General features: G+C 66.0%; 55 protein-coding genes and 1 pseudogene (1 of these 56 running past the window's edge). 24 read left to right on the top strand and 32 right to left on the bottom strand.

The features are described 5' to 3' along the window. The 5 genes in view from HZR81_RS13465 to HZR81_RS13445 are tightly spaced (at most 2 nt apart) and all read left to right on the top strand, a layout consistent with a single transcriptional unit that may run on beyond the window. A protein-coding gene (locus tag HZR81_RS13465; protein WP_500128382.1) for an ABC transporter substrate-binding protein crosses the window boundary here: on the top strand, positions 1-790 show its 3' portion. It extends 416 nt beyond the left edge of the window; only the last 790 of its 1,206 coding nucleotides appear in the window; the start codon falls outside the window, past its left edge; the stop codon is at positions 788-790. A 2-nt stretch (positions 791-792) separates the two neighbouring features. Then, positions 793-1,599, top strand: a complete 807-nt coding sequence (locus tag HZR81_RS13460) for an ABC transporter ATP-binding protein (RefSeq protein WP_500128380.1) — start codon at positions 793-795, stop codon at positions 1,597-1,599. Further along, entirely contained in the window at positions 1,592-2,296 is a 705-nt protein-coding gene (locus HZR81_RS13455; protein ID WP_500128379.1) for an ABC transporter ATP-binding protein, read from the top strand. The genes HZR81_RS13460 and HZR81_RS13455 overlap by 8 nt, the downstream gene beginning before the upstream one ends. Further along, the gene (locus tag HZR81_RS13450) at positions 2,296-3,183 is read left to right on the top strand and encodes a branched-chain amino acid ABC transporter permease (protein ID WP_500128378.1); all 888 of its coding nucleotides are present in this window, start codon (positions 2,296-2,298) and stop codon (positions 3,181-3,183) included. The genes HZR81_RS13455 and HZR81_RS13450 overlap by 1 nt, the downstream gene beginning before the upstream one ends. Continuing rightward, positions 3,183-4,169, top strand: a complete 987-nt coding sequence (locus HZR81_RS13445; RefSeq protein WP_063539510.1) for a branched-chain amino acid ABC transporter permease — start codon at positions 3,183-3,185, stop codon at positions 4,167-4,169. Before HZR81_RS13450 ends, HZR81_RS13445 begins: the two co-directional genes overlap by 1 nt. 27 nt (positions 4,170-4,196) lie before the next feature. Here the strand turns inward: HZR81_RS13445 and HZR81_RS13440 are convergent, their stop codons facing one another. The 4 genes from HZR81_RS13440 to HZR81_RS13425 form a co-directional block, all read right to left on the bottom strand. Continuing rightward, a complete protein-coding gene (locus tag HZR81_RS13440) occupies positions 4,197-4,970 on the bottom strand; it encodes a ParA family protein (RefSeq protein WP_013981553.1) in 774 nt (257 codons plus the stop codon). A gap of 87 nt (positions 4,971-5,057) precedes the next feature. Then, the gene (locus HZR81_RS13435) at positions 5,058-5,852 is read right to left on the bottom strand and encodes a thymidylate synthase (RefSeq protein WP_500128376.1); all 795 of its coding nucleotides are present in this window, start codon (positions 5,850-5,852) and stop codon (positions 5,058-5,060) included. Between the two features lie 105 nt (positions 5,853-5,957). Further along, positions 5,958-6,758 carry a prolipoprotein diacylglyceryl transferase gene (lgt, locus tag HZR81_RS13430; RefSeq protein ID WP_500128375.1) on the bottom strand — a complete coding sequence of 267 codons (801 nt, stop codon included), beginning with the start codon at positions 6,756-6,758 and terminating at the stop codon, positions 5,958-5,960. Positions 6,759-6,768: 10 nt separating this feature from the next. Continuing rightward, entirely contained in the window at positions 6,769-7,551 is a 783-nt protein-coding gene (locus HZR81_RS13425) for a sulfite exporter TauE/SafE family protein (protein ID WP_500128374.1), read from the bottom strand. Positions 7,552-7,696: 145 nt separating this feature from the next. Between HZR81_RS13425 and HZR81_RS13420 the strand changes: the two genes are divergently transcribed. Further along, a complete protein-coding gene (locus HZR81_RS13420; protein ID WP_500128373.1) occupies positions 7,697-8,452 on the top strand; it encodes an NRDE family protein in 756 nt (251 codons plus the stop codon). Positions 8,453-8,458: 6 nt separating this feature from the next. Here HZR81_RS13420 and ptsP read toward each other — a convergent pair whose 3' ends face one another. Together ptsP and HZR81_RS13410 are read right to left on the bottom strand one after the other, a co-directional pair. Next, a complete protein-coding gene (ptsP, locus tag HZR81_RS13415; protein ID WP_063539504.1) occupies positions 8,459-10,732 on the bottom strand; it encodes a phosphoenolpyruvate--protein phosphotransferase in 2,274 nt (757 codons plus the stop codon). A 25-nt stretch (positions 10,733-10,757) separates the two neighbouring features. Then, positions 10,758-11,237, bottom strand: coding sequence for an RNA pyrophosphohydrolase (locus HZR81_RS13410; protein ID WP_063539684.1), 480 nt, complete (start codon positions 11,235-11,237; stop codon positions 10,758-10,760). Positions 11,238-11,421: 184 nt separating this feature from the next. On the opposite strand from HZR81_RS13410, the gene HZR81_RS13405 reads away from it, so the two are divergent. Then, positions 11,422-12,075, top strand: coding sequence for a histidinol-phosphatase (locus HZR81_RS13405; RefSeq protein ID WP_125868707.1), 654 nt, complete (start codon positions 11,422-11,424; stop codon positions 12,073-12,075). Between the two features lie 37 nt (positions 12,076-12,112). On the opposite strand, the gene HZR81_RS13400 is transcribed toward HZR81_RS13405, so the two are convergent. Beyond that, positions 12,113-12,541, bottom strand: coding sequence for a DUF2269 domain-containing protein (locus HZR81_RS13400; protein ID WP_500128371.1), 429 nt, complete (start codon positions 12,539-12,541; stop codon positions 12,113-12,115). A gap of 20 nt (positions 12,542-12,561) precedes the next feature. After that, positions 12,562-14,076, bottom strand: a complete 1,515-nt coding sequence (gene ilvA, locus HZR81_RS13395) for a threonine ammonia-lyase, biosynthetic (RefSeq protein WP_500128370.1) — start codon at positions 14,074-14,076, stop codon at positions 12,562-12,564. Positions 14,077-14,242: 166 nt separating this feature from the next. Between ilvA and rpiA the strand changes: the two genes are divergently transcribed. Then, entirely contained in the window at positions 14,243-14,914 is a 672-nt protein-coding gene (rpiA, locus tag HZR81_RS13390) for a ribose-5-phosphate isomerase RpiA (RefSeq protein WP_500128369.1), read from the top strand. A gap of 81 nt (positions 14,915-14,995) precedes the next feature. Further along, entirely contained in the window at positions 14,996-15,343 is a 348-nt protein-coding gene (locus HZR81_RS13385) for a YegP family protein (protein WP_125868703.1), read from the top strand. Between the two features lie 34 nt (positions 15,344-15,377). Here HZR81_RS13385 and HZR81_RS13380 read toward each other — a convergent pair whose 3' ends face one another. From HZR81_RS13380 to HZR81_RS13365, 4 genes are all read right to left on the bottom strand, one after another. Further along, positions 15,378-16,271, bottom strand: coding sequence for an SdiA-regulated domain-containing protein (locus tag HZR81_RS13380; protein ID WP_394375416.1), 894 nt, complete (start codon positions 16,269-16,271; stop codon positions 15,378-15,380). A gap of 78 nt (positions 16,272-16,349) precedes the next feature. Beyond that, complete coding sequence (locus tag HZR81_RS13375; protein WP_500128367.1) at positions 16,350-17,246, bottom strand: SdiA-regulated domain-containing protein; 897 nt, start codon at positions 17,244-17,246, stop codon at positions 16,350-16,352. 96 nt (positions 17,247-17,342) lie between these two features. Continuing rightward, the gene (locus tag HZR81_RS13370; protein WP_014595619.1) at positions 17,343-18,008 is read right to left on the bottom strand and encodes a fumarylacetoacetate hydrolase family protein; all 666 of its coding nucleotides are present in this window, start codon (positions 18,006-18,008) and stop codon (positions 17,343-17,345) included. Positions 18,009-18,037: 29 nt separating this feature from the next. Then, positions 18,038-19,432: a D-2-hydroxyglutarate dehydrogenase gene (locus tag HZR81_RS13365; RefSeq protein WP_500128365.1), complete on the bottom strand. Its 1,395-nt coding sequence runs from the start codon at positions 19,430-19,432 to the stop codon at positions 18,038-18,040. A 199-nt stretch (positions 19,433-19,631) separates the two neighbouring features. Here HZR81_RS13365 and serA point away from each other — a divergent pair, with 199 nt between their 5' ends. After that, positions 19,632-20,861 carry a phosphoglycerate dehydrogenase gene (serA, locus tag HZR81_RS13360; RefSeq protein WP_063539496.1) on the top strand — a complete coding sequence of 410 codons (1,230 nt, stop codon included), beginning with the start codon at positions 19,632-19,634 and terminating at the stop codon, positions 20,859-20,861. 81 nt (positions 20,862-20,942) lie between these two features. On the opposite strand, the gene HZR81_RS13355 is transcribed toward serA, so the two are convergent. The 4 genes and pseudogenes from HZR81_RS13355 to HZR81_RS13340 all read right to left on the bottom strand — a co-directional run bounded on the left by HZR81_RS13355 (position 20,943) and on the right by HZR81_RS13340 (position 24,689). Continuing rightward, positions 20,943-21,236, bottom strand: coding sequence for a hypothetical protein (locus HZR81_RS13355; RefSeq protein ID WP_200596183.1), 294 nt, complete (start codon positions 21,234-21,236; stop codon positions 20,943-20,945). 149 nt (positions 21,237-21,385) lie between these two features. Continuing rightward, positions 21,386-21,712, bottom strand: coding sequence for a hypothetical protein (locus HZR81_RS13350; protein WP_200596186.1), 327 nt, complete (start codon positions 21,710-21,712; stop codon positions 21,386-21,388). Positions 21,713-21,830: 118 nt separating this feature from the next. After that, positions 21,831-22,903, bottom strand: a pseudogene (locus HZR81_RS13345) (AI-2E family transporter). Positions 22,904-22,973: 70 nt separating this feature from the next. Beyond that, a complete protein-coding gene (locus HZR81_RS13340) occupies positions 22,974-24,689 on the bottom strand; it encodes an OPT/YSL family transporter (RefSeq protein ID WP_500128362.1) in 1,716 nt (571 codons plus the stop codon). Positions 24,690-24,951: 262 nt separating this feature from the next. Here HZR81_RS13340 and HZR81_RS13335 point away from each other — a divergent pair, with 262 nt between their 5' ends. From HZR81_RS13335 to HZR81_RS13300, 8 genes are all read left to right on the top strand, one after another. Next, on the top strand, positions 24,952-25,536 hold the full coding sequence (locus HZR81_RS13335; RefSeq protein ID WP_102839682.1) for a helix-turn-helix transcriptional regulator: 585 nt from the start codon (positions 24,952-24,954) through the stop codon (positions 25,534-25,536). A gap of 201 nt (positions 25,537-25,737) precedes the next feature. Further along, on the top strand, positions 25,738-26,220 hold the full coding sequence (locus HZR81_RS13330; protein WP_500128360.1) for a curli production assembly protein CsgB: 483 nt from the start codon (positions 25,738-25,740) through the stop codon (positions 26,218-26,220). Positions 26,221-26,238: 18 nt separating this feature from the next. Further along, the gene (locus HZR81_RS13325; protein ID WP_500128358.1) at positions 26,239-27,120 is read left to right on the top strand and encodes a hypothetical protein; all 882 of its coding nucleotides are present in this window, start codon (positions 26,239-26,241) and stop codon (positions 27,118-27,120) included. A gap of 45 nt (positions 27,121-27,165) precedes the next feature. Next, complete coding sequence (locus HZR81_RS13320; protein WP_500128356.1) at positions 27,166-27,570, top strand: hypothetical protein; 405 nt, start codon at positions 27,166-27,168, stop codon at positions 27,568-27,570. A gap of 136 nt (positions 27,571-27,706) precedes the next feature. Next, complete coding sequence (locus HZR81_RS13315) at positions 27,707-28,312, top strand: putative outer membrane beta-barrel protein (RefSeq protein WP_063539488.1); 606 nt, start codon at positions 27,707-27,709, stop codon at positions 28,310-28,312. A 72-nt stretch (positions 28,313-28,384) separates the two neighbouring features. Next, positions 28,385-29,062, top strand: coding sequence for a response regulator (locus HZR81_RS13310; RefSeq protein WP_500128354.1), 678 nt, complete (start codon positions 28,385-28,387; stop codon positions 29,060-29,062). Beyond that, on the top strand, positions 29,059-30,456 hold the full coding sequence (locus HZR81_RS13305; protein WP_500128352.1) for an ATP-binding protein: 1,398 nt from the start codon (positions 29,059-29,061) through the stop codon (positions 30,454-30,456). Before HZR81_RS13310 ends, HZR81_RS13305 begins: the two co-directional genes overlap by 4 nt. A gap of 76 nt (positions 30,457-30,532) precedes the next feature. Beyond that, positions 30,533-30,976 (top strand): ketosteroid isomerase-related protein, encoded by a 444-nt coding sequence (locus tag HZR81_RS13300; RefSeq protein ID WP_208217325.1) that lies wholly within the window; start codon positions 30,533-30,535, stop codon positions 30,974-30,976. Here HZR81_RS13300 and HZR81_RS13295 read toward each other — a convergent pair whose 3' ends face one another. The 10 genes from HZR81_RS13295 to HZR81_RS13250 form a co-directional block, all read right to left on the bottom strand. Next, positions 30,977-32,626: a complex I subunit 5 family protein gene (locus HZR81_RS13295; RefSeq protein ID WP_500128351.1), complete on the bottom strand. Its 1,650-nt coding sequence runs from the start codon at positions 32,624-32,626 to the stop codon at positions 30,977-30,979. After that, positions 32,623-34,119 carry a complex I subunit 5 family protein gene (locus HZR81_RS13290; RefSeq protein WP_500128350.1) on the bottom strand — a complete coding sequence of 499 codons (1,497 nt, stop codon included), beginning with the start codon at positions 34,117-34,119 and terminating at the stop codon, positions 32,623-32,625. The genes HZR81_RS13295 and HZR81_RS13290 overlap by 4 nt, the downstream gene beginning before the upstream one ends. Further along, positions 34,116-35,540 (bottom strand): complex I subunit 5 family protein, encoded by a 1,425-nt coding sequence (locus HZR81_RS13285; protein WP_161612543.1) that lies wholly within the window; start codon positions 35,538-35,540, stop codon positions 34,116-34,118. Before HZR81_RS13285 ends, HZR81_RS13290 begins: the two co-directional genes overlap by 4 nt. After that, on the bottom strand, positions 35,537-35,812 hold the full coding sequence (locus HZR81_RS13280) for an NADH-quinone oxidoreductase subunit K (RefSeq protein ID WP_125920635.1): 276 nt from the start codon (positions 35,810-35,812) through the stop codon (positions 35,537-35,539). The genes HZR81_RS13285 and HZR81_RS13280 overlap by 4 nt, the downstream gene beginning before the upstream one ends. Then, positions 35,809-36,717 (bottom strand): hydrogenase subunit MbhD domain-containing protein, encoded by a 909-nt coding sequence (locus HZR81_RS13275; protein WP_500128348.1) that lies wholly within the window; start codon positions 36,715-36,717, stop codon positions 35,809-35,811. The genes HZR81_RS13280 and HZR81_RS13275 overlap by 4 nt, the downstream gene beginning before the upstream one ends. Continuing rightward, positions 36,710-37,003: a cation:proton antiporter gene (locus tag HZR81_RS13270; protein WP_110778307.1), complete on the bottom strand. Its 294-nt coding sequence runs from the start codon at positions 37,001-37,003 to the stop codon at positions 36,710-36,712. Before HZR81_RS13270 ends, HZR81_RS13275 begins: the two co-directional genes overlap by 8 nt. After that, complete coding sequence (locus HZR81_RS13265) at positions 36,996-37,247, bottom strand: monovalent cation/H+ antiporter complex subunit F (RefSeq protein ID WP_500128347.1); 252 nt, start codon at positions 37,245-37,247, stop codon at positions 36,996-36,998. The genes HZR81_RS13270 and HZR81_RS13265 overlap by 8 nt, the downstream gene beginning before the upstream one ends. Continuing rightward, positions 37,247-37,738, bottom strand: coding sequence for a Na+/H+ antiporter subunit E (locus HZR81_RS13260; protein ID WP_063539477.1), 492 nt, complete (start codon positions 37,736-37,738; stop codon positions 37,247-37,249). The genes HZR81_RS13265 and HZR81_RS13260 overlap by 1 nt, the downstream gene beginning before the upstream one ends. Positions 37,739-38,047: 309 nt before the next feature. Continuing rightward, on the bottom strand, positions 38,048-38,701 hold the full coding sequence (locus HZR81_RS13255) for a dienelactone hydrolase family protein (RefSeq protein WP_125868686.1): 654 nt from the start codon (positions 38,699-38,701) through the stop codon (positions 38,048-38,050). Beyond that, positions 38,698-39,366 carry a phosphoribosyltransferase gene (locus HZR81_RS13250; RefSeq protein WP_500128346.1) on the bottom strand — a complete coding sequence of 223 codons (669 nt, stop codon included), beginning with the start codon at positions 39,364-39,366 and terminating at the stop codon, positions 38,698-38,700. The genes HZR81_RS13255 and HZR81_RS13250 overlap by 4 nt, the downstream gene beginning before the upstream one ends. A gap of 204 nt (positions 39,367-39,570) precedes the next feature. On the opposite strand from HZR81_RS13250, the gene HZR81_RS13245 reads away from it, so the two are divergent. Together HZR81_RS13245 and HZR81_RS13240 are read left to right on the top strand one after the other, a co-directional pair. Then, entirely contained in the window at positions 39,571-40,659 is a 1,089-nt protein-coding gene (locus HZR81_RS13245) for an extracellular solute-binding protein (RefSeq protein ID WP_444815368.1), read from the top strand. Continuing rightward, positions 40,646-43,018 (top strand): putative bifunctional diguanylate cyclase/phosphodiesterase, encoded by a 2,373-nt coding sequence (locus HZR81_RS13240; protein WP_500128345.1) that lies wholly within the window; start codon positions 40,646-40,648, stop codon positions 43,016-43,018. The genes HZR81_RS13245 and HZR81_RS13240 overlap by 14 nt, the downstream gene beginning before the upstream one ends. Positions 43,019-43,330: 312 nt before the next feature. On the opposite strand, the gene HZR81_RS13235 is transcribed toward HZR81_RS13240, so the two are convergent. The 3 genes from HZR81_RS13235 to HZR81_RS13225 all read right to left on the bottom strand — a co-directional run bounded on the left by HZR81_RS13235 (position 43,331) and on the right by HZR81_RS13225 (position 46,715). Then, positions 43,331-43,789: a YehS family protein gene (locus tag HZR81_RS13235; RefSeq protein ID WP_156245446.1), complete on the bottom strand. Its 459-nt coding sequence runs from the start codon at positions 43,787-43,789 to the stop codon at positions 43,331-43,333. Between the two features lie 63 nt (positions 43,790-43,852). After that, complete coding sequence (locus HZR81_RS13230) at positions 43,853-45,241, bottom strand: sigma-54-dependent transcriptional regulator (RefSeq protein ID WP_500128344.1); 1,389 nt, start codon at positions 45,239-45,241, stop codon at positions 43,853-43,855. Next, on the bottom strand, positions 45,234-46,715 hold the full coding sequence (locus tag HZR81_RS13225; RefSeq protein WP_500128343.1) for a sensor histidine kinase: 1,482 nt from the start codon (positions 46,713-46,715) through the stop codon (positions 45,234-45,236). Before HZR81_RS13225 ends, HZR81_RS13230 begins: the two co-directional genes overlap by 8 nt. Positions 46,716-46,864: 149 nt before the next feature. Here HZR81_RS13225 and HZR81_RS13220 point away from each other — a divergent pair, with 149 nt between their 5' ends. Next, positions 46,865-47,257: a DUF4168 domain-containing protein gene (locus HZR81_RS13220; protein ID WP_500128342.1), complete on the top strand. Its 393-nt coding sequence runs from the start codon at positions 46,865-46,867 to the stop codon at positions 47,255-47,257. A 280-nt stretch (positions 47,258-47,537) separates the two neighbouring features. Here the strand turns inward: HZR81_RS13220 and HZR81_RS13215 are convergent, their stop codons facing one another. Beyond that, entirely contained in the window at positions 47,538-48,434 is an 897-nt protein-coding gene (locus HZR81_RS13215; protein WP_500128341.1) for an alpha/beta fold hydrolase, read from the bottom strand. Positions 48,435-48,742: 308 nt separating this feature from the next. On the opposite strand from HZR81_RS13215, the gene HZR81_RS13210 reads away from it, so the two are divergent. From HZR81_RS13210 to HZR81_RS13200, 3 genes are all read left to right on the top strand, one after another. Further along, a complete protein-coding gene (locus HZR81_RS13210) occupies positions 48,743-50,338 on the top strand; it encodes an AsmA family protein (protein WP_500128340.1) in 1,596 nt (531 codons plus the stop codon). 35 nt (positions 50,339-50,373) lie between these two features. Further along, on the top strand, positions 50,374-51,534 hold the full coding sequence (locus HZR81_RS13205) for an AsmA family protein (protein ID WP_500128339.1): 1,161 nt from the start codon (positions 50,374-50,376) through the stop codon (positions 51,532-51,534). A gap of 606 nt (positions 51,535-52,140) precedes the next feature. Then, positions 52,141-52,587 (top strand): DUF2147 domain-containing protein, encoded by a 447-nt coding sequence (locus HZR81_RS13200; RefSeq protein WP_500128338.1) that lies wholly within the window; start codon positions 52,141-52,143, stop codon positions 52,585-52,587. 63 nt (positions 52,588-52,650) lie between these two features. Here HZR81_RS13200 and HZR81_RS13195 read toward each other — a convergent pair whose 3' ends face one another. Continuing rightward, entirely contained in the window at positions 52,651-53,355 is a 705-nt protein-coding gene (locus tag HZR81_RS13195) for a methyl-accepting chemotaxis protein (RefSeq protein ID WP_500128427.1), read from the bottom strand. 85 nt (positions 53,356-53,440) lie between these two features. After that, complete coding sequence (locus HZR81_RS13190; RefSeq protein ID WP_500128425.1) at positions 53,441-54,223, bottom strand: MCP four helix bundle domain-containing protein; 783 nt, start codon at positions 54,221-54,223, stop codon at positions 53,441-53,443. Positions 54,224-54,593 lie beyond the last annotated feature (370 nt).

Below are 54,593 nucleotides of genomic sequence, written 5' to 3'. Positions count from 1 at the left end.
CGGCTTCCACTGGGCCTACGACACCCACGCGTTGGCGGTCGGCACCGGCGGCGCGCTGGTGTCCCAGGGTGGTGACAGCTGGTATTTCCTCACCGCCGACTACGCGTTCGGCTACTCGCTGGAAGAGCAGACCTCCAAGTTCGTCAAATCCAAGGGCGGCGAGATCAAGGGCTCGGTGCGCCATCCGCTGGCAACAACCGACTACTCGTCGTTCCTGCTTCAGGCCCAAGCCTCGGGCGCCAAGGTCATCGGCCTGGCCAATGCCGGACTGGACACCGCCAACAGCATCAAGCAGGCCGCCGAGTTCGGCATCGTCGCCAGCGGCCAGCGCCTCGCCGCGCTGCTCTTCACCCTCGCTGAAGTGCACGGTCTGGGCCTCGATGCCGCCCAGGGCCTGACCCTGACCGAGAGTTTCTACTGGGATCGCGACGACAAATCCCGCGAGTTCGGCGAACGCTTCTTCAAGCGCACCGGGCGCATGCCGAACATGGTCCACGCCGGCACCTACTCCGGCGTCATGCAGTACCTCAAGGCAATCGAGAAGGCCGGGACCGACGCCACCGAGCCAGTGGCCAAGGCCATGCACGAGATGCCGGTGGATGATGTCTTCGCGCGCAACGCCAAGGTCGGCGCCAACGGCCGGCTGATCAGCGACGTCTACCTGATGGAGGTGAAGAAGCCCGAAGAGAGCAAGCGCGAGTGGGACTACTACAAGGTGCTGGCGACCGTACCGGGCAACGAGGCCTACATCGATCCGGCCGAGAGTGGCTGCGATCTGGTCGGGCAGTGAGCATGGCGGCAGCGCAAGGCCTGGACGTCGGCGGTTCGACCGCCGGCACAGCCACGGACTCGCCGGTGATGCTCTCTGCCCGCGGCCTGCGCAAGGAGTTCGGCGGCTTCGTCGCGGTGAACAATGTCGATCTGGACGTGCGCCATGCCCGGGTGCACGCGCTGATCGGCCCCAACGGCGCGGGCAAGACCACGGTGTTCAACCTGCTGACCAAGTTCCTGCAGCCCACCAGCGGAACCATCCGCCTGCTCGACCATGACATCACCCACACCGACCCGGCCAAGGTGGCACGCATGGGGCTGGTGCGCTCGTTCCAGATCTCGGCGGTATTCCCGCACCTCTCCGTGCTGGACAACGTGCGCGTCGCGTTACAGCGGCCGGGCGGGCTGGCCACGCAATTCTGGCTGCCGATGCGCTCGCTCAACCGCCTCAACGAGCGCGCCATGCAGTTGATCGAGTCGGTCGGCCTGGCCGACAAGCGCAACGAGCTGGCGGCTGATCTCTCCTACGGGCGCAAACGCGTACTGGAGATCGCCACCACCCTGGCGCTGGAGCCCAAGGTGCTGCTGCTCGACGAACCCATGGCCGGCATGGGCCACGAAGACGTACACGTGGTGGCCGAGATCATCCGCGAGGTCGCCACCCAGCGCGCGGTGCTGATGGTCGAGCACAACCTCAAGGTGGTCGCCGACCTCTGCCATCAAGTGACGGTGTTGCAGCGCGGCGAAATCCTGACCTCCGGCGACTACCGCACGGTCAGCCAGGACGAGCGCGTGCGCGTGGCCTACATGGGGACCGACGATGACTGAACCCTTGCTCAGCGTGCGCGACCTCAACGCCTGGTATGGCGAAAGCCATGCCCTGCACGGCATCGACCTCGACGTGCAGCAGGGCGAGACGGTGACCCTGCTCGGCCGTAACGGCGTCGGCAAGACCACTGCGCTGCGCGCGATTGTCGGCATCATCCGCCAGCGCAGCGGCAGCATCCGCTTCGACGGCAAGGACATGCTGCGCGTGCCGCTGCACCGCACCGCCCGCCACGGCATCGGTTATGTACCGGAAGAACGCGGCATCTTTTCCACCCTGACGGTGGAGGAGAACCTCACTCTGCCGCCGGTGATCGCCAAGGGCGGCATGACCCTGGCTGAGATCTACCAGCTGTTCCCCAACCTCGAGGAACGCCGCAAGAGCCCCGGCACCAAGCTCTCCGGTGGTGAGCAGCAGATGCTGGCCATGGCGCGCATCCTGCGCACCGGCGCCCGGCTGCTACTCCTCGACGAGCCCACCGAAGGCCTGGCGCCGGTGATCATCCAGCGCATCGGCGAGGTGCTGCAGACACTCAAGCAGCGCGGCATGACCATCCTGCTGGTGGAACAGAACTTCCGCTTCGCCAGCAAGGTGGCCGACCGCTTCTACGTGGTCGACCACGGCAAGGTCATCGATACCTTCGACGTCGCCGATCTGCCCGGCCGCATGACCATGCTCAACGAAGCCCTGGGGGTCTGATGACGACGATTTTCGATGTACCGATCCAGGCCTTCCTCGGGCAATTGCTGATCGGCCTGATCAACGGCTCGTTCTACGCCATGCTCAGCCTGGGCCTGGCAATCATCTTTGGCATGCTGAAGATCATCAACTTCGCCCACGGCGCGCAGTATATGATCGGCGCCTTCGCCGGCTATCTGTTGCTGGCGACCCTCGGCATCGGCTACTGGCCGGCGCTGATTCTCGCGCCGATCGTCGTCGGCCTGTGCAGCGCGGTGATCGAGCGCCTGGCGCTGTCGCGGCTGTACAACCTCGACCACCTCTACAGCCTGCTCTTCACCTTCGGTCTGGCGCTCGCCCTGGAAGGCGCCTTCCGCTACTTCTACGGCTCCTCCGGACAGCCCTACGCGGTGCCCAAGGAGCTGGCTGGTGGCTACAACCTGGGCTTCATGTTCCTGCCAAAGTACCGCGCCTGGGTGGTGCTGGCGTCGCTGGTGATCTGCATCGCCAGCTGGCTGCTGATCGAGAAGACCAAACTCGGCGCCTACCTGCGTGCCGCCACCGAGAACCCGACGCTGGTGCGCACCTTCGGCATCAACGTGCCGCTGCTCCTGACCTTCACCTATGGCATGGGCGCGGCGCTGGCCGGCCTGGCTGGCATGCTTGCCGCGCCGATCTACCAGGTCAGCCCGCTGATGGGCTCGAACCTGATCATCGCGGTGTTCGCCGTGGTCGTGGTCGGCGGCATGGGCTCGATTCTCGGCGCCATCATCACCGGCTACATGCTGGGCATTCTCGAGGGGCTGACCAAGGTGTTCTATCCGGAGGCTTCCAACATCGTGATCTTCGTGATCATGGCGATCGTGCTGCTGGTGCGCCCGGCCGGCCTGATGGGGAGGGACGCCTGATGAACAGCCAGGTGAACGTCACGCCGACCACCAAACGCCCGCTGCTGCGCCTGGAGACCGTGCTGATCCTGATCGGAGTGGTCGCGCTGGCGCTGGCACCGTTCTACTTCTACCCGATCTTCCTGATGAAGGTGCTGTGCTTCGCCCTCTTCGCCTGCGCCTTCAACCTGCTGCTCGGCTATACCGGCATCCTCTCCTTCGGCCACGCGGCGTTCTTCGGCGGCGCGGCGTATTTCACCGCCCACGCAGTCAAGGAGTGGGGATTGCCGCCGGAGCTGGGCATTCTCGTCGGCGTTGCCGGCGCGGCGTTTCTCGGGCTGATCATCGGCTTTCTGGCGATCCGCCGGCAGGGCATCTACTCGACGATGATCACCCTGGCGCTGTCGCAGATGTTCTTTTTCTTCTGCCTGCAGGCGCCCTTCACCCATGGTGAAGACGGCATTCAGAACATTCCGCGCGGGCACCTGTTCGGCTTCATCGATCTGCAGGAGCCGCTGTACATGTACTTCTTCGTGCTGTCGGTATTTCTCGCCGGGATGCTGCTGATCTGGCGCGTGATCAACTCGCCGTACGGCATGATCCTGCGCTCGATCCGCGAGAACGAGAACCGCGCCATTTCCCTGGGCTATTCGGTGTCGCGCTACAAGCTCGGCGCCTTCGTCATGTCCGCCGCCTTGGCCGGGCTGGCTGGCGGGTTGAAGGCGCTGGTGTTCCAGTTCGCCACGCTCACCGACGTCAGCTGGCAGATGTCCGGCGAGGTGGTATTGATGACCCTGCTCGGCGGCATCGGTACGCTGGTCGGGCCGATCTTCGGCGCCGCACTGGTGACCAGCCTGGGCAACTACTTCGCCACCTCGGAGCTGCCGGTCACGCTGGTCACCGGGATCATCTTCATGGTCTGCGTACTGGTGTTCCGCCGCGGGATGATCGGCGAGCTCTATGCCTCGCGGCTGGGCAAGAAGCTGGAGCGGCGCGCCGACGACTAGGGGCCGCCAGGCGCAGCCGGAGACGACTCAGCCGTTCGCTTCGAGCAGGTCATGCAGTTCGACGAACTGCAGGCTCAGCTTGTGCCGAGGATCCAGATAGACCAGCGGCATGCAGGCCTGGTGCGACTCGCGCATCTTTACCGAACTCATCAGGTTGACCGGCAGCACCGGCAGTCCTTCGCTCAGCAGCTCGTCGATCATCTGCTGCGGCAGCGCGGCCCGCGGCTGGAACTGATTGACCACGATGCCCTCGACCTCAAGCGTTTCGTTATGGTCGTCCTTCATGTCTTCGATCTCGTCCAGCAGGCTGTACAGCGCCTGGCGGGAAAAGCTGTCGCAGTCGAAGGGGATCAGGCAGCGGTCGGCAGCGATCAGTGCCGACACGGTGTAGAAGTTCAGCGCCGGCGGTGTGTCGAGGTAGATGCGGTCGTAATCCTCGGCAAGGCCGTCGAGCAATTTTCGCAGTTTGTTGATCTTGTGCTTGGCCTCCAGCTTGGGCTGCAGGTCGGCCAGCTCGGCCGTGGCGCTGATCAGGTGCAGGTTGTCGAAGGCCGTTTCGAGGATCGGCGGGCGCGCCTTCTTGCCAGCCGTGCCGCCAGCGAGGATCTGTTTGAAGAAGTCCGCGATTCCGGTGGGAATGTCATCGCCGGTCAGCCCGGTCAGGTAGTGCGTGGAGTTGGCCTGGGCGTCCAGGTCCACCAGCAGTGTGCGGTAGCCCTGCGATGCGCTGACCGCAGCCAGATTGCAGGCGATGCTCGACTTGCCGACACCGCCCTTCTGATTGAACACGACCCTGCGCATGACCCGCCTCCCAAGAAACCCTGAGCGGTCGAGTCTATACGGCAAATGTGACAGCCGGGTTATCCGCGACGGCAAACCCGACCAAAGTCAGACCGCGACGGGCGCCTTGATGTGCGGATGCGCCTCGTAGCCGACCAGCCCGAAGTCCTCGAAGCGGAAGGCGAACAGGTCCTTCACCTCCGGATTGAGCTTCATTGTCGGCAGCGGCAGCGGCTCACGGGTCAGCTGCAGGTCGGCCTGCTCCAGGTGATTGGCGTACAGATGGCAGTCGCCGCCGCTCCAGATGAACTCGCCCGGCTCAAGGTCGCAGACCTGCGCCACCATCAGCGTCAACAGCGCGTAGCTGGCGATGTTGAAGGGCACGCCGAGGAAGATGTCGGCCGAGCGCTGGTACAGCTGGCAGCTGAGCTTGCCGTCGGCGACGTAGAACTGGAACAGCGCGTGGCACGGCGGCAGCGCCATCTGCTCGACCAGCGCCGGGTTCCAGGCCGAAACGATCAGCCGGCGTGAATCCGGGTTCTTCCTGATCATCGCCAGCAGATTGGCGATCTGGTCGATGGATTCACCGTTCGGCGCCGGCCAGGAGCGCCACTGGTAGCCATAGACCGGGCCCAGCTCGCCGTTCTTGTCGGCCCATTCGTCCCAGATCGAGACACCGTTTTCCTTCAGGTAGCGGATATTGGTGTCGCCCTGAAGGAACCACAGCAGCTCGTGAATGATGGATTTGAGGTGGCACTTCTTGGTGGTCACCAGCGGGAAGCCTTCGGCCAGGTCGAAGCGCATCTGGTAGCCGAACACGCTGTAGGTGCCGGTGCCGGTACGGTCGCTCTTGAAGGTGCCGTGTTCGCGCACGTGGCGCATCAGGTCGAGGTACTGTTTCATCGATTGACTCGAAGCAGGCGCCGAAGCGCGGTGAAAAGGCTGCGCGAATAGTAAAAGGCCTGCGCCCTGCTTGTCGCCCTCATGGCGACAGGCAGGGCAACGGATTCAGGCCGGCGCCCGGCCGGCGTCGCGCCGGTAGGCCCAGGCGATCATCCCGGCGCCGAGCAGCACCATTGGCACGCAGAGCAGCTGGCCCATGGTCAGCCAGCCGAACGCCAGGTAGCCCAGCTGCGCATCCGGCACGCGGACGAACTCGACGATGAAGCGGAAGACGCCGTAGCACACCGCGAAGAGTCCGGACACCGCCATGGTCGGCCGCGGCTTGCGCGAATAGAACCAGAGGATCAGGAACAGCGCGACGCCCTCCAGGGCGAACTGATAGAGCTGCGACGGGTGCCGCGCCAGCTGCTGCGGGTCGGTCGGGAAGACCATCGCCCAAGGCACATCGGTAGCCTTGCCCCACAGCTCGGCATTGATGAAGTTGCCGATGCGCCCGGCACCCAGGCCGATCGGCACGAAGGGTGCGATGAAGTCCATCAGCTCGAAGAAGCTTTTGCCGTTGCGCCGGGCGAAGATCCAGCTGCACAGCAGCACGCCGATCAGGCCACCGTGGAACGACATGCCGCCCTTCCACACCTGCAGGATCAGACTCGGCTGATTGATGTAGGCGGCCAGGTCGTAGAACAGCACGTAACCCAGGCGGCCGCCGACGATGACGCCCATGGCGACCCAGAACACCAGGTCGGAAAGTTTGTCCTTCGGCCATTCCGGCGCGAAGCGCTGCACCCGCAGCGAGGCCAGCCACCAGGCGCCGCCGATGCCGATCAGGTACATCAGGCCGTACCAGTGAATCTGCAAGGGGCCGATGGCGATGGCCACCGGATCGATCTGCGGATAGGGCAGCATCCGTTACTCCTCAAACCAGAAAGTTGATGCCGACGCTCAGCAGCAGCAGAGCGAACAGCCGTTTCAGAACCTTGGCCGACAGCCGGTGCGCCAGCTTCGCACCCAGTCTGGCGAAAAACATGCTGGTTGCCGCGATGCCCAGCAGCGCCGGCAGATAGACGAAACCCAGACTCCAGTCGGGCAGTTGCGTCTCGTGCCAGCCGACCACCATGAAACTTAGCGCCCCAGCGATGGCGATCGGCAGGCCGCACGCCGCGGAAGTCGCCACCGCCTGCTGCATCGGCACGCTGCGCCAGGTCAGATAGGGCACAGACAGCGAGCCGCCGCCGATACCGAAAATCGCCGATGCCCAGCCGATCACCACGCCCACCAGCGACAACTCGGGCCGTCCTGGCGCCTGGCCGGTGGCCTTGGGCCGCAGGTCGAAACCCATCTGCACCGCCATCGCCAGGGCGAACACACCGATGATCTTCTGCAGCATCGGCCCCTGGATCGCCGCCGCGGTCAGGCTGCCCAGCGCCGCGCCGAGCAGGATGCCAAAGGTCATCCACAGCACCATCGGCCAGCGCACCGCACCCTTGCGGTGATGGGTGAGAATGGAATTGACCGAGGTGAAGACAATGGTAGCCAGGGACGTACCGACGGCCAGATGGGTGAGGATTTCCTGAGAAAATCCCTGGGCGCTGAAACTGAATACCAGCACCGGCACGATGATCAGCCCGCCGCCGACGCCGAACAGACCGGCCAGCACCCCGGCGAAGCCGCCCAGCAGCAGATAAAGCAGAAACTCCATGCGCCCCGTCCCGGCGAAACAAAGCGGCATGTTAGCGAAAATGCCCGGCCGGCGCTTGCCCGCCGACGCGCTGACGCCGGCTGCCCATGGCCCTTTCGGCCGCCGCGCCTGTACCCTTGCAGGTCTGCAACCGCGAAGGTGTCCCATGTGCCTGATCGTTTTCGCCTGGCGCCCCGACCACGCCCAGCCGCTGGTGGTGGCCGCCAACCGCGACGAATTCCACTCCCGCCCGAGCCTGCCGCTGGGCTGCTGGGAAGACGCACCCTGGATCATCGGCGGACGTGACCTGCAAGCTGGCGGCACCTGGATGGGCGTCACCGCCCGCGGCCGCTTCGCCGCGCTGACCAATATCCGCGCGCCCGGCCAGGCGATCGGCCCACGTTCGCGCGGCGAGCTGCCGGAACAGTACCTGCGCGGAAACTTGCCGCCAGCCGACTACCTGGCCGAACTGGCCGAGCGCCGCGGCGACTACGCCGGATTCAACCTGCTGGTCGGTGATCGGCAGACGCTGTGGCATCTGAATTCCCATGATGGTCAGCCACAGGCGTTGCAGGCCGGCGTCTACGGTCTGTCCAACGCCGGGCTGGATACGCCCTGGCCCAAGCTCAGAAAGGCCCGTGCGGCACTGGCCGACGCCCTCGATCAACCGGAGCCGGAGCGCCTGCTGGCACTGCTCGCCGATGCTGAGCCGGCCGCCGAGCATGAGCTGCCACAGACTGGGGTGCCACTGGAATGGGAACGGCGGCTGTCGAGCGTCTTCATCGCCAGCGCCGAATACGGCACCCGTGCCAGCACCGCGCTGATTCGCCACGCCGACGGTTCGCTGGATATCGTGGAGCGGAGTTTCGGCCCGGACGGCCCGTTAAACGAGGTGCGCTACCGCCAGCCGCCGCGCGACTGACGGCGGTCAGACCGCGGCAGAGGGGTTGATCAGTTTGCTCAGCCCGAGGTTACGCAAGGTCAGCTGGATCGTGCTCTGGATGACCTGCGGGCTGTCCAGCAGCATGACTCGCGCCAGCAGTTGCTGAGCGGTGTCCATGCTGACCTGGCGCAGCAGCCACTTGACCTTGGGCAGGTTGGTGGCGTTCATCGACAGGCTGTCGAAGCCCATCGCCAGCAGCAGCATGGCCGCCGCCGGATCGCCGGCCATCTCGCCACAGATGCTCACCGGCTTGCCCTCGCCATGGGCTTCCTTGACCACCCGCTGCAGCGCTTCGAGCACTGCAGGATGCAGGTAGTCGTAGAGGTCGGCGACTCGCGGGTTGTTGCGGTCCACCGCCAGCAGGTACTGGGTCAGGTCATTGGAGCCAACCGAGATGAAGTCCACCATGCGCGCCAGCTCGCGCGTCAGGTAGACCGCCGCCGGCACCTCGATCATGACGCCGACCGGCGGCATGATCACGTCCAGCCCTTCGTCGCGCACCTCGCACCAGGCGCGGTGGATCAGGTGCAGCGCCTCTTCCAGCTCGCGGATGCCGGAGATCATCGGCAGCAGGATGCGCAGGTTGTTCAGCCCGGCGCTGGCCTTGAGCATGGCACGGGTCTGCAGCAGGAAGATTTCGGGATGGTCGAGGGTGACGCGAATGCCGCGCCAGCCGAGGAACGGATTCTCTTCCTTGATCGGGAAGTACGGCAGGCACTTGTCGCCGCCGATATCGAGGCTACGCATGGTCACCGGTAGCGGATGGAAGGCCTCCAGCTGCTCGCGGTAGATCGCCATCTGCTCCTTCTCGCTGGGGAAGCGCTCCTTGATCATGAAAGGAACTTCGGTGCGATACAGCCCGACGCCTTCCGCACCACGCTCCTGGGCGCGCACCACATCGGCGAGCAGGCCGGTATTGACCCACAGCGGAATGCGGTGGCCATCGGTGGTCTCGCAGGGCAGCTCACGCAGTACGTCGAGGCCTTCGGAGAGCTGGCGCTCCTGCTCGGCGAGCACCTCGTACTGCTCGCGCAGCACCTTGCCGGGGTTGGTGATGATCTCGCCACGGTAACCGTCGACGATCAGCTCGATGCCATCGACCTTGGAGTACGGCAGGTCGACCGCGCCCATCACCGTGGGTATGCCCATGGCGCGGGCAAGGATGGCGACGTGGGAGTTGCTCGAACCGAGCACGGATACCATGCCCACCAGCTTGCCCTCGGGCACTTCGCCGAGCATCGCCGGCGACAGTTCCTCACTGACCAGGATGGTCTTGTCGGGATAGGTCAAAGTCTGCTGGCGGGCTTCCTGCAAGTAGGAAAGCAGGCGCCGGCCGATATCCTTGACGTCCGAGGCACGCTCGCGCAGGTAGGCATCGTCCATCATCTCGAAACGCCGGACGTGCTCGGTGACCACCTGGCGCAGCGCGCCCTGGGCCCACTGGCCGGTGCGGATGACCTTGGTCACCTCGCCACCGAGGGCGGAGTCGTCGAGCATCATCAGGTAGACGTCGAACAGCGCGCGCTCTTCCTTGCGCATCTGCGTGGCGAGCTTTTCCGACAGGTTGCGCATGTCGGCGCGCACCGCTTCCAGCGCCGCCTCGAACAACGTCAGCTCGGCCTCGATGTTGTCGATGTGCTTGTCTGGCACCACGTCCAGATCGGCCGGCGGCAGCACCACCAGGGCGGTGCCCACCGCGGCGCCCGGGGCGCCGGGAATGCCGATGAAGCGAGTTTCCTGGATGCCCTTGCCTTGGCGGCCGAGCCCGCGGATCGAACCGGTGGCCTCGGCATGGGCGATAACCCCGGCGAGCTGCGCGCTCATGGTCACCAGAAAGGCTTCCTCGCCTTCATCGAACTGGCGGCGCTCCTTCTGCTGGATGACCAGTACGCCCATCACCCGACGGTGGTGGATGATCGGTGCACCGAGGAAGGAGGCGTAGCGTTCCTCGCCGGTCTCGGCGAAGTAACGGTAACGCGGGTGTTCAGAGGCATGTTCGAGGTTGAGCGGCTCTTCGCGGGTGCCCACCAGGCCGACCAGGCCCTCGTTGGGCGCCATGCTGACCTTGCCGATGGCGCGCTTGTTGAGACCTTCGGTGGCCATCAGGACGAAGCGTTCGGTTTCCGGATCGAGCAGATAGACCGAGCAGACCTGGCTGCCCATGGCCTCCCTGACTCTCAGCACGATGATGCCCAATGCCGCCTTGAGGTCCTTGGCGGCATTCACTTCCTGGACAATCTTGCGCAGCGTGCCGAGCATGCTCAGAGGCTTTCTCCCCGATTTTTCAGTCCCGCACCGGCAACCGCGGCGCGAGTTCTTTGAGTGCGCGACGATAGACTTCGCGCTTGAAGGTGACCACCTGCCCCAGCGGATACCAGTAACTGACCCAGCGCCAGCCATCGAACTCCGGCTTGCCGGTCAGGTCCATGCGCACACGCTCTTCGGCGCTGGTCAGGCGCAGCAGGAACCATTTCTGTTTCTGGCCGATGCACAGCGGTTGGCTGTGCGTACGCACCAGGCGTTGCGGCAGACGATAGCGCAACCAGCCACGGGTGCAGGCGAGGATATTCACATCCTGCTCTTCCAGGCCGATCTCTTCGTTGAGTTCGCGATACAGGGCCTCTTCCGGTGTCTCGCGGGCGTTGATGCCACCCTGCGGGAACTGCCAGGCGTCCTGATTGATCCGCCGGGCCCACAGCACCTGACCGACATCATTGGTCAGGATGATGCCGACATTAGGGCGAAAACCATCGGAATCGATCACGGCATACAACCTCGCAGACGCATGTCGCGGCATTGTTCCACAAAACTGCGACGAGCCGAAAGCGCGGCAAGGCGCCATTCGGCATGCATTTCCGGGCACGCCAGGCGGCCGGTCGAAGCTGCGTCGAGGGCGCTCTACCGTTATGCTTGGCGCTGCCCTGACTCCATCTTCGAGGAACTCATCCGTGCGCCTGGCTCTATTCGATCTCGACAACACCCTGCTGGCCGGTGACAGCGACCACGCCTGGGGCGAATACCTCTGCCAGCGCGGCATCGTCGACGCCAGCCACTACCGTGCGCGCAACGATGCCTTCTATCAGGACTACCTCGCCGGCAATCTCGACGTGCATGCGTACCAGAATTTCTGCCAGGAACTGCTCGGCCGCAGCGAAATGTCGCAGCTGCAGGCGTGGCACGAGGAGTTCATGCGCGACCACATCGAACCCATCGTGTTGAGCAAGGGCGAGGCGCTGGTCCGTCAGCACCTGGATGCCGGGGACAAGGTGGTGATCATCACCGCGACCAACCGTTTCATCACCGGACCGATCGCCGCCCGGCTGGGGGTCGACACCCTGCTGGCGACCGAGTGCGAGATGCGCGACGGCCGCTATACCGGCCGGCTGACCGACATTCCGTGCTTCCAGGAAGGCAAGGTCCAGCGCATCGAGCGCTGGCTGGCCGAGACCGAACAGACCCTGGAAGACAGCTACTTTTACAGCGATTCGCGCAACGACCTACCGCTGCTGCAACGGGTGACGCATCCGGTGGCGGTGGACCCGGATCCGATCCTGCGCCAGATTGCCACCGAGCGTGGCTGGCGGATCATATCGCTGCGCTGAACCCGCTCAGCAGCGAGCGATGCCCGGGCCGGTCGAGTCAGACCGGCTTGGCGCCCATCAGCGCCGTGATTGCGATCAGCACCAGCAGTACCAGCACGCCGTAGATGCCGGCATTACGCGCGGCGGTGGCGTTGCCCGGAGCCTGCCAGGCGTCAAGACGCCCGGCCAACAGCAGGACCAGCGGGATCAGCGCGAGGAACAGCACGGAGCTGGCCAGCAGCCATAGCTGCCCCAGCGGCCATCCGGCCAGATGTGTCATCCACCATCCGGTCAGCGGCAATGACAGGCCGATCACCGCCAACAGCGGCAGGGACAGCCGGCGGGTGCGTTGCAACTTGCGCTGCAGCAAGGCCTGGTCGCCGCCGCGGGCCGCCTTCCACAGCATCAGCAAGTGCACGATCACGCCCAGCAGCAAGAGCACTGCGGTGGCGCCATGCACGATGCGGAGGGACAGGTAGTGTTCCATTGGCGTTCCTTTATCTGCGCTCAGCCGAGAAACAGCTTGTAGGCGGGGTTGTCGCTTTCATCCCAGTAGCGGTAGCCGATCTTGTCCAGCGCCGCGGGTACTAGGTGGCGCTCCTCGGCCGGCACCTGCAGGCCGGCGACCACCCGGCCATCGGCCGCGCCGTGGTTGCGGTAGTGGAACATCGAGATGTTCCAGCGCCCGCCCAGCTTGTTGAGGAAGTTGAACAGCGCGCCGGGCCGTTCCGGGAATTCGAAGCGCAGCACCATCTCGTCGCTGACCCCGGCCGCGTGCCCACCGACCATGTGCCGGGTGTGCAGCTTGGCCAGTTCGTTGTCGGTCAGATCGAGCACCGGGAAGCCCTTGTCACGCAGGCCCTGCACCAGCGCCGCGCGCGGGTCGTTTTCCGGATGGGTCTGCACGCCGACGAAAATGTGCGCCTCGCGGTCGGTGTGGTAGCGGTAATTGAATTCGGTGATCTGGCGCTTGCCGATTGCCTCGCAAAAGGCCTTGAAGCTGCCGGGCTGCTCGGGAATGGTGACGGCGATGATCGCTTCGCGCTTCTCGCCCAGTTCGGCGCGCTCGGCGACATGGCGCAGGCGGTCGAAATTGACGTTGGCGCCCGAGTCGATGCCCACCAGCACCTGACCGCTGACGCCGTCGCGCTCGACATACTTCTTGATCCCGGCCACGGCCAGGGCACCGGCCGGCTCGGTGATCGAGCGGGTGTCGTCGTAGATGTCCTTGATCGCCGCGCAGATCTCGTCGGTGCTTACGGTGATCACCTCATCGACGTAATGCTTGCAGACATCGAAGGTGTGCTGGCCGATCTGCGCCACGGCCACGCCGTCGGCGAACAGCCCGACCTGCTCCAGCACCACCCGCTCGCCGGCCGCCATGGCCGCCTGCAGGCAGTTGGAGTCGTCCGGCTCGACACCGATCACCCGGGTCTGCGGATAGAGGTATTTCACGTAGGCGGCGATTCCCGCCACCAGCCCGCCACCGCCCACCGGAACGAAGATCGCATCGATCGGCCCCTGATGCTGGCGGAGGATTTCCATCGCCACGGTGCCCTGTCCGGCGATCACGTCGGGATCGTCGTAAGGGTGGATATAGACGTAGCCTTTCTCTTCCACCAGCTTCAGCGAATAGGCCAGCGCCTCGGGGAAGGCATCGCCATGCAGGACCACCTTGCCGCCACGGGCACGCACGCCCTGCACCTTCAGCTCCGGCGTGGTGCGCGGCATGACGATGGTGGCCTTGATCCCCAGTTGCTTGGCCGCCAGCGCGACGCCCTGGGCATGGTTGCCGGCCGACGCGGTGACCACACCGCGCGCCAGTTCCTCGGGCGAAAGCTGCGCCAGCTTGTTGTAGGCGCCACGCACCTTGAAGGAGAACACCGGCTGCAGATCCTCGCGCTTGAGCAGAATCTGGTTGCCGATCCGTTCGGAAAGCTGGCGGGCGGGTTGCAGCGGCGTTTCGACGGCGACGTCATAGACGCGCGAAGTGAGGATCTTCTTGACGTAGTGATCGAGCATTCTGGCTATCTTGGGCGGGCCTTGCGGGGAACGCCGAGTCTACCCCCGCGAGCGCCCCGGCGACCACCGGCAATCCGCGACGGCCTCGGCATTGCCGCAGCACACGAGACCGGTCGCCGGCGCGGGGCTATAATCCGCGCTTCGTCTTTCCCGCCCGGATTCCCCCATGACCCAGGACCAGCTCAAGCAGGCCGTCGCCCAGGCCGCTGTCGACCATATCCTTCCCAAGCTCAACGATCGCAGCATCGTCGGCGTCGGCACCGGCTCCACCGCCAACTTCTTCATCGACCTGCTGGCCAAGCACAAGGGCTTCTTCGACGGTGCCGTGGCCAGCTCCGAAGCCACCGCCGAACGTCTCAAGCAGCACGGCATTCCGGTCTACGACCTGAACTCGGTGAGCGAGCTGGAGTTCTACGTGGATGGCGCCGACGAGGCGAACAAGCACCTGGAGCTGATCAAGGGCGGCGGCGCGGCGCTGACCCGCGAGAAGATCGTCGCGGCGGTGGCCAAGACCTTCATCTGCATCGCCGATGGCAGCAAGCTGGTCGAGCAGCTGGGGGCCTTTCCGCTGCCGGTGGAAGTCATCCCGATGGCGCGCAGCCATGTGGCGCGCGAGCTGGTCAAGCTCGGCGGCGACCCGGTCTACCGCGACGGCGTGGTCACCGACAACGGCAACGTCATCCTCGACGTGCACAACCTGATGATCGGCTTCGCCCCCGAGCTGGAAGGCAAGATCAACAACATCGTCGGCGTGGTCACCAATGGCCTGTTCGCCATGCGCCCGGCCGACCAGCTGCTGCTCGGCACCAAGGACGGCGTGCAGACCCTCAAGCGCTGAGCCTCCCGGCGAAGCGTAACGGCGACTACGCTTTGAAGTGCCGCGCCGAACCCGGCGCGGCCCATCACAGGAGGTGTCGCCATGTCCGGCAAATTCCAGCTGAAGCGCGCCAGTAATGGCCAGTTCCACTTCAACCTGCTGGCCAGCAACGGCCAGGTCGTCTTGTCCAGCGAACAGTACAAGGCCCACGCTTCGGCGCTCAATGGCATCGATTCGGTACGCAAGAACGCGGTGCGCGAGGGCGCGTTCGAGGTGAAGGAATCGAGCAACGGCAAGTTCTACTTCGTGCTCAAAGCGAGCAATGGTCAGATCGTCGGCCAGAGCCAGATGTACGCCAGCCTGCACAGCGCCGAACAGGGTTGCGACTCGGTTCGACGCCATGCACCGAACGCCGCGCTGCAGGACGAAAGCGCTTCGGCGGTCGGCTGACCTGCCGCTGGACCAGGTGGCCGGCGAGGCCTAGTCACCTGGTCTTGCGAAACAGGTAGAACAGGTTCGGCTCACTGACCAGATAGAGCGTGCCGTCCGGCCCCATGGCAATGCCCTCGGCCTGCGGCACGTCGTGTTCGAGGCCGTGCCTGCCGGCGCGTAGCGAAAGGCTGCTGAGCGGCTGGCCATCACCATCCAATTCGATCACCAGCCGCGACTCGTCGGACAGCGCCAGCAGATGGCCGGTCTGCTCGTCGTATTGCAGGCTGGAGAGGTCGCGGACGAACAGCCTGGCCTCGTGTTCACCGATATGCACCGACGGGCTCGGTTCGCGGTAAGGAAAGCCGGAAATCTCGTAGATACGTACCGGATCGCGCTCCTTGGCGACGAACAGGCGCTTGCCGGCGGTGTCGTAGGCCAGGCCTTCGAAGCCCTTGTTACCGTTGAGATCGATGCCCAACGAAAGCTGTTGCGCCTGCCCGGCGTCGATGACGCTGGTCTGCTCGTTTACCTCGACACGCAGCAGCCGCTGCCGGCGCTCATCGCTGATCACGTAAACGCCTTCGGAAATGTATTCGATGGCCTCCGGATCGCCGAAGCCGACCAGGGGAATGGCGCGCAGCAGATCGCCTTCCAGGCTGAGCTCCAGCCAGTGCGGATTGCCGTTGGTCACGGCAATCAGGCTGTTGCGATCCGGATCGAAGGTCAGCGCCGAGAGGTCATCGTCGATACCGGCGACCACCTTGCCCTGGATCGCGACCCGGTAGTCCGGCAGCCACAACGAGGCGCTGCCGCTCTGTTCGCCCTGCTGCCACTGGGTGAAGTGGAACCAGCCGCGCTCGAACAGACGGTAATGAACGCCGGCGGCAACCGCCAGCAACAGGGCGACGCCGAGCAGCGCAGCCAGAAGGAATTTCAACGCACGCATGACCACCCGCTTTCTTCTAGTTGTGAAATCGCGATTGTGGCGCGCCCGGCTTACACCAGGCTTAATCGGCGCAGCGACTCAGCGCTTGCGGCTGAATACGTAGAAGTGGTTGGGCTCACCGACCACATAGATGTTGCCCTCGCCATCCATGGCCACGCCTTCTGCCTGCTCGATGCCCTGCACTAAGCCGTTGAGCCCGCCGAACAGGCTGATGAAGCTGCGCGGCGTGCCTTGCAGATCGAGTTCCACCAGCAGTCGCGACTCGTCGGAGAGCAGCAGCGTATGACCGCTGCGCGGATCGATGGTGACGGAGGAAATGTCACGCACCAGCAGCGGTTGGCTGGACAGTGCCTGCAGTGCGCCGGGCGCGCCGTCCTCACCCGGAAATGGCAGCTCGAACAGGCCCTGCGGGTCACGTTCCTTGGCCAGCAGCAGGCGCTGCGTACGCGGGTTCCAGGCCAGTCCCTCGAAGCCCTTGTTGCCGGCATCGGCGAAGCCAAGGTCGTAACTGGCCAAGTCGTCCAGCTCCAGGGTTTCCACGTCCGGCTGCAGATGGAACACCGCCACCAGCCGGCGACGCTCGTCGACGATTGCCAGACGGCCATCACTCAGCGCTTCCACCGCTTCCGGGTCGGCGAAGCCACTCAGCGCGACCCGGCGTAGCACCACGCCAGCAGGGCTGAACTCGACCAGCTGCTCACCGGTGACCGTGAACAGCGTGCCGCTCAGCGGATTCCAAGTCAGCCCCGAGGTTTCCTCGTCTTCCAGCCCGGCCAGCGTCGTCTCCAGCGCCAATTCGTAGTCCGGCAGCCAGATGCCGGCAGCACGCTGTTCGGCAGTGACCGAGCGCTCGCCCCAGTACAGCCGCAGCTGGTCATCCCAGTGCAGCAGGCGGCCCGCGACGAGCAGCGCGACGAACAGCAGCAACAGGACGACAGCCACGAGCAAGCGCCAACGGGAATAACGAACGGGCATGGAAAGCGTTCCAGCGGAGGGTGCTGGATTACAACACGAGAACGGTTCGCAAAGAAGCGGCAAACGCGGCGGGTGAATCCCGCCGCGTCGATGGGATCAGAGCACGCGGCTCTCGAAGCGGGACAGGCCGACCAGCTCCAGCACCAGCTCATCGCCCTGGTTGAGCGGGCCGACACCGGCTGGCGTGCCAGTCAGTACCACGTCGCCCGGCTGCAGGCTGAAATGCCCGGCAATGTGCTGCAGCAGCGGCAGGATGGCATTGAGCATCTGGCTGCTGTTGCCGTCCTGGCGGACTTCGCCGTTGATGGTCAGGCGGATGCCGATGTCGCCCAGATCCTCCACCGCGTCGCCCGGCACGAACGGTGCCAGCACGCAGGCCCCGTCGAAGCTCTTGGCAATTTCCCACGGGTGGCCCTTTTCCTTGAGCCTGGCCTGCACGTCGCGCAGGGTCAGATCCAGCGCCGGGGCGAAGCCGGAGATGGCATCGCGCACCTCTTCCTCGTTGGGCTTGCGCGACAGCGGCTTGCCGATCAGCACGGCGATTTCAGCCTCGTAGTGGACAGCACCACGATCGCTCGGGATGCTGAAGCCGCCTTCCAGCGGCACGGTGCAGCTGCCGGCCTTGATGAACAGCAGCGGCTCGGTGGGCACCGGGTTGTTCAGTTCCTTGGCGTGCTCGGCGTAGTTGCGGCCGATGCAGACCACCTTGCCCAGCGGATAGTGGATCGGCGTGCCATCGGTGTAGTGGTGCTGGTAGCTCATCGAAGACTCCTGGTAATCCGTGGGCCCGTTCAGGCCGCGAAAATCTTGCCCGGGTTCATGATCCCGTTGGGGTCGAACACCGCCTTGACCGCTTTCATGTATTCGATTTCCGACGGCGAGCGGCTGTACTCGAGGTAGTCACGCTTGGTCATGCCGACGCCGTGTTCGGCGGAGATCGAGCCGTTGTACTTCTGCACGGTCTCGAATACCCACTTGTTCACCGTCGCGCACTTGCCGAAGAACTCGTCCTTGTCCATGGCATCGGGCTTGAGGATGTTCAGATGCAGGTTGCCGTCACCGATATGGCCGAACCAGACGATCTCGAAATCCGGGTAGTGTTCGCCGACGATCGCATCGATTTCCTTGAGGAAGGCCGGCACCTTGCCGACGGTGACCGAGATGTCGTTCTTGTACGGTGTCCAGTGACTGATGGTCTCGGAGATGTACTCGCGCAGCTTCCACAGGTTCTGCAGCTGCTGCTCGCTCTGGCTCATCACGCCGTCGAGCACCCAGCCCTGCTCGACGCAATGCTCGAAGGTCGCCAGTGCCTGGTCGGCGCGCTCGTCGGTGGTGGCCTCGAATTCCAGCAGCGCGTAGAACGGGCAGTCGGTTTCGAACGGGGCCGGCACGTCGCCGCGACCGAGCACCTTGGCCAGCGCCTTGTCGGAGAAGAACTCGAAGGCGGTCAGGTCCAGCTTGTCCTGGAAGGCGTGCAGCACCGGCATGATCGAGTCGAAATCGGGGGTGCCCAGCGCCAGTGCGGTGAGATTGGTCGGCTGGCGCTCCAGACGCATGGTCGCCTCGACGACGAAGCCCAGCGTGCCCTCGGCGCCGATGAACAGCTGGCGCAGGTCGTAGCCGGTGGCGTTCTTAATCAGGTCCTTGTTCAGCTCGAGCAGGTCGCCCTTGCCGGTCACGACCTTCATGCCGGCGACCCAGTTGCGGGTCATGCCGTAGCGGATCACCTTGATGCCACCGGCGTTGGTGCCAATGTTGCCGCCGATCTGGCTGGAGCCGGCGGAGGCGAAGTCCACCGGGTAGTACAGGCCCTTGTCCTCGGCGAACTGCTGCAGCTGGGCGGTGACCACGCCGGGCTGGCAGACGGCGGTGCGATCCATCTCGTTGAATTCGAGAATCTGGTTCATGTAGTCGAAGGACACCACCACCTCGCCATTGGCCGCCACTGCCGCTGCGGACAGCCCGGTGCGACCGCCCGAGGGCACCAGCGCGACCTTGCGCTCGTTGGCCCAGCGCACGATGGCCTGGACCTGCTCGATGCTCTTGGGAAAGACGATGGCCGAGGGTGCCGGAGCGAAATGCTTGGTCCAGTCCTTGCCGTAGGCATTCAGCGAATCGGCGTCGGTCAGCACTTTGCCGGGCTCGACCAGGGTTTTCAGCTCATCGATCAGGGCGGGGTCGGTCATCACGGGAACTCTCATACGATTCATGGTCACCCTGAGCACGCTTCAGCACAGGGGTGGGGGTGTTTCGAGGGGCTCGTATGCTAGCATACGCACCCCTTTGAAACGTGCCTCGGCAGACTCCCGACACCGCTAATGACGGGTCGGCCAGCCTTCGCTGGACACTTCAGTCCTATCCTTCGGCCTTAAGGTTTTAATACAGATGAGCCAGACCTCTCTCGACAAGAGCAAGATCAAGTTCCTTCTTCTCGAAGGCGTGCACCAGAACGCTGTCGACACCCTGAAGGCGGCCGGCTATACCAACATCGAGTACCTCAAGACCGCGCTGTCCGGCGATGAGCTGAAGGAAAAGATCGCCGACGCCCATTTCATCGGCATCCGCTCGCGCACCCAGCTCACCGAGGAAGTCTTCGACGCGGCCAAGAAACTGATCGCCGTCGGCTGCTTCTGCATCGGCACCAACCAGGTCGATCTCAACGCCGCTCGCGAGCGCGGCATCGCGGTATTCAACGCGCCCTACTCCAATACCCGTTCGGTAGCCGAACTGGTGCTGGCCGAAGCCATCCTGCTGCTGCGCGGCATCCCCGAGAAGAACGCCTCCTGCCACCGCGGCGGCTGGATCAAGTCGGCAGCCAACTCCTTCGAGATCCGCGGCAAGAAGCTCGGCATCATCGGCTACGGCTCCATCGGTACGCAGTTGTCGGTACTGGCCGAAGCGCTGGGTATGCAGGTCTTCTTCTATGACGTGGTGACCAAGCTGCCGCTGGGCAACGCCACCCAGATCGGCTCGCTGTACGAGCTGCTGGGCATGTGCGACATCGTCTCGCTGCACGTTCCGGAGCTGCCGTCCACCCAGTGGATGATCGGCGAGAAGGAAATCCGCGCCATGAAGAAGGGCGGCATCCTGATCAACGCTGCCCGCGGCACCGTGGTCGAGCTGGATCACCTGGCCGCCGCGATCAAGGACGAGCACCTGATCGGCGCCGCTATCGACGTGTTCCCGGTCGAACCCAGGTCCAACGACGAGGAGTTCGAAAGCCCGCTGCGCGGCCTGGATCGCGTGATCCTGACCCCTCACATCGGTGGCTCGACTGCCGAAGCACAGGCCAACATCGGCCTGGAAGTCGCCGAGAAGCTGGTCAAGTACAGCGACAACGGCACCTCGGTGTCCTCGGTCAACTTCCCGGAAGTCGCCCTGCCGTCGCACCCGGGCAAGCATCGCCTGCTGCACATCCACCAGAACATTCCGGGCGTGATGAGCGAGATCAACAAGGTCTTCGCCGACAACGGCATCAACATCTGCGGCCAGTTCCTGCAGACCAACGAGAAGGTCGGTTACGTCGTCATCGACGTGGACAAGGAATACTCCGACCTGGCGCTGGAAAAGCTGCAGCACGTCAACGGCACCATCCGCAGTCGCGTGCTGTTCTGATTCGCTGACGTGGTGCACTGAAAGGGAGGCTTCGGCCTCCCTTTTTCGTTCATGCGCAGCGACGAACGCCGGTGTTCTCCACTAGCTGCGCAGCACCCGATTACCCGCGGCATCGACATCCGTCCCCGGCTGCTCGTCACGCGGCTCGGGCGTTGGCGGCACATCGGTCTCGATCGGCGCCTGGCGCGGCTGCAGCCTCGGTGCTTCGATCTGTTCCATCTCGTCCGACTGCCGGTCCGACTGCGGCCGCGGCTCGCGGCTGTCCAGCGGATGCTGACGGGCCTTTTCCGGATTGGTCGGCCCGGTATTCTCGGCCAGGGCGCTCGCCGCGCCCAGCAGTGACACCAGCAGAATGCTCAAGCGCAACATGGTCATTGTGCACCTCCCGATCATTGCTCTTGCAGGTTCGGCACGCCGGCGCCGACAAGGTTTCCGCACGGCTGCCGGCAACGGCCGAGCGGTCAGGCTGAACGCAGAACGGCCCGGCAAGCTGAGCCTGCCGGGCCGTCAGGTGCACCAACTGATCAGTAGGCGCCGCGTTCGCCGCCCTCGCCGCCTGTACCGGTCGTGCCCTGCTTACCGGACGCACCATCGCCCCCAGCATCGACGCCGGTGCCGTGATCGCTACCGTGCGTGGTCGCCGGGCGCTCAGTCTCGTCGGGCATCTTGCCGGTATCGGAGGTCGAATCCATGCCGTTGCCCGTGCCGCCCATGGTTCCAGGCTGCTCGGTACTGTGTCCCTTCGAATCGCGGTGGCCGGTATCGGCACCGGTGCCGGTGTTACCGGCAGCGAATGCCGCGCTGGAAAGCAATCCCGCCAGGGTGAGTGCCGCAATCTTGTGCATGTTCATGATTGACTCCTGCATATTTTCAGGGGGTTCATGTAATCCGGCAGTGCGACGCGCCAGGGGTTTCGTCGTCAGCCTTTACAAAACGTGACAGCCCTATTGGAGCGCCTTGCCAGAGCGGCTAGTCGCCCGGACCGTCGGTCGCCTGCGGCCGGTCGCCGAGCAGATCCTCCACGTAGAGCATGCGCACCAGCACCATGCCGACCGCCGCCAGCGGCGTCGCCAGCAGCAACCCCAAGGTGCCGGCAAGCAGGCCGAACAGCAGCTGCACGCCGATGGTCAGTGCCAGCGGCACCGAGACGATGCGCTGCTGCATCCAGGGCGTGAACACATAGCTTTCCAGCGCCTGGACGAACAGGTAGAGCGCGGCAACATAGAGCACCGTGCGGCCGCCCTCCAGCGAGGCCAGCAGCAGTGCCGGAATCACTGCAGCACCGGGCCAATGTTGGGAATGAACGACAGCAGCCCGGCGATCAGCCCGAGCACCAGGGCCAGTTCGATGCCCAGCAGCCAGAGACCGAGGGTGGTCAGCACGCCGATCAACAGCATCTCCAGCAGCTTGGCCGGCAGCCAGGCGCGCAGCGTCGCCCCGCTCTCGTCGAGCACCTCGGCGGCGCGCGGGCGATAGCTCAGCGGCACCAGCTTGAGCAGGCCGCAGACATAGATCGGCGGGTTGATCGCGAGGCAAACACCGATGGCGAAGGCAATCACGAAGCTGCTCAGTGCCCCGGCCACCGAGCCCATCACCTTGCTCACCACACTGAAGGCGCTGGAGCCGTCGGGCAGGGAGTCCTCGATGCGTTCACGCTGCTGCAATAACTCGTTGGTCCAGGGCAGTTGCTGCGCTCGTTCACGCAGCCGCTCGACGGCCTCCGGCAGTGAATCGGACAACGCATCGGCCTGCTCGGCAATACTCGGCGCCACCAGCCAGCCTGCACCTCCCAGGCCGAGCAGCGTGACGACAAAGAACAGGCCCATGGACGCCTTGTAGGACAGCGGCGTGCGGCAGCCCAGCCATTGGCTCACGCCATGGATCAGCACGCCGAAGAGAATCGAGGCGAACAGCAGCAGGATGAAATCGAACGCCAGCCAGGCGACGATGCTCAGCAGCACCACGAAGGCCAGCACTGCGGCCTGCACAATCGTGCGATTGGCGACCTTCTTGGCATCGTTCTGCGGTGTCGTCGTGGACATGGCGCTCCCCCTGATGAGTACAAGAGGTAGGACAGACCGCGCCGCGCATCAATTCAGCTGTTACCGCCAATCAGCGCAGCAGCTGCCAGAGCGATGCACCGACGCCCGCCATGCTTTCGCCCGCCACCAGCCCCGCGGCAGCAACGATCACGAAACGCTCGCCGAGGCTGCGCCAGCGCGAGACGAAACACCATGCCAGCACGGCGCCAAAGGTCATCATCAGCGAGATCGACGCCGGGATGATGAAAGCCAGACCGAGCGCCGCGGAGCTGGGTAGCCAATGCACACGACGCTCCGGCAGCAAGGCCTCCAGAGCCCCGAGCGTCACGCCACAGAGCGCACCGACCAGCATCGCCCAGCGCACGTCGAGCGGCAGTGCGCCGAGCCCACCGGTCAGTGCCTCGGCCACGGCCTTCCAGGTAGCGACCGCCGGCGCGGGCCATTCCGGCGTGATCAGCATGCTCTGCGGATCGGGGATCAACAGCTGATAGGCCAGCACCCCGACCACACTGCCGAGCAGGATGCCCAGACACTGCGCCACGGCCTGACGGCCAGGTGCCGCGCCGATGGCGTGCCCGACCTTGAAGTCGTTGAGCAGATCGGTGCACTGCCCGGCGGCGCCGCCGGCGGTATTGGCGCTCATCAGGTTCACCGGCACCTGGCCGGGGGCGAACACACCAAAACCCAGCTGCGACAGCTGGCCGATGGCACCAATCGGCGGAATGCCGGTGGCGCCGACCACCCGAGCCGCGACTGTCGCCAGCAGCAGCGCCAGCGGAATCGACAGCAGCGCCAGGCCGGGATGAATGCCGAACAGACCTATCTGCAGCATCACCACCAGCGCCACCGCAAGCCCGAGGCCGACGGCCGGCCACAGCGCCACCCGTGGCAGGCGCCAGTCGCCGCGTTTCGCCGCGGCGCGCGAGCGCAGCAGGCGTACGCCCAGCGAGGTCAGGGTGGCACAGACCATCAGGCTGACGCCGGGCCACAGCAACCATTCGATCAGTACCGCGAACTGCGGGCCGTCGGCCGCCGCCGGCAACCGCACCAGGCCCTCGGCCAGCAGCCAGGGGGCCAACAGCCCCCAGGCCAGCAGGGCGCCGAGCAGCAACGAGAGCCCAACGCGCAAACCGATGATGCCGCCGAAGCCGACCAGCAACAGCGAGGGCTCGAACGTGAAGGTCAGCCGCTCCAGATGCGTCGAGGGCGCCCAGCGCGGCAGCACCCAGACAAAGGTATCCATCAGCTTGACAGCTGCCGACAACAGTGCCGCACCGCCCAGCACCCACAATCGGCGTCCGGCCTCGGCCCCATGGCTGAAAATCTGTTGCAGCGTCGCCAGTGTCGCCATGCCCTCGGGAAAGCGCAGGCCCGCGCTGACGATCAGCGACGGCCGCAGGTACCAGGCCACCCATACGCCGAGAAAGCTCACCGAGAACACCCAGGCCATCAGCGCCGGGCTGCCCAGCTGCTGGCCAGTGAGCAGCGTGTACGCCGGAATCGGTGCCACCAACCCACCGGAGATGATCGAGGCACAGGACGAGGCCGTGGTCTGGGTGATGTTGCTCTCCAGCAGCGTCCAGCGCGGGCGGCCGAAGGTCGACGCAACGCTCTGCCAGAAGGCGAAGCCAACCAGCAGCGCGATGACCGACATATTGAACGACCAGCCGATCTTGAGCCCGGAATAGACGTTCGATGGTGTCAGCAGTGCGCCAAGCAGCAACCCTGTCAGCAGAGCACGAGCCGTGAGTTCGCGAGATGAAACGGCAACGGAAATGTCAGTCATGCAGCTACCTTAGCAGCCGTTCCGTGCAAAAACGCGCGACGCTCCCGACCACGCGCCCCTCGCTCGGCCAGGTTGCGCACCTGCTGGCCGGATAGTGCCCGTTCGCCATCGCTCGGCTGAACTTCGCTGCAAGGTGCTGGTCGTTTAGTAGCTTTTTAAACGATTACGCCCGACTGACTAGGTACCGAACATGGACGCGGATCTTACGCGGGGCAACACCTCCCCAACCGTCACGCTGTTAACCGGCAATGAACTGCTCGGCTTGTTCTTCCGCCACTTCCTCGGCGAGCAGGCCCAGGTCGAAGTGGCCCTGGCCAGCCTGGAATCACCGGAGAATCGCGGCGCCGACCTGTTTCTTGTCGATGCCGGCCACAGCGAAGCCGAACAGATTTCCAGCCTCATCGATCAGCTCGACGAGCACACCCCCGTCGCGCTGGTGAACATCGTGCCAGAGCAGGCCGAACAGCTGGTCGAGAAGCATCCGGTCATCCGTGGAGTGTTCTACAGCCACGCCACCCGCGAACACCTGCTCGAAGGCATCCGCGTGCTGCTGCAGGGCGGCGACTGGCTGCCACGCATTCTCACCGAGCGCCTGCTTGGCCAATGGCGACGCATGCGCCAGCTTGCCGAAAGCAAGTCCAGCCTGACCCTGCGCGAGCGCGAGATCCTCACGCTCGCCGGCAAGGGCCTGTCCAACGCCGAGATCGCCGAGCAGCTGTGCTTGAGCCCTCACACGATCAAGAGCCATATCCACAACCTGCTGCGCAAGATCGGCGCCTCCAACCGCGCCGAAGCCGCCTATCTGCTGCGCAGCCGTCTGGACTGGGACAAGTCTTGCAGCGCCTGAACGTCGGAGTCCCGGTAGCGCCGCGGCGACGGGCGGCCTATCGGGTGTGCAGTGCGGACCAAGCGCTCAAGCACGGCGCGCGCAGTGCCAGGCATTAATCCTTGGCCGCCATCGCGCGCCGTGTCTTTACATCGTTCGATGGATGTTCAGCCTCGCCCGCTGCGTTAAAGAATCGCGCCCATTGCCATCAGGTACACGCCCATGTCCCGTTGCGTCCCAGCCAATGCCAAGCGCCTGATCGCCCTCGTCGCCGGCCTGATCTGCTCACCGCTAATGGCAGCCGACCTGCCGGATAACGGTGACCTCGCACCCGGAGGCATCGCCGGGCCTGCCACTGCCATCCAGCTGACCGACGCGCGGGCTGCCTACATCCAGCAGATTGGCCAAAGCAATCTCGCCGAGCTGGCCCAGAACGGACAGGCATTGAATGCATGGGTGCTACAGCAAGGCGGCGACCAGGAAGCGTTCATCCTGCAGAACGGTGACAACCTGCTGGCGATCATCGAGCAGGTCGGCCAGGGCAACTATGCCGCCATCCGCCAGTCCGGCAGTGACAACCAGGCCAGCATCAGCCAATACGGCGCGTACAACGACGCGCGCATCGAACAGACCGGCAATGGCCTGCGCAGCGCGGTGACGCAATACGGCGTCGGTCAACAGATCAATATCGTGCAGGGCCGCTGAAAGGCCACGGAGAACCAGATGATCAAGCCCGCGGCAATCGCCACCCTGCTCGCCTTCAGCACGTCACATGCGCTGGCAGAGAACAGCATCGAACTCGAGCAGCGCGGAACCGACAACGTCGCCGAGTTGCAGCAGACCGGCCTGGTCGAATCCAGCGCGATCGAGGTCAGCCAGGACGGCAACCTAAATGTCGCCGCGATCACCCAGGTCGGCGATGCCTACTTCAAGGTGGCCAACCTCCAGCAGGTCGGTAATGCCAACGTCGCCAACCTCGAGCAGACCGGGCGCACCAGTACACTGAACGCCAGCAGCATCGGCAACCGCAACCGGATCAGCGCCAGCCAGACGAGCTTCGTCACGGCGCAGGTCGAGCAGCGTGGCGACGACAACGTGCTGGCCTTTCGCCAGGAAGGCTATTACGAAGGCTCGCGGCTGAACGTCTCGCAGGATGGCACAGGCAACCTGGCGGATATCTACCAGGGCGACGGCAACCGCATGAACCTCGTCCAGTCCGGCGGCTACAACGTGGCCGAGATCCGGCAGAACGACTACCACAACGAGCTGGATTTCAGCCAGAACGGCACGAGCAACCGGCTCACGGTCGATCAGAACGGTTTCGGCGGCCGCATCAGCGGCTCGTCCACGGGTAGCGGCAACAGCGTCGATATCGCGCAAAGCTTCATGTCCAACAACGCCACGGTCATCCAGAACGGCAACGACAACCTGGCGAGCATCGAGCAGGGCAACTTCGGCCACCAGGCCAGCATCACCCAGCTGGGCAATGCCAACGACGCACGGATCACCCAGAGCATGCCGGTGCAGGACTACACGCGCCTGCCGGCCAGCGCGACGATCATCCAGAACGGCAGCGGCAATACCGCGAGCATCGTTCAGCAGTAATGCGGCAATCGAGCCGAGGACCGGCTCTCAACGGAAGCAAAACGGATGCTGACCATGACCCTCTTCACCTGGCTGCTCGCAGCCACTCCCTCACCCACCGGCGCACCCGTCGCGGCCGACCTAGGGCTGCAACCGCTCGAGGACAACCGCGTGGCCCTCTCGCTGTGCTTCAAGGGCAGCGGACAACAGGTTCGCTTCCGCCTGAAGGTCCGCTCCAGCGGCAGCGCCGGTACCTCGCAGAGCGCCCAGAGCGGCACGCTCATCGCTGACGCAACATCCCAGTGCCCTGTACGCAACCGCCTGGGTATCGCTGCAGACACCGAGGTCGAAGCCGAACTGCAGTGGTGGATCGACGATGCCGAGCAGCCCCCACTGCTGCGCCGCTATCAGGGCAGCACGGGCGATACCGATGAGCGCGAGGAGCCGGATCAGCCGCAGCAGATCGCCTGAAACCAGCCCTGGGCGACCGGCGGCACGGCGCGTCCGATCCGTTCAGCGCAGGTTCAGGCAGGGTTCAGTTGGCGTTCAGTGACATCCGTTCAGGCTAGGGGCCGTCAGTTTCCCACTGCCTGAAACGGAGTCACCGATGAACAAACTCAGCACCCTCGCCCTGGCCACATCCCTTGGCATCTTCAGCTTCGGCGCCCATGCCGCGGAGAACTTCGCCGGTCTCACCTGGGGTAAAACCACCGTCAACACCGATCGTTCCAGCGCCTTGAAGCAGAACATGGGCGGCGAGAACCGCTTCGATGACACCATCAGGAACAGCGGCACCTGGGGTGTTCGTGCCGGTCAGATGACCGACGAAGGCCGCTACTACATGACCTACGAGAACGTCTCGGACGATTACGGCAGCACCTTCAAGCTGCGCCAGCAGAACCTGCTCGGCAGCTACGACCTGTTCGTCCCGCTGGGCGACACCACCCGCCTGTTCGGCGGTGCCAGCGCCGGCCTGACCAAGCTGGAGAACGAGTCCAGGGGCTACAGCCGCGACAGCGACATCGGCTACCTGGTCGGCCTGCAGGCCGGTATCCTGCAGAAGCTCGGCGACAACACCTCGGTGGAAGCCGGTTACCGCTACCTGCGCAGCAACGCCGGAACCGAAGTCTCCGAGCGCGGCGTCGGCAAGCTGGGCTCGATCGACCTACACAGCAGCAAGCAGGCCTATCTGGGTCTGAACTATCACTTCTGATGGCGTTTACGCTGACAGAACGTTGAACGACGGCCGGGCATTGCCCGGCCGTTTGCACAGGGAGCACAAGACATGAAGGTGCTGGTGGTGGAAGACGAGGCGCTGCTGCGCCACCACTTGCAGACGCGGCTCGGTGAAAGCGGGCATATCGTCGATGCCGTGCCGGACGCCGAAGAAGCGCTGTATCGGACCCACGAATTCAACCACGATCTGGCCGTCATCGATCTCGGCCTGCCGGGTATCAGCGGGCTGGACCTGATCCGCCAGCTGCGCAGCCGTGGCAAGACCTTTCCCATCCTGATCCTCACCGCCCGCGGCAACTGGCAGGACAAGGTCGAGGGCCTGGCCGCCGGCGCCGACGACTATGTAGTCAAGCCGTTCCAGTTCGAGGAACTGGAGGCCCGGCTGAACGCGCTGCTGCGCCGTTCCAGCGGCTTCACCCAGGCCACCATCGAAGCCGGCCCACTGCTGCTCGATCTCAACCGCAAACAGGCCACGGCCAACGGCGAGCCGCTGGCGCTGACCGCCTACGAATACCGCATCCTCGAATACCTGATGCGTCACCAGCAGCAGGTGGTGGCCAAGGAACGGCTGATGGAGCAGCTCTACAGCGGCGACGAGGAGCGCGACCCGAACGTGATCGAAGTGCTGGTCGGACGGCTGCGGCGCAAGCTCGAAGCGCAGTGCGCGATGAAGCCCATCGAAACCGTGCGCGGCCTCGGCTATCTGTTCACCGAGCGCTGTCGATGAGTCGACGCTGGCGCCGGCTGCAGGCGCGCATACGAACCCGTCTGGGCGGTGCGATGTCGCTGCGTCTGCGTCTGATGCTCGGCGCCGCAAGCCTGGCCGCGCTGTTCATGCTGGTCCTGCTGCCGGTTTTGCAGGGCGCTTTCAGCCTGACCTTCGAGCGGGTCATCGAGCAGCGCCTGGCGGCCGATGCCAATACGCTGATCACCGCCGCCCAGGTCGAGGAGAGCCGGCTGCAGATGCCCGAGCGGCTGCCGGACGAGGAGTTCAACCTGCCGGATGCACGACTGCTCGGTTTCATCTACGACCGCCGCGGCAAGCTGGTCTGGCGTTCCCGCTCGGCCGCCGACGAGCGCATCGACTACCGCCCGCGCTATGAGGGCGGCACCAGCGAGTTCCTGCGCGTGCGCGACGAAGCCGGAACGGAATACTTCGCCTACGACGTCGAGCTGCACCTGGCCGGCAGCCGCGACAATGCGTTCAGCTTCGTCACCATGCAGCCGACCAGCGAATATCTCAGCCTGTTCGAGGAGTTTCGCCGGCAGCTCTACCTGTGGCTGGGCAGCGGCCTGCTGGTGCTGCTGGCCCTGCTCTGGCTAGGCCTGACCTGGGGCTTTCGCACCCTCAAGCGGGTCAGCGCCGAACTCGACCAGGTCGAGGCCGGGCAGCGCGAGCGCCTGAGCGACAACCACCCGCGCGAACTGCTGCGCCTGACCCGCTCGCTGAACCGCCTGCTGGACAGCGAACGGCGACAGCGCGAGCAGTACCGCAACTCCCTGGGCGACCTGGCGCACAGCCTGAAGACGCCGCTAAGCGTGCTGCAGGGCGTCGGCGAGACCCTTGCCGCGCAGACGCAGAGCCGCGAACAGGCCCAGGTGATGCAGGCGCAGATCGAACGCATGAGCCAGCAGATCGGCTATCAGCTGCAGCGCGCCAGCCTCAGCAAGAGCGGCCTGGTGCGCCACCGGGTCGAGCTCAGGCCATTGCTCGACAGCCTGTGCAGCACGTTGGACAAGGTCTACCGCGACAAACACGTGCAGGTCGACGTGCAGCTCGCCGAGCCCTGTGTCGTACCGATGGAACACGGCGCGCTGATGGAGCTGCTCGGCAATCTGCTGGAGAACGCCTACCGGCTCTGTCTCCGGCAGATACGCATCAGCGCACGCACGCATGACGGCGACCTGCTGCTGGGCATCGAGGACGACGGCCCCGGCGTGCCGGTGGACCAGCGCGCGCGCATCATCCGCCGTGGCGAACGCCTCGACGCCCAGCATCCCGGCCAGGGCATCGGCCTGGCGGTGGTCAAGGACATCCTCGACAGCTACGGCGGCGAACTCAGCCTGGGCGAGTCGGCGCTCGGTGGCGCGGCTTTTCGCATCCGGCTGCAGGCCGACTGACCGAACGGCACTCCCGCACTGCCCCGACCGCTGCTAGAGTTCGCTGCCGAGCTATCTGCAGCCCAATGGAGGGCGCATGTCGCTGGATGACCGCAAGAAACTCGTCCGTCAGCACATCGACCTGACCTGGAACCGCGGGCACCTGGCGCTCGCCGAGCATCTGCACAGCAAGGATTTCCTCTACAAGAGCTCCTTTATCGGTCGCCCGCTGGGCAGTGCCGAGTTTCTCGACATGGTCCGGCAGATCCGCCAGGCCATGCCGGAGCTGGAAGTGGTGGTCGAGGAATGCCTCGCCGAAGGCAACCGGGTGGTGACCTGGAGCACGCTGATCGGCAGCATCGCGCAGCCGGCGTTCGGCTATCCGCCCAGCGACAAGGTGCTGAGCATCTCCGCCATGGCCTTCTGGACCATCACCCCGACGCAGCAGGTGCAGGAGATCTGCACCATGTTCGACATGGAAAGCTTCCGCGCCCAGCTCGGCCTGGAGACCCGGCCGTTCGCCGAAAAGGCCCTGCCCTGATCACCACAGCCAGCCCAGCCACAACAGCGTCACCAGCAGCCAGGCACTGATCGCCAGGGCGCCGCGCTCCCATAGCCGGTTCCAGCGTCGCTCCCGCCTGCGCCAGCGCCCACGATCGAGCCGCACGCCGGGTTCGGGCAGCGGTGGCTGGCGCAGGAGACGCGTCAGGTATGACGATGCCCACAGTGCGGGGTTGGGCAAACGCGCAAGGTTGGACGGCACCTGCCAGCGCCGAAACAGCGCCCACCCGGTGAGACCCAACGCCAGCAGCAACGGCCAAAGCGCCGCCCACAAACCCGCCGGATACAAGCCTGCCAGCAGCGGATCGCGCAGCGCCGGCCACAGCCACGGCAGCGCCACCGAGGCCAGGCTGAGCAGTGCCCAGGGCAGCCATTGCCCGAGCGGCGCGCGCGTGCTGACCTGCTGCTGGTCGCGCCACATCAGCCAGAGTGCGCGCCAGAGCAGCACGGCGGTGGCGAAGCTGGCCAGCGTCAGCCATGGCGCCCAGGCGGCGAAGGCGCTGTCGTGCCAGGCGTCCTTGAGCAGGTACTTCACGGCTGCACCACTGGTGAGCGGCGCACCCATGATCGCCAGCGCCGGCAGGACCAGCAATAACCAACCGAGGCGTGGCAGGCGCCCCTCGTGAACCATCCCGGCGGCGAGAAACAGCGCACCCTTGGCCAGCCCGTGATGCACGCCAAACAGCACCAGCAGCGTGAGCAGCGCGGGGGACGGCGCCTCCAGGCTCCAGGCCAGCGCCAGGATCATCAGCAGCCAGCCCATCTGGCTCACCGATGACCAGGCCAGCACCGCTTTGGACTTAGCGGCGCGCAGTCCCAGCGCCGCGGCATAGAACGCGCCGAACAGGCCGACCACGAGCAACGGCGTGCTCCAGGCCGTCAGCGTTGGATCGGCCTCCGGCACACAGCGCCAGACGCCAAGGATGCCGGCCTTGAGCATCGCCCCGGAGAGCACCGTGCTGGCCGGTGCCGGCGCCTCGGGATGGGCCAGCGGCAGCCAGACGTGCAGCGGCCAGAAGCCGGCCTTCAGCCCGAGCCCGAGCAGCAGCAGGGCCAGGGTCAGGTGGTCGATCGGCTGCGCCTGCCAGCTGGCGAAGTCGAAGGCCAGCGCGGCGCCGTGGCTGCGCAGCAGCAGCCCGGCAAGCAGCAGCATTTCGCCGCCGATCGCCAGTTGCAGATACAGCCGCCCGGCGCGCCGCGGCCCCGGTCCACCGTGATGCACGATCAGCCCGTAGGCAGACAGGCTCATGGCACTGAAGCCGAGGTAGAAGCTCAGCGCATCGGTGGCGATGATCAGCAGCAGGTTGCCGGCCAATGCCAGCTGCCAGAAGGCCCAGAAGCGCAGCCGTCCCGCCCCATGGGCCAGGCTGCTGCTGGCGAAAACCGCGGCGCAGCCCCAGAGCACGGCGGAAAAGCCCAGCCAGGCGCGAGTCAGCGCATCGTCGGCGCCCCAGCGCACGCCTTCCCAAAGCCAGGGCAGCTCCAGTGACGGCGGTGGTTGCAGCGTCGCCAGCAGCGCCGGCAGACAACTCAGCCAGAGCCAGGGCAGGCAGCGTTCGCGCAGCCAGGGCAGCAACGCGCCGCCGAGCAGCGGAGCGAAGGGCACCAGCAGCCAGAGCCAGGCGTTCATATGGCGAACTCCCGCTCGACGATCAGCTGGCTCCAGCCCAGCGGGCTGAGCGCCGTCGCTGCCAGCAACCCGACCAGCAGCGATAGCAACGCGGTGAGCAATGGCGGAAGCAGCAGCATCCAGTGGGTCTCGAAGCGCTCGTCGGCCCAGCGGTTCTGGTGCCAGTCGGCGGGCTCGGCGAACCAGCCGCGCCAGAGCAGCGGCAGAAAGTAGGCGGCGTTGAGCAACGCGGAGCCGAGCAACACCAGCAGCGCCCAGTCCTGTCCGACCTGCAGTGCGCCGAGCCCGAGCGTCCATTTGCTGATGAAGCCGGCGATCGGCGGTATGCCGATCATGCCCAGCGCGCCCACCGAGAACGCCGTCATGGTCCAGGGCATGCGCCGGCCGACGCCATCCATCTCGCGGATGCGATGGATGCCCAGGGTCTCGGCGAAGTTGCCCGCACAGTAGAACAGCGTGACCTTCATCAGCCCCTGATGGACCAGGTGCACCAGGCCGCCCACCGCGGCGATCGGCCCGAGCAGCGCCACCCCCAGCGTGACGTAGGACACCTGACTGATGGTCGAGTAGGCCAGGCGCTTCTTCAGTTCCTGCTGCTGCATGGCACGCAACGAGCCGTAGAGAATGGTCGCGGCCGCCAGCCAGAGCAGCGGCGTGGTGAGGTCCAGGCGCAGCAGCGCCTCGGCGCCGAACACGTCGTAGACCACCCGCACGATGCCGAAGGCGCCCGCCTTCACCACCGCCACCGCATGCAACAGCGCGCTGACCGGCGCCGGCGCGACCATCGCCTGCGGTAGCCAGCCATGCAGCGGGATAAGCGCGGCCTTCACGCCGAGGCCGAAGATCAGCAGGGCGAAGGCCACGCGCAGCGTCAGGTCGTGCTCCTCGACCTGCTCCAGCAGATAGCCGGCGGCCTGGAAATCCGGCGTACCGGCGATGCTGTGCAGCAGCGCCACACCCATCAGTACCAGGGTGCCGCCAGCGACCGTGTAGGCCAGATAGATGCGCCCGGCGGCCAGCGACTCCGGCGTGCCGCGATGCACCACCAATGGGAAGGTGGCGAGGGTCAGCAGCTCGTAGAACAGCAGGAAGCTGACCAGGTTGCCGGCCAAGGCCAGGCCGACGGTGGCGCTGACGCACAGGCTGAAGTAGCCGAAGAAGCGCGAGCGCAGCGGCGAATTTTCCAGATAGCCGATGGCGTAGACGGTGGTCACCGCCCACAGCAGCGAAGACAGCGCGACGAACAGCAGCGACAGCGCATCGGCCTGCAGCACCAGCGGCGCACCGGGCAGCAGCGACACGCTGAAACGGTACTCGCTGCCCTGGCTGACGCCGTAGAGCATGCTCGCGACCAGCACCAGCTTGAGCGTCACGCCGAGCAGGTTGAGGCTCACCCGCAGGCGCTGCTGTTCCTCGCGCAGCGCGAAGATCACCAGGCCCGGCAGCAGCGAACTGAGCACGATGCCCAGCGGCAACAGCTCACGCCAGCTCATCGCCCGAGCCCTCCGAGCCAGAGCAGCAGCGGCTCGCTGATCAGCGCCAGCCCCCAGACCAGCAGCGCCGGCAGCAGGGCCAGCCACTGCGCCAGGCGATCGGCATGAATGCTCGGCGGGTTCGGCCGGGCGCGGTCGAAGCCATGGGCCACCACGCGGAATACGTAGGCGGCCGACATCAGCGTGCCGAACAGCACGCCCAGCGCCCAGGGCCAGTGCTGCGGCCGCTCGAACAGCGGCTGCAGCAGCAGCCACTTGGCCAGGAAGCCGCCACTGGGGGGCAGCCCGACCAGGCTGCCGCCGGCCACGGCGAAGGCAGCGAGAGCGATCGGCACGTTCTGGCTGGCGCCCTTCATGCCGTTGACCCGCTTGCTGCCGAGAATGGTCTGCAACTCGCCGGCGGCGAGGAACATCGACACCTTGGCCAGCCCATGGGCCAGCACGAACAGCCACAGCGCCGCATGCAGGCGCGGTTCGTCCAGATGCAGCAGCAGGCCGAGCGCCAGCAGCGCATAGCCCAGCTGGGCGACCGTCGAGTAGGCCACCAGGGTCTTCAGCCGCGGCGCGCGCAGTGCCGACCAGCCGCCAGCAACCAGCGCCAGCACGCCCGCACTGCCGAACAGCAGGCCGGCATCGTGACTGAAGGGTGCCGGCGCGATCTCGCTCCAGATCAGCCAGAGGATGTACAGCGGGCCCTTGACCACCAGCGCCGAGAGCAGCGCGCTGACCGCGGTCGGCGCCGCGGCGTGGGCTGGCGGCAACCACAGGTGCAGCGGCCAGAGTGCGGCCTTGAGCATCAGCCCAACGCTCATCAGCAGCAGCGCCAGATGGGTCGCGCCGTCGGCTTCGGTCAAGCGCGCCAGCAGGGCCAGATCGAGCAGCCCGTAGCGCCCGTAGATCAGCGCCACGCCAAGCAGGTAGGCCAGCGAGCCGGCCAGCGACAGCAGCAAGTAGTTCAGCGCCGGTTTCCACGCCTTGCGCCCGGCCAACGACACCAGCGCCACGGCCACCAGGCTGAGCAGTTCCAGGGTCACGTAGAGGTTGAACAGATCGGCCGACAGCCACAGCGCCGCCAGTGCCGCGTGCAGCAGGCAGGACAATGGCCAGTAGTCCGCCTTGCCGGTGGCATGGGTGATGCGCGCGGCATACAGCGCCACCAGCAGGTGCAGCCCGGCGGTGAATACCAGCAGTAGCGCGGCCAGGGGCGTCAGGCGAAAACGAATCGCCAGCCCCGCCTCCCAGCCGCCGATGAACAGGCTGCGTTCGCCATGGTCGAGCACCACCTGCAGCGCCATGACCGCCGCCAGGAGCGCGCCGAGGCTCAGCGCGATCACCCAGCGGCCGCCGCGTGCCGGGCGCAGCAGGATCAGCAGCAACGCGCCGGCCAGGGGCAGCAGCAGGCTGACCAGCGCGGCGTTCATCGCTTGGTCTCCGACGCCAGCGCACTGCTCAGGCGCAGCGCCAGCGCGGTGGCACTGACGGCGACCACCAGCCCGGTGACCACCAGCGCCACCAGCAGCGGATCGCTCGGATCATGACGCGCCGCCAGCGCGATCATCACCAGGAACACACCACTGCCCATCAGGTTGATGGCGATGATCCTCCGCAGTGCATGACGCAGCGTCAGCAGGCCGTGCAGACCGAGCAGCCAGAGGGCGAAACCGATGGTGATCCAGAACAGCGTGGCGCTCATGACTGCGGCTCCGGATCGTCGCCGATCACCAGCAGGCTCAGGCTGGCGGCGATGGACAGCGTCGCCGTGGCCTCGATGAAGACGATCAGCGGCTTGGCCCAGCCGACCGGGTAGTGCAGCCAGCCATCGCCGAACCAGGCACAGGCGGCGGCCACACCGACGAACAGCAGCAGCCCGATCAGCACCAGCAGGCGCAGCGGCCAGAAACTCCAGTACAGCGCCGGCAGCGCACCCGCCAGGCGCAGCAGGACGATGCCGGACGCCAGCAACGCGCCAGCCTGGAATGCGCCACCCGGTGAGGCCGCACCGCGCCAGAGCACATAGCCGCCGGCGAGCACCAGCAGCGGCGCGAGGGTTCGGCCCCAGGCGCGCAACAATGGCCAGGGCTCGCTCAGCTGCGGCTGCAGCGTGCCGAGCTGGCGCGCGCCAAGCAACGCCAGCAGCAGCACCGCCAGTTCCAGCAAGGTGTCCCAGGCACGGAAGTTCAGCAGCACCGCCGTCACCGGATGCTCGACCCCACTCTGCGCAAGGGAGGCATCGATCTGCGCCGGAACGCCTGGCTGCAACTCGGCCAACGGCGCCAGCTGCGGCAACACCATCAACAAGAGCGGCAGCAGCACCGCCACCGCAGCCAGGCGCCGGCGGCGTGACAGACTCGGTTCGCTGCTGGCCCGGGGCTGGCGCGCCAGCGCGGCGAACAGCAGCACACCGGTCAGCCCGGCACCGATGGCGGCTTCGGCCAGCGCCAGGTCGGCGGCTCCCAGCCGCGCCCAGACCAGCGCCAGCACCAGGCCGAAGGCGATGAACAGCAACACGCCGGCATACAGCTGGCGCACATGCAGCGCGCCGCCGGCCAGGCCGAGCAGCAACAGGCCGAGCACTGCATCGAGCAGCCAGTCAGTCATCCTCGCCCTCCTCGCCGGCCTGGCGCGCCAGCAACTGGCAGGCGGTGGCGCCGGAGGCCAGCACCAGCAGCCAGATCAGCAGCATCTGCGCCACTTCCAGCAGACTGGTCGCACGCAACGCGAGCCCGGCGACCACCAGGCCGAGGCCGAGGGTATCGGCCTTGGTCAACGCATGCAGCCGGCTCAGGGTATCGGGAAAGCGCAGCAGGCCGACGCTGCCGGCAAAGAAGAACAGCAGGCCGCCGGCCAAGAGCAGCCAACTGAAGGCATTCAGCAGCTCATTCATGGCGACTGCGCCGCAACAGTTGCACCAGCGCGGCGCTGACAATCGCCGCCAGCAGTGCCAGCACCAGCGCCGCATCGCGCAACGTCGGAGCGCCCTGCCACTGCGCCAGCACCAGCAACAGCGCGGTGCCAGCGGTGCCGAACAGCTGCACGGCGAGCAACCTGTCGACCCGGCCGGGTCCGAGCAGCACGCGCCAAAGCCCGACCAACAAGGTCAGCAGCAGGAGCGCCGCGAAGACCGCCATCACGACGCATCCCCTGCAGCGAGCAGCTGATCGAGGCGTTGCTCCAGCTCATCGACGGCGGCCTGCCAGGGCTGGCGCTCGTCCAGCACGTGCACCCACATCCGTTCGCCCTCGATGCGTGAAGCCAGTGTGCCGGGCAGCAGCCCGACCATCGCCGACAGCAGCAGGCGCACCCGCGGCGAACGGCTGCTGAAGGCGTAGGGATGCCACGCCGGCTGCAGTGGGCAGCTGGGTCGCAGGGCACGAAGGGCCACGTCCCAGCCACCCAGCAGCATGTGCTTGAGAAACAGCCCGACAAACGCCGGCAGCGCAGCCAGCCGGATAGTCAGCGGCCGCAACCCCAGCCAGAGGCTCAGAGCAACCGCCAGCAGCACCGTCGGCGCACCCAGCAACCAACCCTGCCCGGCGGCGAACAGGGCCCAGAGCGCGGTGTAGATCAGCAACCAGAAGAGCGCGTCGGCAGCTCCGCGACGCAGTGCGGCGTGGCTCATCCCATTCTCCTTGGCATTCCGATCTTTGTAACAAGTCGAGGCCAAGAGTTCGCCGCTGTCCATATTCCGCGGCGAAATGCGTTGTATCAGCAGATTGCCGCTCGGCTTGGTTCTCCACAGGCGAGACAGGCGGAACGTCCGCGGCCGTCACCGGATGCCACCCCTGTGGCCACGCATGAGCGCACGGAATGACAAGCGCCCGATGAGGGCTAGGCGCCGGCGAGCCGCACGCAGCGGAATCCGAATGAGTGCAACCGCGGTGTTGCTGGCCGGTCTGGGAGCCAAACGCTGGAGCTGCAGGCGCCGCGCTCAGCGCAGGTAGCGCACGAACCAGTCGCCGGCCAGCTGGGCAACCTCTTCCAGCGTGCCGTGCTCCTCGAACAGGTGGCTGGCACCGGGCACCACCACCAGTTGATGTTCGCATTGCAAACGTGCCGCGGCGGCGCGGTTGAGTTCGAGCACCTCCAGATCGCGGCTGCCGACGATGAACAGCGAAGCGGCGTGGACTCGTGCCAGCGACGGCTCGGCCAGATCGACACGGCCGCCGCGCGAGACCACCGCCGCGATGTCCGCCGGGCGTGACGCCGCGGTGGTAAGCGCCGCGGCGGCACCGGTGCTGGCGCCAAACAGGCCGATGCGCAGTTCGCGCAACTGCGCATCGCTGCTCAACTGGTCGACCACGCCAGTCAGGCGCTGGCTGAGCAGCGGAATGTCGAAGCGCAGCTGGCGGGTGATCTCGTCGATGGGTTGTTCGTGCTTGGTCAGCAGGTCGAACAGCAAGGTGCCCAGGCCCAACTCGTTGAAGCGCCGCGCCACGCTCTGGTTGCGTGGGCTGTGCCGGCTGCTGCCGCTGCCGTGGACGAACACCACCAGCCCGGTGGCATGCGGCGGCAGACAGAGGTCGCCATGCAGGCGGGCCTTGCCGAGGGTGAAGCGCATCGGTGTCGATGAAGGCTGGCTCATGCCGGCTGCCCTCCGCTGCTCCAGGCGCGCCGCAGCAAATCGACCACCAGCTGGTCCGGGGTCTGGTCGAAATTCTGATACCAGCGGCCAATGGCGTAGAGGTCGTGGGGCATGTGCAAGCAGCCGACACGGTCGGCCAGCGGCTCCAGCTGCGCGACGCTCTCCGGCGCCGCCACCGGCACCGCCACGGTGATGCTCGCCGGCTCCAGCTGGCGCACCGCCTTCACCGCGGCACGCATGGTGGCGCCGGTGGCCAGTCCGTCGTCCACCAGGATTACCGCGCGTCCGGTGACGGCTGGCCGCGGACGGTCGCCGCGATAGGCCTGTTCGCGGCGCTGCAGCTCGTGGCTCTCCTGGGCGATGGTGCCGTCGATCTCGGCCTTGGAGACGTGCACGTAGCGCACGATGTCCTCGTTCATCACCCGCACACCGCCACTGGCAATGGCGCCCATGGCCAGCTCGCGATTGCCCGGCGTGCCGAGCTTGCGCACGACCAGAATGTCCAGCTCCAGGCCGAGGCGCTGCGCCACTTCGAACGCCACCGGCACACCGCCGCGCGGCAGCGCCAGCACCAGGGCATCGGTCCAGTCGTCCTCCTGCGCGAGCCGCTCGGCCAATGCCTCGCCTGCATATATTCGATCAGGGAAAGGGATCTTCAGGGTCATGGCCGGTTCCTCGCTACGCTGCCGATTGCAATGGAGTCTGGCTCAAGAATGGGAGGTCCGCGGGCTGCTGCGACAAACAACGCGGTCGCCACTGATCGGTGCGGGTACGAAAGGCATTGCCGTCATATGTCTGGCGCCATTAAAGTGCCATTATTGCGACCGTGCCGCTCGGTCGGCGCGACCTCTGCCAGCGGAAGGATACCCATGCCGAACAACAAGAAACCCCGGGTTGCCCGGTGCGCACGCAGCGTTCTGCTGATGACCGTGAGCCTGCTGCTGTTTCCCTCCACCTCGCTGCAGGCGGCACAGAGCCTGACGCTGCTGACCTGGGAGGAATTCCTTGGCGAGGCGGTGATCGAGCGCTGGCAGGCCGAGACCGGCGTGGAGATCCGGCAGATCTACTTCGACAGCGGCGACAAGCGCGACGAAGTGCTGGCCAAGACCGACCACCAGGTCGATGTCGCCCTGACCGAGCTGATCAGTTCCTCCCGTTTCGGCGCACGCGGGCTGCTGCAACCGCTGGACCAGGCCACGCTGCCAGGGCTGCGCCACATCCCGCAACGCTGGCGTGACAGCTGCGGCCCGCACAGCGTGCCGTACCTCTGGGGCACGCTCGGCATCGCCTACCGCAGTGACCGTGTCGAACGCACGCCCCGCTCCTGGGCAGACCTGCTGCAGCCGGCTCGGGCGAACGAGCCACACATCATCATGATGGAAGACCACGAGGACATCCTCGCCAGCCCGCTGATCCTCCAGCAACGCTCGATCAACACCGCGGACAACGACGAGCTGAAGGCCGCGTTCGAGCTGCTCATGGCCCAGGCGCCGGCCGTGCTCACCTACGAATACGTGATCACTTCCCTGCGCAGCCAGCGCTATCTGGATCAGGCGGACATGGCCCTGGCCTACAGCGGTGACCAGCAGGTCCTCAACGAGGTCGAGGGCATCGACGGCGAACCCTGGCGCTACGTGGTGCCGGAAGAAGGCACGCTGCTGTGGGTGGACTGCCTATCGGTGCCGACCAGCACCCCGAACAAGGCCCTGGCGTATCGCTTCCTGGAGTTTCTCCTGCGCCCGGAAATCGCCGCGCTGAACGCCGCCGAGCTGGGTGTGGCGACCCCCAATGCCGCAGCACGGGCGCTGCTGCCGGCAGAGGTACGCCAGGACCCGAGCATCTACCCACCGGAGCCGGTGCTCGAGCGCAGCCAGGTCTACGAACCGCGCCCGCTGCAGGCCACGCAGACGCGGCGACGCATCATCAGCGCACTGATCAACGCCCATGACGCTCGGTAAGCGCGCCCTGCTGGTGATCTTTCCGGTCATTCTGATCATCCAGCTGGTTGCCGCGACCACCGCCTACCTGACCCAGCGGTCCGCACTGCTGGATCTGGAACAGGCCCGCCTGGCGCAGCAGCTGTCCGCGCTGAAATCGGCCTATCTGGACTACGAGGCCTTCAACCGCAGCGTGCTCTACTCGATCATGGAAAGCGAGGCGCTGCTGGCATTCCTGCGCGAGGCGGATACCGCCTTTCGCAACGACACCCTCGGGCTGAGCATCCAGCAGGCCATCCGCTCGCTGTCGACCGCCAAGCTGTCCTTCGCCTCGGTCGCCATCGTTCAGCCGGACGGCGAGCCGGCGTACTACTTCGAAAGCAGCCTGTCGCCGTTCGCCAGCATGAACGTGATCCAGCAGCAGGTCGTTCGGCAGGCGAAGCAGGGGCTGGAGCCCGCCGCAATGGTCTATGTCGAGCAGGCCGAGGGCGGCCCGCTTCTGCTGCAGACCGACTTCATCCTGCCCGCATCCGGCAGCCGGCCATTGCCCAGCCAGCGTGGCGAAGCCTTCGCCCTGCAGCTGGCGGTGCGCCCGGAGGCCTTCATTGCGCTGAAACAGGCGCTTGAACACGAATACCGCGCGCAGCTTGAGATCGCCGCCGAACTGGCTCCGATCCAGCCGGAGCTGTCCGCCGACGTGCTGCTGTCGCGCTCGCTGTATGCGCGGCTCACCCCGGCCCCGGAATATCTCGCCGAGCGTCTGCAAACGCTGCGCCTGGCGTTCCTCGCCGGTGGCGCGCTGGTGTGCGTGGTTTCCATCGGCCTGTTGCTGCTGTTGATCCGCCGCTACGTCACCGCCCCCATCAGCCAGCTCGACGACCAGCTCACCGACCTGTTGCTGTGCAAGCGCGCCGCACTCGACGAACCCACCGTCGGCGGCGAAATCGGCCGCCTGACGCTGAACATGAAGACGCTGCACGATCACAACACCGCCGCGCTGCGCCGTATCCAGGAGATCTCCTGGACCGACAGCCTGACCCAGACCAGCAATCGCGCGCATTTCGGCATGCTCGCCAACGCCATGTACGAACGCTGCCTGCACAGCGACAAGCGTCTGGCGCTGCTGTTCATCGATCTGGACAACTTCAAGCAGGTCAACGATCAGCACGGTCACGATGCCGGCGACACGCTGCTGCGGATTTTTGCCCAGCGCGCCCAGGGCGTGCTGGAGGCGCACCGGCTGCGCCATCCGCAGACGGAAACGGCCCTGGCCCGTTTGTCAGGCGACGAGTTCGCCATCCTGCTGCTGACCGAGCCCGGCGCTGCAGATCTGGAAGAGCTGTGCGAGGCACTGCTGGGGCTGTGTCGTGGCGGCTTCCGTCTCGAGGATCGGCTCTACCCGGTGGGACTGAGCATCGGCACCGCCCGCTACCCGGACGACGCGGATTCCATCACCCAGCTGCTGACCCGTGCCGATACCGCGATGTATCAGGCCAAGGCCGAAGGCAAGAACGCGGTGGTGGCCTTCAACGGCGAGCTCGAACAGCGCAACGAGCGCATCCGCCTGATCGAAGAGCAGCTGCGCGCGCTCGACGGCGACGACCAGCTGCGCCTGGTCTATATGCCGGCGCTCGACCGTGAAGGTGCGGTGGTCAGCTGCGAAGTGCTGCTGCGCTGGCATTCGCCGATCCTCGGCACCGTCTCGCCGGCGGAGTTCATCCCCATCGCCGAGCGTGCCGGGCTGTTCCCGAAGATCGACAGCTGGGTGATCGACCATGCACTGGCCGAGTACCCCGAGCTGGTCCGCCTGTTTGGCGAGGGTGTCATTCTGGCGATCAACGTGTCCTCGGCCCAGCTGGTGGACGATCGCATCTGCCGCTACCTGATCGAGCGCGCCGCCCACCACGGCATCGAGCCGGGCAGGATTGAAATCGAGCTGACCGAAACCTATGCCGCCGAGCTGAGCAAGGACACCATGGCGGTGGTCAAGGGCATGCGCCAGGCGGGTTTCCGCGTGGCGATCGACGACTTCGGCGTCGGCTACACCTCGTTCCAGCAGCTGCTGCAGTACCCGGCGGACACCATCAAGCTGGACATGGTGATCGTCGACAGCCTCACCCGCCCGGACATGCAGCAGAGCCTCGCGGCGCTCATCGCCTTCTGCCATGCGCAGGGCAAACGGGTGAACGCCGAGGGCGTGGACAACATGGAAAAGCAGTCGGCCCTGCTCGAGGCCGGCTGCGACCTGTTCCAAGGCTACCTGCTCTCGCCGCCGCGTTCGCTGTCGGCGCTGGCAGACTGGATGGCCGTGCGCCGGCGCGCACTGGCGCCGCTGCGCCTGGAGCAGCTGACGCCACGCGAGGTGTCGCAGCCCTGTTGAGCAAGTCGCATCGGCACGCGCCCAGCAACCGCCCGTGTTCCTTGATCAGCGGTGTACGCAGGTGGTTGCCGGCATCGATGGCAAACCGCGGGCCCAGCCCTTGGCGCACAGCTGCCCGGCGCTCGCCACCGCCCCGACATGCGCCGCAGCGTGGGTCAGCAGCTTGCCGATGGCCGGCATGGCGGTGGCGGCAGCTGCAACGGGTGCCGGCCGGAGCTGCTCAGCGCAAGCGGTCCGAACGCGACGCTCAGGGCTCCCTCGCCACAGCGTCCATGCCGACTGCGCAAGCACTGCGGGCCCGCCTCAGCGAGCTCAGCCCTGGCGCAGCGATAGCCCCTTGAGGAAGTTGCGCAGCAGCTGGTCACCGCAGGGCCGGTAGTTGCTGTGTCCCGGCTTGCGGAACAGCGCGCCGAGCTCGGATTTCGACAGCTGCAGGTCGGCGGCCCGCAGGATCGCCTGCAGGTCTTCGTCGCGCAGCTCGAAAGCCACCCGCAGTTTTTTCAGGATCTGGTTATTGCTGACCGGCAGCTCCAGCGGCGGCGCCGGGCGGCTCTCGTCCTTCCCACGCTTGAAGTAGATCAGTCCATCTAGAAAACGCGCCATGGCCTCGTCCGGGCATTCCTGGTAGCCGTCCTCGTCCTCGCGGCTGAGCCAGGCGCGAACCTCGGCCTCGTCCACCGTGCAGCCACCCAGGGCGGCAATTTCGGCCATCTGTGCGTCACTGGCCTTGAGGGTGTAGCGCAGGCTGCGCAGGACGTCGTTGTTGAGCATGGTCGCTCCTCACTGAGAAAAGGCCGGCAGTGTGCGCTTTCGGGCGCCCTGCGGCGAGCCCGATCAACCGTCTTCGCGCTCGCCGAGGCGTCGGTACAGCGTGCGCCGGCCGATGCCGAGCAGGGCCGCCGCGCGGCGCTTGTTGCCGTCCACCAGCTTCAGCACATGCTCGATATAACGCAGCTCCAGCTCCTCCAGGGTCGGCAGCAGCGGGCCGTCGCTGAGCTGGGCGAGCAGTTCGGCGCCGGCACTGCGCGCCTTGTCATCACGATAATCGGCGATGCGGCTGGGCAGGTGCTCCAGCTCGATGCTGCGTCCGTGGCAGAAGGTCACCGCACGCTCGATGGCGTTCTGCAGCTCGCGCACGTTGCCCGGGAACGGGTAGCGTCGCAGCTGCGCCAGTGCCGCCGGCGCGATGCCGCGCACCGGCCGCCCGCTGCGCGCGGCGAAGTGGGCGACGAAACCGGCCGCCAGCAGTTCGAGATCCTCTTCGCGATCACGCAGCGGCGGCACCTGCAGGATGAAGGTTTCCAGACGGAAGAACAGGTCCTCGCGGAAGGCCTCGCGCCCCGCCTCGGTTTCCAGCGGGCGATTGCTGGCGGCGATGATGCGCACGTCCACGCTCAGCTCACGCTCGGCACCCACCGGGCGGATCGAGCCTTCCTGCAGCACGCGTAGGAGCTTGGCCTGCAGCGGCAGCGGCATCTCGCCGATCTCGTCGAGAAACAGCGTGCCACCGTCAGCCTGCTGGAACAGCCCCTTGTGCGCGCGGTTAGCGCCGGTGAAGGCACCGGCGACGTGACCGAAGAACTCGCTTTCCAGCAATTCGGCCGGCAACCCGGCGCAGTTGATCGCGAGGAACGGCCCCTTGGCGCGCTCGCTCTCGGCATGCACCGCTCTGGCCACCAGCTCCTTGCCGGTGCCGCTCTCACCGATCACCAGCACCGGCCCCTCGGCGCGAGCAAGTTGGCGGATCTGGTCGAACAAGCCACGCATCACCCGGCTGCGGCCGAGCATGCCGTGGAAACGATCATCGCTGAGCAGCTGCTGGAAGCGCCGCACCTCGTCGCGCAGGCGGCGTGTCTCCAGCGCGCGGGCCACCGCCAGGGCGAAATGCTCGAGGTCCAGCGGCTTGGTGAGAAATTCGTCGGCGCCCTCCTTGAGCGCCGCCACCGCCTGCTGGATGCTGCCGAACGCGGTGATCACCAGAAACGCCGGCGCCGCCTGCATCGTCTTGACCCGCCGCAACAAGGCCATGCCATCGGCTCCGGGCAGGCGCAGATCGCTGACCACCAGCGCCGGCTCCCAGCTTTCCAGCGAGCCGACCGCCTCCTCCGCACTGGCCAGCGCACGCACCTGCAGGCCGCGATCTTCCAGCTCCTCGACCAGCAACTGGCGAAGGCTGTCGTCGTCCTCGACCAGCAGGACCCGCTCCTGCGTCACTTCAGTCATGCTCGACCTCCTCGTCGATCAATGGCAATGCGATACGGAAGGCCGCCCCCGGCAGGTCGCCGTCGACCAGTTCGATACGTCCGCCGCACTCGCCGACCACGCCATGGGCCACTGCCAGCCCCAGTCCGCTGCCCTCGCCCACCGGCTTGGTGGTGAAGAACGGCTCGAACAGCGCCGCGCGGTTCGACTCGGCAATGCCGGGGCCATCGTCCTCGATCTGCAACATCAGTTCAGCGCCATCGCGCCACCAGCGCAGGCGCACCAATCCGCCAGGGCTGGCCTGGGCGGCATTGCGCAGCAGATTGGTCAGCGCCTGCTCGAAACGCGGCGGGTCGACCCGGCAGTACAGGGTTTGCGCCGGTGCCTGCAGCTCCAGCCGAACCTGCAGCGCAGCCAGCTCATCGGCCACCGCCGCGGCTGCCGAATGCGCCAGCACCTCGGCGGGCACCTTGCGCAGCGGCGAGCCGGCGGCACGGCCGAAATCCAGCAGCTGGCGGACAATGGCACTGAGCCGGGCCACCTGCTGGCGAATCTGCAACAGCGCACGGCGATGGGTTTCGCCCAGCTCGTCGTCGCGCAACACGCGCTGCGCCTTGCCGTCGATCACACTCAGCGGGCTGCCCAGCTCATGCGCGACACCAGCCGCCAGCCGTCCCACCGCCGCCAGTTGCTGGCTCTGGCGCAGGCGCGCCTGCAACTGCTCCTCGCGGGCCTGCTGCTCGGCCACCTGGCGCTCGGCGGCGGCGATGCTGTCGAGCATCTGATTCAACGCGCCGGACAGCACGACGATTTCCTGCGGCCCGCTGCGCGGTGCACGATGCTCGCGCTCGCCGGCCGCGACGCGCTCCATGCTGCGCGCCAGCTGCTGCAAATGCTTGCCCACCGCGGAGCGATGGCCGAGCAGGATCACCAGCAGCGCCACCCCGGCGAGCAAGCCGCCGAGGCCCGCGGCGATCAGGCGCAGGCGGCGGATGTCGCGTTCGAAGTCACCCCAGCGCCGGGTCACCTGCAGCAGGCCATTGATCTGCCCACCGCTCTCTTCCAACGGAACGAAGTAGGAATAAACCGGGCGGCCATTGATGCGCTGATAGGTGCCGGTCCGCTCGCCACCGGCGGTGAGCTGCTGGATCGCCGACTCGTCCTGATCCGGCTCCACCGCACCGGCATAGGCCGCGAGCTTGCCGTCGCGGTCGTAGACATAGGCGCCATACACGCGCCCGACGCCAAGCACCGATTCCAGCACCTGCTGCAGGGTGCGCTCGTGGTTCTTCTCCAGGCTGGCGCTGAGCGGCAGGCGCACCGCCCGCGCGACCAGTTCCACCTCCGCCTGCAGGCGCCGTTCGCTGTTGCGCTCGACCGTCCAGAGCACCACCGAACTGAAGCCGAACATGATCGCCATGAGCGGCACGATGACCTTGAGCAACAGCGCGCCACGCAGGCTCGCCGGGCGCTGCCAGATTGATACATGTGTCATTTCGGCACAGTACAGGAGGGTTCACGCTGCAGCCAGCGCGCTCCGATGAAACGAGCAATTACTTATAGATCAATTAGTTACGTTCAGACCGAGCACCTGGCACGGCCGCTGCACTGTTGAAGGCGTCTTTAACCGAAGCAGGAATGAACATGACCCAGCACAACGCTCGTCTCGCCTTCGCCGGAATCTTTTCGCTGTTCCTCGGCCTGGCCGCCCCCCTTGCATCGGCGCAATCAGCCAACCCGGCCCCTACCGCACAGCCGGCGGCCGGTGCACAGGCCCAGCAGTTCGGTGAGAAAAAACTGGAAAGCTTTGCCGAGTCACTCGGCGAGATCATGGAAATCCGCGAGGAATTCACCGGCAAGCTGCAGCAGACCGAAGACGCCAACAAGGCCCGCGATCTTCAACAGCAGGCCAACGAGAAGATGCTCGGCGTGATCGAGGAAAACGACATCAGCATCGACGAGTACAACGCCATCAACCAAGCCGTGCAGACCGACCCGGAGCTGCGCAACCGTGTGATCGCGATGATGCAGCAGTGATCACATCACTGTCGCCGCGCGGCGCTGCCTGAGGCAGTTCGCGCAGGGTAACGATAAAGCCCCGTTTGGCTGATGCCGGCGGGGCTTCCTGCGTCTGGATGCCAGAATTCCCAAAACCGCTGGATTCCAACCGGGGTATCTGACGGGAAGCAACCGGTCGCCCCCGGTCCGTATTCAGCGCCGCCCTTGGAGCCGCCCCACAAGAACCTACCTCGCCACGTTAAACCTGAGCCCCGTGCGATCGCACCGACCGCCGAAGAGCCTATGACGTGCCGCCGACTCAACAGCCGTGGTCTACAGAGGCAATGCGCGCACGAAAGTCGAAGTAGTGTTCGAGCACCCGCTCCGGCGCCTCGACCTGCGGGTAGTGGCCGATGCCCTCCAGCAGCACGGTGTCGGGCGCCGGAATCAGCTCGCGGTAGCGGGCCACCATGTGTGCACCAGAGATCGGGTCGGCGGCGCCGTCGATCACCCGCAACGGCACATTGCAGCGCTGCATGGCCGTCACCCAGCGCTCGCGTTGCCTGACCCGCTCGGGCATGTAGCGGATCAGCCGGTGCATCACCGCCGACCCGTCGTTCTCGGCGATCAGTCGCCAGTAATCGTCCAGCTCGGTGTCGCTCGGCTGCGTCTGCGCACCGAACACCCGGCCGAAGGTCGCCCCGAGCGTACGCCGCGAGAACAGCCTGCCCAGCAGGAAGCCGAACGGCCCGAGCAGCAGTTTCTGCACCCGCACCGGATGATGGGTTTCCGGGAACAGCCCGCCATTGAGGAACACGCAGCTGGCCAGCGCGATGCGCCCTTCGCAATGCCGCGCCAGCAGCTCCTGAGCCACGCTGTCGCCATAGTCATGCGCCAGCACATGGATCGCACCGCCGATACCCAGCTCCGCCAGCAGTGCCTGCTGCAGGTCGGCCTGCTCGATCAGGCTGTAAGCGTGCCCGCGCGGCTTGGCCGAATAGCCGAAGCCGAGCATGTCGCAGGCAACCAGCCGATAGCGCGCCGCAAGCGGCTGCCAGACCTTGTGCCAATCCCAGCTGGCGGTGGGAAAGCCATGGATCAGCAGCAGCGGCTTGCCTTCGCCAGCCGTCCAGTAGCGGATGCGCTTGCCGCCAAAATCGAACTCGCGAGCGCTGGCGCGCCAGCTATCCAGTGCCATGCCGTCGGTGCTACTCATTCGTTCTTCTTGTTTTCGTGGAGACCAAGCCAGTCTAGCGGACTGCGACGGCATGACGACTTGCCGCGCCGGCCAGCTTGGTGGCCCGGCGAGTCAGCCGGGCGCTGCGGTCCCATCTAGTCCTTCGCCTTCGACGGTGTAGCCGGTTCCCTTGCAGAGACCCTCGCCAAGCTGGGGCAGCGAGTAACTGCATCAGGGTCCGTTCGGCCGTCGGTAACCGCAGCGGCCGACCTCTCCCCGCTTATCGGGGTCGCACATAGGACACCCATCGATATCCATCCCATACGGCTTGCCGGAAGGAGGAACAGGTGTCCAGAGCGACCCCATGGCTGCTGGCCGGCCTTGCCGGCATTCTCGTTCTGCTGGGCGGTCTTGCCCTGCTGGCCGAGTCACCCTGGGCCCGGCAACTGATCGAGCGTCAGCTGAGCCAGCGCCTGGACGGGCGCGCGGTGTCCATCGGCGAATTCGACATCGAATGGGGTTTGCCGCTGGGCGTGCAGCTTCGCGACCTGCGCATCGCCAACGCCGACTGGGCATCGGACGCACCGCTGCTGACGCTCGACGCGTTGCGTGCCCGGCTGGGCGTCGGTGCCCTGTTGACCGGTGACGTACAGCTGCGGTCGCTCCAGCTGGTTCAACCTCAAGTCCACCTCGCCCGCCAAGCCGATGGCCAAACGAACTGGGCCGCGCTGCTGGGCGACGGCCCGGAGGAAGGTTCGCTGCCGTTCAGCCCCGATCCCTTGCGCATCCGCGACGGCGAGATCCATTACCGCGATGCCCAGCTCGACCTTCAGCTTGACCTGTCGGTGGCCGCGCCTCCCAGTGACGAAGGCCCGCGTCGGCTGAACGTGGAAGGTTCCGGCCAATTCCGCGGCCGTCCCGTCAGCCTGACGCTCTTCGGTGACCCACCAGCGCGGGCGCTGGCGGCCGACGCCGCTTATACCCTCTCGCTGAACGCCCAGCTTGGCGCCCTGCAACTGCAGTTCGAGGGACAGAGTGCCTCGCTACCCAGCCTTGAGCAGTTGCAGGGCCGGTTGACGGCCTCTGCGTCGGACGCCATGGCCTTCGATGCGCTGCCGATCGACCTGCCGCCGTTCACGCTGCAGGCGAGCACCCGGCGCGACGGCTCGCAGTGGACGCTGAGCGACATCGACCTGCGTACCAATGGCAGCCATCTGACCGGTGCGGCGAGCGTGCAGGCCGGTTCCGAGCCAAGGGAGGCCATCCGCCTCGAAGGCGACCAGCTGGACCTCGACAGCTGGGGCCTGATGCCTCGTCCGACCCGCACGGGCGAGCGCCGCCCCATGGCAGCCGATCGCCTGTTGGGCAATGCCAGCGACCTGCTCGAACGGCTGGGTGAATACCGCCGCGAGCTGTCGCTGCAGCTCGATACGCTGAGCTATGCGGATAACGCGCTGCAGGACGTGGCCATCGAGGCACAGCTGGACGGCCAACACCTTGAACTGGCGCAGCTGCATGTCGAGCAAGGGCAAGGCGCTGTCTCGTTGCAGGGTGGCTTCGATTGGTCGGATACCGGGCTGTCCGGCGCGCTCGATGCGCAGCTGGACCAGTTCGATCTCGGCCAAGCACTTGCCGCGTTCGGCCAACCCGGGCTTGGCGTGCTGGATGGCGAAATCCACCTGCGCCTGGCGCCAGACACCGCCTCGATCAAGAACACCCAACTGCTGTACAAGGCACCGCAACAGGACCTGCGCGTGCAGCTCAGCGCCGCGTCGACCGCTGCGGGGCTGGCGTTGCACGGCACGGCCTGGCACCACCAGGTCCCGGTACAGTTCGAGCTGCAGCTGGGCGCGCTACCCCAACTCTTTCGCGAATCCACCTGGCCGGTCGAAAGCGTGCTCCGCTCGGGCGACGCGCGCCTCACGCGTTCGACGGCCATGTAACCGACCCGCTGCAGCTGGACGCCGCCGTACTGCAGGTGTCGCTCGTAGGCCAGCAGCTGGACCGTCTCGACACCTTGACCGGCCTCGACCTGCCCGCACTGGGCGATTACCGACTCAACGGCGAGTTGCGTTGGGAAGATCAGCAGCTGCGGCTTCTCGGGCTTGACGCCCGCTGGGGTGAAAGCGACCTCAGCGGCGATGTGCGGCTCAGCCTGGCCGGACGTCCGATGCTCTGGGCCAACCTGCATGCCGATACGCTGCGTTGGCGCGACCTGCGCCCGACCACCGAGCGAGCGCGCGACAAGCGCCAGCTGTTCTCGGACCGGTCGCTGAAGCTCAAGGCCCTGCAGGGCCGCGATGCCATCGTGCGCTTCAGCGCGGACAACCTCGTGGTTCGCGATGTCCCCCTCAATGCCGTGACGCTCAAAGCGATACTCGACGAGAGCGTTCTGGAAATCGAACCGCTGCGCCTGGAACTCGCCGGCGGCACGGCACATGGCACCGTGCGGCTGAATACGCGCGTGCCACGTCCCAGCGGCACGGCGCGCCTGTCACTGACCGGCGCGCGCTTTTCCCCGCTGTTGCGCAGCGCAGACTTCCCCAGCGTTGCGCAGGATTCGGCTGCCGTTATCGGTGGCCAGCTGCGATTGGCCGTCAGCGGGCAGTCCGCGGCGGAGATGGCGGCCGGCGCCGACGGCCGCCTGGAGCTAGCCATGTCGGGCGGCCAGTTGGACAAGGTCGCGATCGAGCTACTCGGGCTCGACGCGGGCGAAGCCTCGATCGCGGCGCTCATCAACGACGCACCCACCGACATGAGCTGCGGCTACCTGCGTTTCGACGCCGACGCCGGCATCGCCCATCTGGAACGGTTCTTCGTCAGCACCCAAGACAGCAACCTGACCGGGGGCGGCCAGATCGACCTGGCCACCGAGCGGTTGAAACTGGCATTCGACGCCCACGCCAAAGACTTCAGCCTGCTGTCCGGTCAGGCGCCGATCCAACTGCGTGGCACCCTGCGTGATCCGCAAGTGGAAGTGATCACCGACACGCTGGTCGCCCGCGGGCTCGCCAGCGTCCTGGGCGCCATCGTCGCGCCGCCGCTGGCGATTTTGCCGTGGCTCGAACCCGGTTTCGGCGAAGGTTCGGGCATGGGCTGCGACAAGGCGCTGAAGCAATTCGAACGGATCGGGACCTAGCCGTGCGCGTGTTGGGACATCGGTCCAGGCCCATTGCGCTGTTCCCGCGTGCAACCGGCAACAGCGGCGCGACCAGGGGCCGTCGACGTGTGCAAGCCTGCCAGTGGCGCAGGTGCGTCATTGGTCTGGCCTTTGCCATCGCCGCGATGGCCGGCCTGTCATAGGCACAAACGCTCGATGAGATCACTGACCGAACCGAACGGTTCGCTCAGCGGGAAACGCTGTTGGTCGCCCGCGCCGGCGAAATCGCCGTCGAGCGCGGCTAGCGTGGCCATCGCACGACAGCCGCCACGTACATCAGCTGCGCCTCGCGCCTTGGCAACGAATGGAGCTCTTCGATGCGCCGGTGCTGCTCTTCAAGCAGACGTTCGTGGCGGGCACGCGATCACCCGGCAGAGGGTGGACAAGCTGCTCGACTCGCCGTCTATCGGCAACATGCCCAATCGAGACAGCGACATCGGTTTCGCCAGCCACGCCGAAACCAGCGGAAACAGGACGAGCGAGACGGCGTATGTGACGAGAACCGACCGGTCAGGCGGTCGGGGGCCACGGGGCGCAATTGCCGGTGGTAGAGTCGGCGGCGCCCTTCTGATCACTGGAGAAACCATGCGTCCACTGTTCAATGCCCTGTTGCTGGCCCTGCCGCTCTCGCTCTCCTCGCTGGCCTCAGCTGCCGAATCGCCTGCCGGGCGCTGGCAGACCATCGACGACGAGACCGGCAAGCCCAAGTCCATCGTCGAGATCCAGCAGGCCGCCGATGGCACGCTGACCGGCAAGGTGGCGCAGATTCTGCAATCGGAGCACGGGCCGAACCCGCTCTGCAGCGAGTGCGAAGGCGAGCGCAAGGACCAGCCCATCACCGGCATGACCATCCTCTGGGATCTCAAACCGGACGGCGAGCAGGTCTGGAGCGACGGCACCATCCTCGACCCGGCCAAGGGCAAGACCTATCGCTCCAAGGCCCGCCTGCTGGATGGCGGCGACAAGCTGGAAGTGCGCGGCTACATCGGCATCGAGGCGCTGGGCCGCAGCCAGACCTGGGTTCGCCAGTAAGCCTGACCGCGTACAACACCCAGGTATTTTGGCAGGGGCTGTTCGTCCGTGCGGCGCACGGGGTCAGCTGCGGAAGTAGTTGACCTTGCGATTCAGCTCCTCAGCCAGCATGGTCAGGTCCTGGCTCGACGACGCTACCTGATTCGAGGCGGCCGAACTGGCGACGGTCGAATCATGGATGCGCGTGACGCTCTGGTTGACCTCTTCGGCCACCGCGCTCTGCTCCTCGGAAGCTGTCGCGATCTGCGCGTTCATCTCGTTGATCGAGCCCACTTCCTGGCGAATCTTGGTCAGCGCATTTTCCGCCTCCAGCGTCTGTTCGACGGTCTGCTGTGCCAACTGCTTGCTCGACTGCATCACCTCCACCGCCCTGCCGGCGCCGGCCTGCAGCGAGGTGATCATCTCGCTGATTTCGCTCGACGACAGCTGCGTACGGTCGGCCAGCGAGCGCACCTCGTCGGCCACCACTGCGAAGCCGCGACCATGTTCGCCGGCGCGCGCCGCCTCGATGGCGGCGTTGAGCGCGAGCAGATTGGTCTGCTCGGCGATGGCGGTGATGACCTGCAGGATCTTCTCGATATCGCCGCTTTGCGCCGAGACCTGATTGACGGTTTCAGTCGCGCTTTCCAGCACCTTGGCCAGGTTATGGATGGAAACGGCCGTCTCGCCGACGATTCGCGTACCGGTCTCGACCTGCTCGTCGGCGCTCTTTGCCGCAGCGGCGGCACGGGCGGCGAAGCTCGCCACCTCGTTCACCGTGGTGGCCATCTGGTTGATCGCCGTGGCGACCTGTTCGGCCTCGGCCGACTGGTGCTGGATCTGCTGGTTGCTGTTCGCCGAGGAGGTACGCAACTCACCCGAGGCGACGCCGACGCCATCGGCGGCAGCGCGCACCTCGGCAATGATCGCGGTGAGGAGGCTGGCCATCTTCGCGGTCGCCCCCATGACGCTGTCCGGGTACGGGGTGACGATTACCTGGCCGAGATCGCCATTGGCCAGGTTGCCGATCACACGGGCTACCTCGTCCGGCTCGGCACCGAGGGTCGAACGCAGCTTGCGGATGATCACCACGGCGATGGCCACGCCCAGCAGAACCGCCACGCCGGTCACCGCGACGATGAGCGCGAGGAAGCCGCTGGCGGTCTCGCGGACCACGGTCACGTCCTGATTGATGCTCGATTCCTGGTGATCGATGAATGCGTTGATCAGCCGCAACCATTCGGTATAGGCGCCGGCGACGTTTTCCAGGAGAAAGTCGTAGGCACGCTCCGAGCCCTCGCTGAAGCGCAGCGACCACCTGCTGGGTCAGCGCGTTGGTCTTCGCCTCGATGGTCTCGATCTGCAGCATCAGCTGCTTTTCCACGGTATCGGCGGAGGGCTGCGCGAGCATCGTCTTCATCGGCGCCGCCGAGTCGGCGTACAGCTGCGCCAGTCGCTCGATCTCCGCCACCTGTTCACGGGCAAACGCGGGATCAGCCGCACTGACGGCATCGCGCACGGCAATGGCACGGTCGTGCACGCTGCCGCGGAAGTTGATCGCATAGCGCTGCTTGAGGCTGGCCTGCGAGCTGATCTGGCTCATGCTGCGGTCGATGATGTCGACTTTGAGCGCACTGACCACGGCGACCGCCACCATCAGCGCCAGGATCACCAGAAACCCCAGGCCCAGGCGCATGGATACCGACATCTGCTTGTTCATCGAACTCTCCTTGCGAGGCTGCGCGGCAGCCCATCAGCCAGTCGTTGGCGCTTCGAGCGATACACGAAGCGATGCAAAACTTGTACAAGATAATGTCAACATGACAGTACGTGTACAAGTTTTATCGACGTAGTGTCGAGCGAAAGCGGGCTGAATCTGGACATGCCTGCCGGCAAGGTGTGCTCTCGCAGGCTCAAGGGCGAGGGTTGTAGAGGTCTTGTAGAGTTTTCGCAGGCCGCTCGCTGCGCGCTCGGCACGCCTGAGCAGGTCGGCCTGGCAATCAGCAGACAGCAAAAAGGCGCCCGAA

This window comes from Pseudomonas sp. LM13, assembly GCF_041381355.1.
GTDB classification, from domain to species: Bacteria; Pseudomonadota; Gammaproteobacteria; order Pseudomonadales; family Pseudomonadaceae; genus Stutzerimonas; species Stutzerimonas frequens.
Note: the sequence above shows the minus strand (reverse complement) of the source record. Positions and strands in the feature narration are given on the sequence as shown.

What these genes read in the sequence shown, in the direction of transcription:
- HZR81_RS13270 (WP_110778307.1), bottom strand. Translation starts at nt 37,003, where the DNA reads ATGAATGAGCTGCTGAATGCCTTCAGTTGGCTGCTCTTGGCCGGCGGC.
- HZR81_RS13450 (WP_500128378.1), top strand. Translation starts at nt 2,296, where the DNA reads ATGACGACGATTTTCGATGTACCGATCCAGGCCTTCCTCGGGCAATTG.
- HZR81_RS13420 (WP_500128373.1), top strand. Translation starts at nt 7,697, where the DNA reads ATGTGCCTGATCGTTTTCGCCTGGCGCCCCGACCACGCCCAGCCGCTG.
- HZR81_RS13255 (WP_125868686.1), bottom strand. Translation starts at nt 38,701, where the DNA reads ATGAGCCAGCCTTCATCGACACCGATGCGCTTCACCCTCGGCAAGGCC.
- HZR81_RS13280 (WP_125920635.1), bottom strand. Translation starts at nt 35,812, where the DNA reads ATGAGCGCCACGCTGTTCTGGATCACCATCGGTTTCGCCCTCTGGCTG.
- HZR81_RS13305 (WP_500128352.1), top strand. Translation starts at nt 29,059, where the DNA reads ATGAGTCGACGCTGGCGCCGGCTGCAGGCGCGCATACGAACCCGTCTG.
- ptsP (WP_063539504.1), bottom strand. Translation starts at nt 10,732, where the DNA reads ATGCTCGGCACGCTGCGCAAGATTGTCCAGGAAGTGAATGCCGCCAAG.
- HZR81_RS13400 (WP_500128371.1), bottom strand. Translation starts at nt 12,541, where the DNA reads ATGGAACACTACCTGTCCCTCCGCATCGTGCATGGCGCCACCGCAGTG.
- HZR81_RS13460 (WP_500128380.1), top strand. Translation starts at nt 793, where the DNA reads ATGGCGGCAGCGCAAGGCCTGGACGTCGGCGGTTCGACCGCCGGCACA.
- HZR81_RS13245 (WP_444815368.1), top strand. Translation starts at nt 39,571, where the DNA reads ATGCCGAACAACAAGAAACCCCGGGTTGCCCGGTGCGCACGCAGCGTT.
- ilvA (WP_500128370.1), bottom strand. Translation starts at nt 14,076, where the DNA reads ATGCTCGATCACTACGTCAAGAAGATCCTCACTTCGCGCGTCTATGAC.
- lgt (WP_500128375.1), bottom strand. Translation starts at nt 6,758, where the DNA reads ATGCTGCCCTATCCGCAGATCGATCCGGTGGCCATCGCCATCGGCCCC.
- HZR81_RS13385 (WP_125868703.1), top strand. Translation starts at nt 14,996, where the DNA reads ATGTCCGGCAAATTCCAGCTGAAGCGCGCCAGTAATGGCCAGTTCCAC.
- HZR81_RS13330 (WP_500128360.1), top strand. Translation starts at nt 25,738, where the DNA reads ATGTCCCGTTGCGTCCCAGCCAATGCCAAGCGCCTGATCGCCCTCGTC.
- HZR81_RS13435 (WP_500128376.1), bottom strand. Translation starts at nt 5,852, where the DNA reads ATGAAACAGTACCTCGACCTGATGCGCCACGTGCGCGAACACGGCACC.
- HZR81_RS13300 (WP_208217325.1), top strand. Translation starts at nt 30,533, where the DNA reads ATGTCGCTGGATGACCGCAAGAAACTCGTCCGTCAGCACATCGACCTG.
- HZR81_RS13340 (WP_500128362.1), bottom strand. Translation starts at nt 24,689, where the DNA reads ATGACTGACATTTCCGTTGCCGTTTCATCTCGCGAACTCACGGCTCGT.
- HZR81_RS13265 (WP_500128347.1), bottom strand. Translation starts at nt 37,247, where the DNA reads ATGGCGGTCTTCGCGGCGCTCCTGCTGCTGACCTTGTTGGTCGGGCTT.
- HZR81_RS13230 (WP_500128344.1), bottom strand. Translation starts at nt 45,241, where the DNA reads ATGACTGAAGTGACGCAGGAGCGGGTCCTGCTGGTCGAGGACGACGAC.
- HZR81_RS13440 (WP_013981553.1), bottom strand. Translation starts at nt 4,970, where the DNA reads ATGCGCAGGGTCGTGTTCAATCAGAAGGGCGGTGTCGGCAAGTCGAGC.
- HZR81_RS13325 (WP_500128358.1), top strand. Translation starts at nt 26,239, where the DNA reads ATGATCAAGCCCGCGGCAATCGCCACCCTGCTCGCCTTCAGCACGTCA.
- HZR81_RS13310 (WP_500128354.1), top strand. Translation starts at nt 28,385, where the DNA reads ATGAAGGTGCTGGTGGTGGAAGACGAGGCGCTGCTGCGCCACCACTTG.
- HZR81_RS13380 (WP_394375416.1), bottom strand. Translation starts at nt 16,271, where the DNA reads ATGCGTGCGTTGAAATTCCTTCTGGCTGCGCTGCTCGGCGTCGCCCTG.
- HZR81_RS13250 (WP_500128346.1), bottom strand. Translation starts at nt 39,366, where the DNA reads ATGACCCTGAAGATCCCTTTCCCTGATCGAATATATGCAGGCGAGGCA.
- HZR81_RS13425 (WP_500128374.1), bottom strand. Translation starts at nt 7,551, where the DNA reads ATGGAGTTTCTGCTTTATCTGCTGCTGGGCGGCTTCGCCGGGGTGCTG.
- rpiA (WP_500128369.1), top strand. Translation starts at nt 14,243, where the DNA reads ATGACCCAGGACCAGCTCAAGCAGGCCGTCGCCCAGGCCGCTGTCGAC.
- HZR81_RS13355 (WP_200596183.1), bottom strand. Translation starts at nt 21,236, where the DNA reads ATGACCATGTTGCGCTTGAGCATTCTGCTGGTGTCACTGCTGGGCGCG.
- HZR81_RS13290 (WP_500128350.1), bottom strand. Translation starts at nt 34,119, where the DNA reads ATGAGCTGGCGTGAGCTGTTGCCGCTGGGCATCGTGCTCAGTTCGCTG.
- HZR81_RS13370 (WP_014595619.1), bottom strand. Translation starts at nt 18,008, where the DNA reads ATGAGCTACCAGCACCACTACACCGATGGCACGCCGATCCACTATCCG.
- HZR81_RS13350 (WP_200596186.1), bottom strand. Translation starts at nt 21,712, where the DNA reads ATGAACATGCACAAGATTGCGGCACTCACCCTGGCGGGATTGCTTTCC.
- HZR81_RS13190 (WP_500128425.1), bottom strand. Translation starts at nt 54,223, where the DNA reads ATGGTGGCGGTCGCCGTGGTCAGTGCGCTCAAAGTCGACATCATCGAC.
- HZR81_RS13240 (WP_500128345.1), top strand. Translation starts at nt 40,646, where the DNA reads ATGACGCTCGGTAAGCGCGCCCTGCTGGTGATCTTTCCGGTCATTCTG.
- HZR81_RS13200 (WP_500128338.1), top strand. Translation starts at nt 52,141, where the DNA reads ATGCGTCCACTGTTCAATGCCCTGTTGCTGGCCCTGCCGCTCTCGCTC.
- HZR81_RS13235 (WP_156245446.1), bottom strand. Translation starts at nt 43,789, where the DNA reads ATGCTCAACAACGACGTCCTGCGCAGCCTGCGCTACACCCTCAAGGCC.
- HZR81_RS13215 (WP_500128341.1), bottom strand. Translation starts at nt 48,434, where the DNA reads ATGAGTAGCACCGACGGCATGGCACTGGATAGCTGGCGCGCCAGCGCT.
- HZR81_RS13375 (WP_500128367.1), bottom strand. Translation starts at nt 17,246, where the DNA reads ATGCCCGTTCGTTATTCCCGTTGGCGCTTGCTCGTGGCTGTCGTCCTG.
- serA (WP_063539496.1), top strand. Translation starts at nt 19,632, where the DNA reads ATGAGCCAGACCTCTCTCGACAAGAGCAAGATCAAGTTCCTTCTTCTC.
- HZR81_RS13275 (WP_500128348.1), bottom strand. Translation starts at nt 36,717, where the DNA reads ATGACTGACTGGCTGCTCGATGCAGTGCTCGGCCTGTTGCTGCTCGGC.
- HZR81_RS13455 (WP_500128379.1), top strand. Translation starts at nt 1,592, where the DNA reads ATGACTGAACCCTTGCTCAGCGTGCGCGACCTCAACGCCTGGTATGGC.
- HZR81_RS13295 (WP_500128351.1), bottom strand. Translation starts at nt 32,626, where the DNA reads ATGAACGCCTGGCTCTGGCTGCTGGTGCCCTTCGCTCCGCTGCTCGGC.
- HZR81_RS13285 (WP_161612543.1), bottom strand. Translation starts at nt 35,540, where the DNA reads ATGAACGCCGCGCTGGTCAGCCTGCTGCTGCCCCTGGCCGGCGCGTTG.
- HZR81_RS13315 (WP_063539488.1), top strand. Translation starts at nt 27,707, where the DNA reads ATGAACAAACTCAGCACCCTCGCCCTGGCCACATCCCTTGGCATCTTC.
- HZR81_RS13445 (WP_063539510.1), top strand. Translation starts at nt 3,183, where the DNA reads ATGAACAGCCAGGTGAACGTCACGCCGACCACCAAACGCCCGCTGCTG.
- HZR81_RS13195 (WP_500128427.1), bottom strand. Translation starts at nt 53,355, where the DNA reads ATGGCCACCACGGTGAACGAGGTGGCGAGCTTCGCCGCCCGTGCCGCC.
- HZR81_RS13225 (WP_500128343.1), bottom strand. Translation starts at nt 46,715, where the DNA reads ATGACACATGTATCAATCTGGCAGCGCCCGGCGAGCCTGCGTGGCGCG.
- HZR81_RS13320 (WP_500128356.1), top strand. Translation starts at nt 27,166, where the DNA reads ATGCTGACCATGACCCTCTTCACCTGGCTGCTCGCAGCCACTCCCTCA.
- HZR81_RS13365 (WP_500128365.1), bottom strand. Translation starts at nt 19,432, where the DNA reads ATGACCGACCCCGCCCTGATCGATGAGCTGAAAACCCTGGTCGAGCCC.
- HZR81_RS13220 (WP_500128342.1), top strand. Translation starts at nt 46,865, where the DNA reads ATGACCCAGCACAACGCTCGTCTCGCCTTCGCCGGAATCTTTTCGCTG.
- HZR81_RS13260 (WP_063539477.1), bottom strand. Translation starts at nt 37,738, where the DNA reads ATGAGCCACGCCGCACTGCGTCGCGGAGCTGCCGACGCGCTCTTCTGG.